A 57,227-nucleotide genomic window follows, 5' to 3' on the forward strand; every position below is an offset into this window, starting at 1 on the left:
GCTTCCGCTTCGAGCTGATCGGCGCAGCCGACGGCTATGGCGATGTTCTTCGCTTCTCCTGGGGCCTCGGCCCTGAAAATGGCGAAGCGCTGATCAAGGGCACGGATTTTGCCGAACTCGAAGGCGGCAGGCTCAAATCCGTCCGCGGCTTCATCGACCAGCTGCCGGAAGCCGCCTGATGACGCCGACCGCCCGCTCTCTCGGAGATCACCTGCGCGAATGGCGCCAACGCCGCCGCATGAGCCAGCTGGATCTGGCGCTCGAAGCCGATATTTCCCAACGGCACTTGAGCTTCATCGAGAGCGGGCGCTCGACCCCGAGCCGCGAGATGCTGCTGCATCTGGCCGAACGGCTCGGCGTGCCCTTGCGAGACCGGAACCCGCTGCTGCTGGCGGCGGGTTTCGCCCCGGTCTTTGCCGAACGCAAGCTGGATGACCCCGCCCTTGAACCGGCGCGGCGCGCGATCGACATGGTGCTGATAGGCCATGAGCCCTTCCCCGCCATCGCCATCGACCGCCACTGGAGGCTGGTTGCGGCCAATGCCGCCATCGCACCGCTGCTGCAGGCCGTTGCCGATCCATCCTTGCTGGAACCGCCGATCAACGTGCTGCGCCTCAGCCTGCATCCGCAGGGCCTTGCGCCTGTCATCGCCAATCTTGCCGAATGGCGCGCCCACCTTCTCGACCGCCTGCGCCAGCAGATATCGGTCTCCGGCGATCCCGTCTTGGAAAAGCTTCTGAAGGAACTGCTCTCCTATCCCGCACCCGAAACTGCCGGCGAGAGCCATGCCGACCTTGCCGGAATCGCCGTTCCGCTGAAGCTTGCGACGAAAGCAGGTCTGCTCTCCTTCATCTCGACAACGACCGTCTTCGGCACGCCTGTCGATATCACCCTTTCGGAACTGGCGATCGAAACGCTCTTCCCGGCCGATGAGGAAACGGCCGCGATCCTGCGCGGCCACCTCGCAAACTGAGGATCAGAATTCCACGCCCGGCTGCCCCTTGATGCCGGAGCGGAAAGGATGCTTGATCAGCTCCATCTCGGTCACGAGATCGGCAATCTCGATCAGTTCGTCCTTGGCGTTGCGGCCCGTCAGCACGACATGCGTCATATAGGGCTTCTCGTTCCCCAGGAATTCCACCACCTCGTTGATATCGAGATAGTCGTAGCGCAGTGCGATATTGATCTCGTCGAGCAGCACCATGGAATTGCGCTCGTCGCGGATCAGTTCCTTGGCCTTTTCCCATGCCGCACCGGCTGCCGCCACGTCGCGCGCCCGGTCCTGCGTTTCCCAGGTAAAGCCCTCACCCATCGTATGGAACTGGCAGACATCGGAGAAATGCTTCTCGATCAGGTCGCGCTCGCCCGTCCACATCGCGCCCTTGATGAACTGCACGACGGCAGACGGCTTGCCATGGGCGATATGACGGAAGATCATGCCGAAGGCGGCGGACGACTTGCCCTTGCCCTTGCCGGTGTGGACGATGATCAGGCCCTTCTCGTCCGTCTTGCTGGCCATGATCTTGTCACGGGCAGCCTTCTTCTTCGCCATCTTCTCGGCGTGACGGGCATCGTCCTTTTCGGCTGGTACGACTGGCTCTTCGCTCATGACTGGCTGCCTGCTCTTTTCCTGGTTTCGTTGACTTCACTGAGGTCGAATTGGGCGGAGTTGCTGCGTGGCGTCCAGAGCTTGCGCTCGATCGCCTCCATCAGCCGCTCTTTCATCTCGGAAAGGGCAGCCGGATTCTTCTCGGCCATGAAATCGCGCACCGTGGGATCGGCGACGAAGGCCTGATAGACGGCCTCGAAATGATGGTTGCCGACCGCTCCCGTCGTCGCCGCAAAGGCAAAGAGATAATCGACCGTCGCTGATATCTCGAAGGCGCCCTTGTAGCCGTGGCGCATGACGCCCTCGATCCATTTCGGATTGACGACACGCCCGCGCACCACCCGCCCGATCTCTTCTTCCAGAGAACGGATCACCGGCTTTTCCGGCCGCGAATGATCGTTGTGATAGATCGCCGGCCGCGCGCCGCCGAGCGCTTCGGCCGCCGCCGCCATGCCGCCTTCGAACTGGTAATAATCGTCGCTGTCGAGCAGGTCATGCTCGCGATTGTCCTGGTTCTGTACCACGGCCTGAATGGACCGCAGCCGCTCCTCGAACACCCCGCGCTCGGCTCGCCCCTCCTCGCCCGCGCCATAGGCATAGCTGCCCCAGACGAGATAGGCTTCCGCAAGATCCGCTCGCCGCTCCCAACCCTTCTCATCGATCAGCGCCTGCAGGCCCGCGCCATAGGCGCCGGGCTTGGAACCGAAGATGCGATAACCCGCCCGCTTCGCCGCCGCTTTCTCATCGAGCCCGGCCGCTGTCAGCCGCGCCGCCTCACCGCGCATGCGCCCGGCTATCGGATTATCCGCCGCATCCTCGTCGAGTGCGCCGACAGCCCGGATCGCCTTGTCGAACAGCGCGATCTGCTCCGGGAACGCATCTCGGAAAAAGCCTGAAATCCGCAGCGTCACATCCACCCGCGGCCGCCGCAGCATGGCCGGCGGAATGATCTCGTAGCCGGTGACGCGGCGCGAGGCCATGTCCCAGACCGGTTTGACGCCGATCAGCGCCAGCGCCTGGGCGATATCGTCGCCCCCGGTGCGCATATTGGACGTGCCCCAAGCCGTCAGCCCGAAGGAGACTGGCCATTCGCCGTGATCCTGCACATAGCGGCGGATCAGCAATTCCGCGGATTTCTTGCCGAGTTCATAGGCCGCTGGCGTCGGCACCGCACGACTGTCCACCGAATAGAAGTTCCGCCCCGTCGGCAGGACGTCAGGCCGCCCGCGTGTCGGCGCACCGGATGGACCGGGCGGGACGAAACGGCCATCGAGGCCGCGCAGCAGACTGGCGATTTCCGCCGGGCCGCAGGCGAGGATGGAGGGTTTGAGGCGAGCCTCGATTTCGTCGAGGACGACTCTGGTTTGGGACCAGGGGGGTGGGCAAGAGATTTCACCGGAGACGAGCTTGGCAGCGAGAAGTTCGACGCGCTCTACCGTGTCGCCATTGCTGCGCCAGGGAGTGTCGAGGAGGTCGGCGAGGATTGCTGGACGTAGGCCGGTCCAGAGGGCGGCCATGTCGCAATCGAGGGGGTCGACAGCGCCCAACCCAGCATCCCCCGCAATCGCCCGCTGCAGACTCGCGTCCCCACCCTCACCCAGTCCGCGCGGCACGCGAGCCAGCGCCACGGTGAGATCCGTCAGCAACCGCCCTTCCGGCGAAACACCGAACACATGCAGCCCATCCCGGATCTGCATCTCTTTGAGGTCACAGAGATAGGCATCGAGCTTCTTCAACGCCTCGCCTTCGCTCTCGCCCTTAGCGATCCCCGCATCCCGATCCAGCCCGATATCGGCAACAAGCTCCAGGATCTGCCGCGACAGCAATCGGATTCGCCTGGGATCACCACCCGACGCCTCGTAATATTCGTCGACCAGCGCCTCCAGATCCTTCAGCGGCCCATAGCTTTCGGCCCGCGTCAGCGGCGGCGTCAGGTGGTCGATGATGACGGCGCCGGTGCGGCGCTTCGCCTGCGTGCCCTCGCCGGGATCGTTGACGATGAACGGATAAAGATGCGGCAGCGGCCCGAGGATCGCTTCCGGATAGCAGGTCTCCGACAGCGCCAGCGCCTTGCCCGGCAGCCATTCCAGATTGCCATGCTTGCCCATGTGAACAACGGCGTCAGCACCGAATTCTTCGCGCAGGAAAGCGTAGAAGGCGAAATAGCCGTGCGGCGGCACGAGATCGGGCGAGTGATAGCTTTCCTTCGGATCGATATGATAGCCGCGCGCCGGCTGGATGCCGATCAGCAACCCGCCGAACCGGGCAAATGGCAGCGCGAAGCCGCCATCGCGCATATAGGGATCGGTCTCGGGACCGCCCCAGCGGGCCATCACCTCATCCTGAATCTGATTGGGAAGAGACGAGAAGAAGTTCTTGTATCGACTCAAGGAAAGCCTCTCGCGCACCACCTTGCCGTCGAAACCGGAATTGGTCGGCCCCGCCATCAGATGCCGCATCAGCGCATCACCATCAGCGGGAATATCGGCGACAGGATAGCCGACCGCCTCCATCGCCCGCATCACCTCGATGGTGCCCGCTGGCGTATCGAGACCGACGCCATTGCCGAGCCGCCCATCGCGGTTCGGATAATTCGCCATGACGAGCGCGACCCGCCGCTCCGCCGCATTCCTCTGCCGCAACCGCGCCCAGTTGGCGGCAAGGGCGGCCACATATGTCATGCGCCCGGCATCAGGCTCGCTGGAGACGATATTGGCCTCGACCGCGGCATCATAGCGGGCGGCTGCCTTGAAGGAGACGGCACGCGACAGCACGCGGCCATCCACCTCCGGCAGCGCAACATTCATGCCGAGATCACGGGCCGAGAGCCCTTGCGACGAGGCAGCCCAGGCTTCCCGCGACGAGGCGGAAAAGATTGCCTGCAGCACGATGGCGTCGTTCGCCTCCAGTACCGTCGGCTCGCGATCGGCGCCGGGGGCGGAGACGGCAAAGCCCGTCGTGTTGATGACGACTTCGGGCTTCAGGTCGGCGAAGATGCTTTCGAGTATGCCTTTCGAGACCGGGTCCTTGAGGCTGTAGGCGAAGACCGGCAGCGGACGCAGGCCTTGCGCCTGCAGAGCCTCGATCAAGGGTTCGACGGGGCGGGTTTCGCCGCTCTGCACGAGGGCGCGGTAGAAGGCGATGGCGACGGTAGGTCGGTCCGTGGGTTTGCATCCCACCTCTTCCGTCGAATGAGTGGTACCCTCTTCTTCGTCCGAGAGCGTGGTACCTGCAGAAACGCTAGTAACTAACCCCTTCCACTCCTCGACCCCAACCAGCCCCCGCCCCGGCCACCAGATCCCCGCCTTCATCAACGGCGCAGCCGGCGCCGGCTTCTCCGCTCCAGACAGCATCGCCGCCGCATAGGCAAGAAAGCCCCGCGCGTTAGCGTCTCCACCCTCGATCAGATAGCCCCATAGCGCATTGAGATCTTCAAGCGCCACATTCGAAAACGGCGTCAGCCCGGCATCCGGCTTGGAATCCCCCGGCAACACCGCAATCATCGCACCACTGCGCGCTGCCACCGCATGCAACGCCTCCAGCGCATAGTGGAAATAGCTCGCCCCACCCAGCGCCCGCACGATGATCAGCTTCGCATGCCGCGCCGTGCGTTCAACGTAAGTATCGACCGACATCGGATGCTTCAGGCTCATCAGGCTCGCAAGCCGCAGCGAATGCCCGGCCGCCCCGCCGGCATGCGCCGCGGCAATTGCCGCAAGCTCGGTGTCGGCAGCCGACAGGAACAGGATATCGCCCGGCGACTGGCCGAGGTCGATTGCCTCGTCCCCGTCGCTGATCGTTCCCTGCTGGGCCAGAAGCAGATGCATTTTATATCCTCATGCGAGCGCTTCGATCGCCTTGCGCACCGCGTCCTGATCCATCTCGTGCAGGCCGATGACAACGAGACGCGTGCTGCGCGTTTCACCCGATGCCCAGGCGCGGTCGAAATACTGGTCGATACGGACACCCACGGCCTGCAGCTGCAGGCGCATCGGCTTGCCGGAGACGTCGATGAAGCCCTTGAGGCGCAGCACGTCATGCTCGGCAATGATGCCCTTCAGCTTCTCGACGAAACCGGCCGTGTCCGAGATCGCACCAAGCTCGACGACGAAACTGTCGAATTCGTCGTGATCGTGGGGCTTACCGTCCTCATGCTCCAGCTCGTGATGGGACTTGCGGTTGACGACGTCGTCTTCCGTGCCGATGCCGAGGCCGAGCAGCACGCTTGCCGGCACATCGCCATTCCTGGCCTCGATCATCACAGGCTTGCGGGCAATGCGCGAGGCAACCTCGCTCTTCACGCGGCCGAGGCCATCGCTGTCGATAAGATCGGTCTTATTGAGCACGATCAGGTCGGCGCAGGTCAGCTGATCTTCGAAAAGCTCTTCGATCGGGCTTTCATGATCGAGCGATTCATCCTCGACGCGGCGCGCATCGACGGCATCGTGGTCATCGGCAAAACGACCAGCGGCGACAGCGGCACTATCGACGACGGTGATGACGCCATCGACGGTGACTTCGCTGCGAATATCCGGCCAGTTGAAGGCGGCCACCAGCGGCTGCGGCAAAGCGAGGCCCGAGGTTTCGATGACGATATGGTCCGGACGCTGATCGCGCTCCAGAAGCTTCGTCATGGTCGGAATGAAATCGTCGGCGACCGTGCAGCAGATGCAGCCATTGGTGAGCTCGATAATATCGTCTTCGGTGCAATTCTCCGCCCCGCAGCCCTTCAGCACATCGCCATCGACGCCGAGATCACCGAACTCGTTGATGATGAGCGCGATCTTCTTGCCCCCGGCATTGGTGAGCAGGTTGCGGATCATGGTCGTCTTGCCGGCGCCGAGGAAGCCGGTGATGACGGTCGCGGGAATTTTCTGCTGCATGGAACTAACCCTTCATTTTCAGCGGCAATCCTGCCGCGATAAAATAGACGTCGTCGGCCTCTGCCGCGATCATCTGGTGCAGCCGGCCGGCATGGTCGCGAAACTCGCGCGCCATGCGGTTTTCGGGCACGATGCCGAGGCCGACTTCATTGGAAACGATGACGAGCCGCGCCTTTGCGTCAGGGAGAAAGGCGGCGAGCGATGCGGACTGCGCAGCGATATCGCGCCCCTCCATCATCAGGTTGGTGAGCCAGAGCGTCAGGCAGTCGACCAGGATTGCCCTGCCCTCGCCATCGATGGCCGCAAGGCGCTCCATGAGATCGAGCGGCTCCTCATGCGTGGTCCAGGAGGGACCGCGATCGGCCTTGTGCTGGTCGATACGCGCCTGCATCTCCCCGTCCCACGCCCGGCCGGTGGCGATGTAGTGGCGGTCGAGGCCGCTGGCTGTCACGAGATTTTCGGCGAAGCGGGATTTGCCGGAGCGCGCGCCGCCGAGGATGAAGGTGGCGGTCATGCGCAAACGCTCCTATGAGAGAGGATGCGGCGGCTTGTTCTAAGTGTACTTTCCTTGGCGACAGAGGGGGGTGCCACAGACTCGACGCAAGAGGCCGAAAGCACCGCACCGACGCCTCCCAATCGCACCGCCAAAGGCAGCACCGAACCATATCCTTCAGCCAAAACAACCTCCGTGCTGGCAGCGGGCAAAACACCCAGTTGGGCACTATGCCCGGCACGGATGGCAGGTCTCCTGGCTCGCAGTTGTCGGCCGCGACAGGGGCAACCGTTTCCGGTCGCCCCTGATCGTGCCAGCGGATCTGCCTCGCCTTCCCGGCTGCATCTCGTGAAAAGGCGGACGATTCGTAGAAAGAGAGGCGTCCTGCCCCGGCTGATCACGGTGCATTTCCAGTGGCTTTTCCGGCGCCTGTTCCACCTTGCCCGCCCGCAGGATGCGGGCCGTCGGCGCGGCAGTCGAAATGCCGGACGGAAGACCCTGACTGCTCTACAGTCGCGGGGTCGGCTGTGATGAAGGCCCCCGACTTGGGTCCGCCTCGTCACATTCCCTTTTCATCCGGAAGGCGTCAGGCCGATCCGGAACCATCCATTATGTGGTTTCATGGTTAGGCGCGCGCAACCCCCATGTCAATTGCCCCGCACTGTGCCAGAGAGGTTCATCTCTACTTACACTACCAAGATTATCGTGTTTATTCAAAATCTTATGTCATAGAAACTTTACTGCCCGGCCGGTATTTAGCCGCAATTGGCAGGCATGCGGTGCCGCCTGCCACCCTTGACCGCCGCTCCTGTCGCCTAGTTCTCCTATGATGCTCTCCCGAATGGATATCCGCCGCTTCCGGCCCTTCACAACCATATTCGATTTGGGACGCCTGCGCGCCCTCGCCAGACAAAGTGAAATAGGCCTGGTCTTTGCCGGCGCGCTGGTCGGCATCGCTGCGGGGCTGGCGGTCAGCGCCATGAGTTTCGTGTCCGAGGCAATGCACCGGTTGATCTTCGGCATCGAAACCGAAACCCGGCTCAGCGCTTCGCAGATCGACAACCAGTTCCTGCTGATGACGGCGCCTTTCGCCGGCGGTATCCTACTCGGCTTGTTGTTCTTCATCCTCGCCAAGTGGCGCAAGAAGCCGATGGTCGACCCGATCGAGGCCAATGCGCTGCATGGCGGTCGCCTGTCTTTGACAGACAGCATTCTCGTCGCCGTCCAGAACATCATCTCCAACGGCTTCGGCGCCTCGGTCGGTCTGGAAGCCGGCTATACGCAGCTTGCAGCCGGCATCGCCTCGAAATTCGGCCTGAAACTGCAACTGCGCCGCGCCGATCTGCGCGTGCTTGTCGGCTGCGGCGCTGCCGGCGCCATCGCGGCCGCCTTCAATGCGCCGCTGACCGGCGCGTTCTACGCCTTCGAGCTCATCATCGGCACATACGCCATCGTCTCGCTGACACCGGTCGTCGTTGCAGCCCTGGTCGCCACACTGGTTGCACGCCTGCTTGCCGGTAGCGATTTCATCATCGATGTCGGCAGTTTCGGCGCTGTCCAGCCGGCCGATTACGTGCCGGCGATCGCACTCGGCGCCTTCTGCGCCGGCATTGGCATCCTGCTCATGCAGGGCGTCGCCTTCGTCGAGGAACTGGCACGAAAGAGCTCCGTCCCGCTGCCCTTTCGCCCGGCGCTCGGCGGCATCGTCGTCGGCCTGCTGGCGCTGGTCTCGCCGCAGATTCTGGCCGCCGGACATGGCGCACTGCATCTGAACCTCGCCAACGAAGTAACGATCCCCGCCCTTATCAGCCTGTTTTTGCTGAAATCGGTCGCTTCGGCTGTCTCGATCGGCTCCGGCTTCAGGGGCGGCCTGTTCTTCGCTTCACTCTTCATGGGCGCGCTGCTCGGCAAGCTCTTTGCCTATTCCGCCCCCTATTTTGCCGATGCGACGCTGACCCCCGTCATCTATGCCGTGGTCGGCATGAGTTCGCTTGCCGTCGCCGTCATCGGCGGGCCGCTGACCATGACCTTCCTCGCACTGGAGATTACCGGCGACTTTCCGATCACCGCCCTCGTGCTCGCCGCCGTCATCACTTCCTCGCTCGTGGTTCGCACCACCTTCGGCTACTCCTTCGCCACATGGCGTTTCCACCTGCGCGGCGAGAGCATCCGCAGCGCCCATGATGTCGGCTGGATCCGCAACCTGACCGTCGACAAGCTGATGCGCGCCGATGTGAAGACGGCTAAAAACAGCATGACGCTCGGCGACTTCAAGACGGCCTACCCGATCGGCTCGACTCAGCGCGTCATCCTTGTTGACGATCAGGACAAATATGCAGGTCTGGTGCTCGTCCCGGAAATCTACGCAAATCCCACCAGCGCGCAGGACGAAGCCCAGAATCTCGCCGATTTCATCCGCTATAAAAACGATTTCCTGCAGCCGCAGATGAACGCCAAGCAGGCAGCCGCGATCTTCGACAAGACCGAAAGCGAAGCACTCGCCGTCGTCAACAACATGATCGAGCGCAAGGTGATCGGCCAGCTCAGCGAAAGCCACACACTACGCCGCTACAGCGAAGAACTCGACCGCCGCCGCCGCGAAGTTTCAGGCGAGATTTAGAGTAGGCCGGCAAGAAAGCGGTCATCGAGAGTGCGCTCAAGCTCCGCGGCAACGTCGTCCAGCGCCTGATCGACGCTTTGGCGATAGTTCGCCCGCTCTCCTGAAAGCCCGAAGCTTTCGAGAAGCCTGCCCCGATAGGCATCCGAACCGAACAGGCCGTGCAGATAGGTGCCTATGACATGCCCGTCGGCGGAAATCGCCCCATCCGGCAGGCCATCGACAACCGCCACCGGGCGCGCGCAATCGGCCCCTTGCGTGATGCCGAGGTGGATCTGATAGCCCGATAGCGGCACCTCATACTGACAGGAGCGCGCGCTGCTATTACGCACGGTCTTCTCCGGCGCCATCTCGGTATCAACATCGAGCAGGCCAAGCCCTTCAATGTCAGTCACCGCCCCTTCAATGCCCAGTGGATCATGCACCCTGCGCCCGAGCATCTGGTAGCCGCCGCAGATGCCGATCACCCGGCCGCCCCGCCTGACATGAGCGGCAAGGTCACGGTCCCATCCCTGCGCCCTGAGATCGCTGAGGTCCGATATGGTCGATTTCGAGCCAGGCAGGATGATGAGTCCCGCATCATCAGGCAGCCGTTCGCCTGAGCGTACAAAGACGAGCTCGACATCAGGCTCAGCCCGCAGCGGATCGAGATCGTCGAAATTGGCAATGCGCGGCAGCACCGGCACGGCAATCTTCAGCGCCCCTCGCGCGCCCTTGGCCAGCCGCTCCAGCACGACGGAATCTTCCGCCGGCAGCCGCCCCGCCGCCTGAAGCCAGGGCACGACGCCGAAACAAGGCCAGCCGGTGAACTGGCCGATCGATGTAATACCGTCGTCGAACAGGCTCACATCCCCACGGAACTTGTTGATGATATAGCCCGAAATCATGCTGCGATCCTCTTCGGCAAGGATCGCATGGGTGCCGACGAGCGAGGCGATGACCCCACCGCGGTCGATATCGCCGACGAGAACGACAGGCACATTTGCCCGTGTCGCAAAGCCCATATTGGCGATATCGCCAGCCCTGAGATTGATTTCCGCCGGCGAACCCGCCCCCTCGACAACGACGAGATCGGCATCTTCCGACACCTTGGCGAAACTCTCCAGCACGGAAGAGATGAGCTGCGGCTTCAGCCGCTGATAGTCGCGCCCCTTTGCCTGCCCGAACACCCTGCCCTGCACGATGATCTGGCTGCCGTTTTCGGACTGTGGCTTCAGCAGCACCGGGTTCATATGCACTGATGATGGCGTACGGGCCGCAAGCGCCTGCAGCCATTGCGCCCGGCCAATCTCGCCGCCGTCGTCGGAAACCGCCGCATTATTCGACATGTTCTGCGGCTTGAACGGCCGCACCGTCAGCCCGCGATTGGCCGCCAGCCGGCAAAGCCCCGCCACCAGCACCGTCTTGCCGACATCCGAGCCGGTTCCCTGCAGCATGATGGCTCTGGTCATTAGGGTCTATCCGTGAAGCGTTTCCGCAGGCCTACAATGAGCGTTGCGGGCGGGTCAACAGGGACCCAGAAATGCGAAAACCGCGATCAGGCCATCAGCCCAACGCGGTTTGCCATAAAACGCTGACGCCCTCACCATTACGCGATGAAGCTCGCTTTCTCCGGGACGCTCTACCTGATCCGGAGAAGCAGCGCGGTTGTCCCCCGCCGCGTCACAACTGATAACGGCACATTCTTACCGGATGGTTATTGAAAGCGCGCCTTGACGCGAATTTCGACCTTTTTTGCACTTTTTCTAATTTTTCTCATCTGAGACCGCATTCAGGTCTTTCCGCAAGGGGCACATTTGCCTCCAGCGCGCGCAAGATCGTACCCTCCGTGCGCCGGCATAAATTCTTCGAATTCAATTATTTAGTGACTGATGGAAGACAGAAAAGAGAGTTGATTTCTTGCCGCAAATCCGTAAGCTTGCTCATCATCAGCCATCGATAGAAATGGCCAGCGACGAGCCGCCGGAGAACCAGACGAACGGCGCCGCAGACAGGAAGCCCGGCGAGCATATTCCGGGCGTTTGGCACCTGAAGCGGCGGAGAGATTTGTCGGCTAATTGCCCCGGTGCATGCACGTTCGATCACATAAAATTTCGGGGAATATATAATGAAGACATTTTTCACGTCGTTCATCCTTGCCGTCTGTCTGTATGCGGGAATTGCGCAAGCCGCCGGATGCGGCAAAGTCTCGATTGCCGAGATGAGGTGGGGCTCCGCCGGCATTGCCGCGAGCTTCGACAAATTCATCCTCGAGAAAGGCTACGGCTGCTCCGTCTCGATTGTTGACGGTGACACGCTGCCGACCTTCGCCTCCATGGATGCCAAGGGCACGCCCGATATCGCCTCGGAATTCTGGACGAAGGCCGTCCAGCCGCAGCTCGATACCGCCATCAAGGAGGGTCGGTTGGTGAAGGGCGCCGAAATCCTCGCCGACGGAGCGATCGAAGGCTGGTACATCCCCAAATTCATCGCCGATGCAAACCCGGATATCGGCTCCGTACAGGATGCGCTGAAGCACCCGGAACTCTTTCCCGATATCGACGCCCCCTCGCACGCCGCCATCTACAATTGCCCGGAATCCTGGGCCTGCAAGACCTCGACAAGCAATCTCTTCAAGGCGCTCGATGCCGACAAGCGCGGCTTTGCGCTGGTCGACAGCCGGACCCCTGAAGATTTCGATGATTCGATCGCCCGCGCCTTCGACAACAAGGTCGGCTGGCTCGGCTATTACTGGTCGCCGACATCGGTCATCGGCAAGTATGACATGAAGCTCCTCGATTTCGGCATGCCGCACGATCAGGCCGAATGGGACGCCTGCACCTCGGTTCGCGGCTGCGCCAATCCCAAGGTGAACGCCTATCCAGTGTCGCAGGCCTTCACGCTGATGACCCGGTCCTTTGCCGACCGCGCCGGCCCTGTCATGACCTATCTGAAGGCGCGCAGCTGGGACAACGAGACCATCAGCCAGGTCCTCGCCTGGCAGGATGAAAACGGCGAGGACAACGAAAATGCAGCCCTCTATTTCCTTGAGAATTATGAGGAGCTCTGGAGTCGTTGGGTTCCGGCCGATGTAGCCGAGAAGGTCAAGGCCAGTCTATAAACCTTTCCGACAACAAGGACTGGACGATTCGTTATGACTGGCACGGTGCCCTTCCCCGATCGCGATACCGTCGCGGAAAAACTCGCGGCGCTCTCGGAAACCGACAAATCCTATCTGTCGCTGCTGATGGAAAATCCGGTGCAGGACGATAATCTGCTCGCGGGCCTCTATCGGCACCTCGACCTCGCCTCCGCCTCGCGCCTTCTCAATTCGCTGAAGCTCGAAACGCTCGGCAAATGGATCGACGGAGCAGCGCCCGACCGGCTGCAGATCAGGCTCATGGAAGCGGCGCGCTCCAGCCAGCACCCGGCCTATGCCGCATTCCGGACCGGGCTGACCCGATCCGGCGGGCTGGAAAAAGCCTATCCGGCTTCAAAAATCTGAACTTGTTTATCTCTTCGCTGCGCGATCGACACTGCGGCCGGCATCCTGCGTGGCATTGACAGCATTTGCCGTATCCCTGCCCACGCCGCGGATCGTGTTGGCGCAGGAAGAAAGCGCGAGAAGGATCATCAAGGCGGAAGCGATTTTACCCGTGGTCGTCATGTGCGAAATCCTTTTATGAAATCAACCCCGAACGGCTGATGCCGTCCGGGCGGGATAACGCGTTCGTGAGCGAAAAGTTCACCGGCTAACCGAATTCAGGCAGCAGCCGCTTTCGACCTCTCGGCGAAGGATGCACGGATGCTGTCGGCGACGGTCTCGATCGGCCCCGTCATCTGCGATGCCGTCAAAAGCTGGATATCGAAAGAGCCCAGTTCCGGCAGCCCTTCCTGGATGCCGAGGATCGCCATGTCATCGCTGACATAGGAGAGCGGCAGCGGCGCGATGGCGAGATCGGAGACCACGGCGGCGCGCTGCGCCATCGTGTGGGCGCTGAGATAGGCGACGCGATACGGCCGCTTGTTGCGCTCGAGCTGGGCGATCGCTTCCTGCCGCCAGATGCAGCCGTCTTCCCAGATCGAGATCGGCAGCGGATCGCGCCGATGAGCCGAACCGCACTTCGCGCCTGCCCAGACGAGCCGTTCGCGATAAACGACTTCGCCATTGGTCGGGAAAGGCCGCGTGGCGCAGTTGATGAGCGCGAGATCGAGGCGCTGCTCCTCCATCCGCTTTTTCAAGCCGATGCTCATATCGATCGTCACATCGACCATGATGCCCGGATAGCTCTGCGCAAAGCTTTTGAGGACCTGCGGCAGCAGCCGCTCGCCGATATCCTCGGGCGCGCCGAGCCTTACAACGCCGCTGAGCTCGGGCATGATGAAGCGCGATACCGCCTCGTTGGAAAGCGCCAGAATGTTGCGTGCATAGGACAGGAGCATTTCGCCATGCTGCGTCAGCGTCACCGAGCGCGCATCACGGCGAAACAGCATCACGCCCAGTTGCTCTTCGAGCTTCTTGATCTGCATGGAAACGGCCGACGGCGTGCGGAACACGGTTTCGGCCGCAGTCGAAAAATTACCGGTCTCTGCAATGGCGACGAAGGTGCGCAGCACGTCATTGTCGAGCAGAGGAATGGGACGGCGAAACGGGATGGTCATCGTCACATCTTTCAATTTTTCTGAATGACGAAGGTTATCATTCCATTTGATTGAAAGTCAATCTGCCCTCTATTTTTGTGGGGCGATCCCTATCGAGCCTATTTGAGTTCAGCCCTCAGTGCCGAAACGGCTGGTCTTGAAGCTTGTTCCAGCCGCACCTGAGGCAACCGTCCGGCCCTCGCCGACACCCTTCGGATAGGTGTTGCCGATCATAGCAGGCGCCGTGAGTTCAACTGCCGTTTCCGGCGATCGCACCGCCCAGGCAATCAGCGCTCGCGCGGACATCTCGCCGACGCCGCCCGAGACATGCTCCGACGCGGAGACCGGCAACACCGCGATCTGCTCGGCCGTCGGTGCGGGATGAGTCTGCCGGTCGGCGATACCTGAAGTATTGGCGGGCTTGCGACCAACGACGAAGCGCGTGAAATCGGCCGGGGCCGGCTGGACGGATGCCAGCACCGGCGCGACCATGGGCACAGGTGCGGGTATCTCGCTTTCCACGGCCTCGATTTCAACAGGCCGCAGCGCCGGCAGCGGAACGGTCAGTGAGGCAAGATCGGCAAAGGCCCGGTCGGCAACTGCCTTGTCCTCGGGCTTGGCAAGCTGCGGCGCCAGCCCGATCTCGGCCCGCTTCTGCGGCGTCGGCAGCATGGCGGTGACAAGGCTTCCGGTCACGATGGGATCAGGTGCCCTCATAGGTGCTGCCGCGCGTGCCGTCAGGAGGGTCGGTGCCGCTGTCTTTGGCGTTACAGGAGCATCGTCATCCTCATCCTCGCCTGACACAATCTCGATCGGCGCGGAGCGGATACCCTTCTTGCGCTCGGCAAGCGCCACCTGATAGCCCGGCAGCGGCCGCCCGTCCGCCGGCAGGTGGATCGTGCGTCCGTCGGGGAACAGCCGCGCCAGCTCCTGCCGCGACATGCGCGGCCAGGCGCGCACATTGCCGACATCGAGATGCACGAAGGGCGAACCCGATGTCGGGTAATAGCCGACGCCGCCCACCTGCATCTGCATGGCAAGCGCACGCAGCGTCGCAAGCTTGACGCCGGGAATATAGAAATCCATCGCCTTGCCGAGCATGTGCTGGCTGCGCTTGGCGACACCGGTATTGCGCGAACGGTTGCGCAGCATGTTGTTGGTCGCCGGCGAGCGATAGGCGGAGACGACGTGGATCGTCTCCTTGGCCCCGCTCTTGCGATAGACTTCCCAGACGAGGTCGAGCAGCCGCGGATCCATCTTCGCCGGCTCGTTACGGCGCCAGTCGCGCAGAAAACGGTTGATCTGGTTGAGGCCGCGCTGGTCGTATTTGCCGTTGCGCTTGAACACGATCGTCGCCCGCTCGCCCGTATGCGTGAAGTAGAGTTTCAGCGCCCTGTCTTCGGCCGCCGCCTCGCCCGATCCGGCAATGACCGCAAAGAAGAAGACCGCAGCAATCGCCATGCGATGGGCAACGACAGACAAAAGCCACGCAGAGGCGGTCGTCGGGATGGCGGCGATGGTTTGATGAAGGGACACAGGCTTCGTCCATGGTGCGAGACACGAAAACATCACAGGCACCGCACACGCGGGCGGCGTTAAGCCTTCATTATGGTCAATAGATCGTTAAGAGTGGGTTTATAAGCCGAGGACTATATGAGGCGCTGTTTCAAGGAGATGCCGTCTTGCGATTCTCCAGTTGCGCTGGCAGCGAAAAGTTCGCCATAATTATCTTGCCAAGCGCCATGATCTTCGACGGGAACCCTCGCAAAGCGAGACGAGATCGCATAGTTTCGACGCATCATTATCATCGAAACAGGCCTAAGTTTGTATACCGAAATAGCCATCGTCATCCTCCTCACCATTCTCAACGGCGTCCTGGCGATGTCGGAGCTCGCAATCGTCTCCGCCCGCCCGGCACGCCTCAGGGTTATGGCAGACCAGGGAAGCAGGGGAGCGCGACTGGCGCTGCGCCTCGCCGAGGATCCCGGCCGTTTCCTGTCGACGGTTCAGATCGGCATCACCCTCGTCGGCGTCCTGTCAGGTGCCTTCTCGGGTGCGACGCTCGGCGCGCGGTTCTCCGCCTGGCTTCTGGCGCAGGGGCTTCCCAATGCCTGGGCGGACGGGCTTGGCGTCGGTACGGTCGTCGTGGCGATCACCTATCTCTCGCTCATCATCGGTGAGCTTGTGCCCAAGCAGATGGCCCTTCGCGCGCCGGAAGCCGTTGCGGCCAGGGTCGCACCGACGATGACCTACCTGTCGAAGGCGGCTCTGCCGCTCGTCTGGCTGCTCGACGGCTCGGGCAAACTCGTTCTCGCGCTGCTCGGCCAGTCCGGAAAGAACACCGATGGCGTCACCGACGAGGAGATCAAGACGGTTCTTGCCGAAGCCCAGAGCGCCGGCGTGATCGAGAGCGGCGAATCCGCCATGATCACCGGCGTCATGCGTCTTGCCGACAGAACGGCGCGCGCACTCATGACGCCGCGGCGCGACGTCGAGCTGGTCGATATCGAAGATTCCGCCGAGGAGATCCGCAAGACCATCCAGTCGACCGCGCGAACGCGTCTGCCGGCCCGCAAGGGCAGCTCCGACGAGGTTCTCGGCGTTCTCGCCGTCAAGGATTATTACGATGCCCTTGCTGCCAGCCGGACGGTCGACATCATGACGCTGGTACACGATGTTCCGATCATCTCGGACCTCGCTCCCGCCTCATCGGTGATCGAATCCATCCGCAATTCGTCGCAGCATATGGTCCTGGTTTTTGACGAATACGGCCACTTCGAAGGTGTGATCACGTCAGGCGACATCCTCGAATCGATCATGGGCGTTTTCGGCAACGCGGCCTCCGGCGAGGAACCGGCGATCAAGCGACGCGAGGATGGATCCTATCTGGTTTCCGGATGGACGCCGATCGACGAATTTTCGGAATTCATGAACTTCCCCGTTGATCAAGACGTCGAATATCAGACCGTCGCCGGTCTCGTTCTCGAAGAACTGAAACACCTGCCCGAGCTCGGGGAAACCTTCGTCAAGAACGACTGGAAATTCGAGGTGATCGACCTCGATGGGCGGCGCGTCGACAAGCTGCTCGTCAGTGCGCTGACGAAGGACGAGGCACGGGCGGAGAACTGATCGGCGCGATCATTCTGACCCCCTCGCGCGATCGATGTGCCATTCTCAGGCTTGCGCCCCATATCTTTCGTTCTGAGCAGCAATCAGGGCCGAACAACAATCAAGGAATATCCATGTCCGCCACCACCCACGACGCAGACCGGCCCCATGCAGGCCAGCAAAAGTTTGCGGCCCTGCTGCTCGGGGCGATCGGCGTAGTCTATGGAGATATCGGGACGAGCCCGCTCTATGCCTTCCGCGAAGCGCTGCGACCCTTCGTCCATGACGGCGTCACCCCAAACGAGGTCATCGGGCTGATCTCTTTGATGATCTGGACGCTGACGATCATCGTCACGTTCAAATACGTGCTGTTTCTGCTGAGGGCGGACAACGAGGGCGAAGGCGGAACCCTTTCCCTGCTGGCCCTCCTCATGAAAAAGACCAGCCGACATGCGACCGTCTTTTTCTTCGCGGGCATCATTGGTGCCGCGCTTTTCATCGGCGATGCCATGATCACCCCTGCCTTATCGGTGCTGTCGGCGCTCGAAGGGCTGAAGCTCGTAACCCCGGTCTTCACCCCCTATGTCCTGCCGATCGCCGTCGCGATCATGCTGCTGCTGTTTTTCGTCCAGTCGGTCGGCACCGCATCCGTGTCGAAGCTCTTCGGCCCGATAACGCTGCTGTGGTTTCTCGTGATGGGGCTTGGCGGACTTGTCCATATCGCCGACGATCCCGCGATCTTCGCAGCACTCAATCCGCTCTACGCCTTCGACTTCATCACCCATGCGGGCCTCATCGGCCTCGTGGTCCTCGGCGCCGTCTTCCTCACCGTGACGGGCGCGGAGGCGCTTTATGCCGACCTCGGCCATTTCGGCAGGAAACCGATCCAGGCGGCTTGGTTCGTCGTGGTCTTCCCGTCGCTTGCGCTGAACTATCTCGGCCAGGGCGGGCTGGTGCTTGCAAACCCGCAGGCTGCGTCCGATCCGTTCTTCCTGATGTTTCCGGAATGGGCGATCCTTCCTGTGGTCATTCTCGCCACGGCAGCCACCATCATCGCCAGCCAGGCGGTCATCACCGGGGCGTTCTCGCTTGCCCGCCAGGCGATCCATCTCGGCTTCCTTCCGCGGCTGGAGATCTGCTTCACCTCTGCCTCCAACACCGGCCAGATCTATGTCCCGGCGGTGAATATGGCACTGCTGTTTGGCGTGCTTACCCTGATCTTCGCATTCGGCTCCTCCGAGGCCCTTGCCACCGCCTATGGAATTTCGGTCACGGGTGCGATGGTCGTCACGACGATCCTGTCCTTCCAGTTTCTCCGCGTCGTCTGGGGATGGAACGTGGCCATGGCACTGGCGGCACTCCTGCCGCTCCTCGTGCTTGAAAGCATCTTCCTGGGCGCGAACCTCCTGAAGATCCATGACGGCGGCTACGTCCCGGTCCTGATCGCCGGCGCGCTGATGGTGATGATGTGGACCTGGAAGAAGGGAACCCTGCTGGTGCGCGAGAAATCCGCAAGGAGCGACATACCTCTGATGCAATTCCTTGCGTCGATCGAACGAAAGTCGGATCACGCTCCCGCCCAGGTCCCCGGAACTGCGATCTTCCTGACCAGCCTTCCCGACATGACACCCGGCGTGCTCCTGCACAATCTGAAGCACAATCGCGTTCTCCATGCGCGTAACGTCATCCTCAACGTGAAGACCGCGCCGCGCCCCTATGTGCCGGAAACCGAGCGGGTGACAATCGAAAGGCTTTCGGAGCGCTTCATCAAGATCCAGCTCCTGTTCGGCTTCATGGAGGATCAGGACGTCTCCAGGGCCTTGCCGCTCTGCCGCAAGGCGGGCTTCGACTTCGAGATCATGTCGACCTCGTTCTACCTCGGCAGGCGCAAGCTCGTCGGCGATCCGAACACCGGCCTTCCGGCCTGGCAGGACCGGCTCTTCATCGCCATGGCCGGCTTCGCTATCGACCCCTCGGACTATTTCCAGCTCCCCAGCAACCGCGTGGTGGAGCTTGGCGAGCAGATGGTCATCTGACGGCTGCGCCTGGATCGCCGCGTCCGTCAGTCCTTTGATATGTCGTCACCAGGCTTGAAGAGATGCCGAACGCAACTCCTCACAGCCATGTGCACGACCTCCCTCATCTTTCAATTTCTCTGAACTTAAAGCCCAGTTCATTTCATTTGTTTGAATCAGCCTCAGTACCTATATCTTAGGTGTGACGATGAGGCTGAAGACAAAGGAGGCCGATCATGTCGCAGATAGCAGACTTCAACATCCTCCAGTCTTTCTTCGCTTTCCGCGCACGCATGTTTCGGGTGGCGGCACGCGAACGGATCAGGCAGGAAATGAAGCATTATCCGTCGCATCTTGCGGCCGATGTTTGCGCCCTGCCCGCTCTCGACGAGCAGTAGCGATAGTTCAAAATAGCTTATGGTACCCATGAAATCTATTCGTTTGAATGATGAGTGCCGCAAGCGCATATTTCATCTCGAGGATACGGGAATCCTAGATCAGCAAGGAAAGGAAACGGCAATGACCTCGATGACCTACAGAGATGGCGGCAAGGGCCTGTCATCCTACGGCAGACATTCTTCGCTCGGCTCCTATGCCGACAGGCTCGTGCGTGCATGGCGCCGCTGGCAGACGGAACGCCAGATCGAATCCATGCCCCTCGACATCCGCAAGGATATCGGTTGGCCGAGTGCCGACGAGAGCGGCAAAGACAGAGCTCATTAAGAACAGGGCTCATGAATGCAACCATATGCAATGAATGCGACATACCTCCCAAGCTAAAGGCGGTGCCTGCCCCATGCAGCGCCGCCTTTTTCATATCCGTCGCCTGCCTTTTCCCCAGTGAATTTCACAGCACTACCGGCCCGCAGCGACGCCTCTTGCTCCGCTCGCGCCGCAAATCACGGCCAATGTCGCAGATTTGCTCTTCCTAGCCGCATTTATCCATGCCAGTGTCGCTTTTGGAACATCGGAACGACGCATTCCACGCGACCAATATGCAGTCGCCCTCGAGCATGGATTTTCCAATGAACAAGATGCAGCTCAAGAAACGTTCCGTAGTCTTCTTCATGGTTCCTCAGTTCACCATGCTGCCCTTTTCGGCGGCGGTGGATACCCTGCGTATCGCAAACCGCATGCTCGGCTATCAGGCCTATACATGGCGCCTGAGTTCCGTCGACGGCGAAAAGGTCTATTCCTCCTGCGGCATCGGCGTGGAGGCCAATTCGTCGCTCGCCGAAGAGCGTCGCCATCTGGGCGGCGAAAACCGGCCCGGCATGGTGCTCGTCTGTTCCGGCATCGATGTCGAGACCTTCAACAACAAGTCCGTCAATGCCTGGCTGCGGGAATCCTATAATCGCGGCGTCGCCGTCGGTTCGCTCTGTACGGGCGCGCATGTGCTTGCCCAGGCGGGTCTCCTGAACGGCAAGCGCTGCGCGATCCACTGGGAAAACCTGCCGGGCTTCTCCGAGGCCTTCCCGCAGGTCGAGGTCTATGCCGATCTCTATGAGGTCGACAACAATCTCTATACCTGCGCCGGCGGCACGGCATCGCTCGACATGATGCTGAACCTCGTCGGCGAGGATTTCGGCGAAAGCCTCGTCAACCGTATCTGTGAGCAGCACCTGACCGATCGCGTGCGCAACCCGCATGACCGCCAGCGCCTGCCGCTGCGCGCCCGCCTCGGTGTCCAGAACGCCAAGGTCCTGTCGATCATCGAGTTGATGGAAGGCAATCTCGCCGAGCCGCTGTCACTTCTGGAGATCGCCGAAGGCGCCGGCCTGTCGCGCCGCCAGATCGAGCGCCTCTTCCGCCAGGAAATGGGCCGGTCCCCTGCCCGCTACTACCTGGAAATTCGCCTCGACCGCGCTCGGCACCTGCTGGTTCAGTCCTCCATGCCGGTCGTCGAAGTGGCCGTTGCCTGCGGCTTCGTCTCCGCCTCGCACTTCTCCAAGTGTTATCGCGAACTCTACCAGCGCTCGCCGCAGCAGGAGCGCGCCGATCGCAAGATGACCATGGCCACGGCTCGTCAGCAGGCGGTTGCTGCTTGAGCCCTCACTTCCGTCATGCTCGGGTTTGTCCCGAGCATCTGCCGCCGGTCGTATTTTGATACGTGGTTAGATCCTGGGACAGGCCCGAGGATGACGACCGGAGCCCCCTTTACTGTGCCGCCTCTTCCGTCATCTTGGCGTCGGAATAGACAAGGTTTCGCCCCTTGTGCTTGGCCATGTAGAGGAACTGGTCTGCCGCGTTCAGATAGTTCTCGAAGGTCTCGTAACCGGTGATCTCGGCCAAGCCGATTGACACCGTCACCGACAGTTCCTCGTCATCGGCTGTCACTCTCAAGCGGGAAATGTCCGAGCGGATCTCATCGCAGAGCTTGGTGGCGGCCAGCGAATCCATCTGCGGGAAGAGAATGGCGAATTCCTCCCCGCCGAGGCGCGAGAGAAGATTGTCGCTGCCTTCGAAGATTGTCTGCAACCTGTCTGCAACAGCCTTCAGCACCTTGTCGCCGATCTCATGGCCATAAGTGTCGTTCAGCCGCTTGAAATGGTCGATGTCGAGAATGGCGACCGCGCTCGCCACTTTCAGCCGCAGGCATTCGTTCACCAGCTTCGGGCCGTTGTCGTAGAAATAGCGGCGGTTATAGAGGCCGGTCAGATAGTCGCAGGCCGCAGCCGCCCGCAGTTGCTTCATCTGCGTCAGCGTCTCCACATTGTTGGCGATGCGGCACTGCAGCTCTTCGGCGACGAACGGCCGGTAGACGAAGTCGCTGGCGCCAGCCTTCAGGAAACTTGCCGACAGCATGCGGTCGTTCGAGGAGGAAACGCCGATGACGCGCATCTTGTCCGAACCGAACCGATGGCGGATGCGCCGCGTCAACTCATAGCCACTCATGTCGGGCATATGATGATCGGTGACGACGAGCTCGATATCGCTGTAGGTCTCGAGTGCCGCAATCGCCTCAAGCCCGGAATTGGCTTCGACGACCATATATTGCTGGGCCTTCAGGAGATCGACGAGTACCTGGCGCGCGGATGAAACGTCGTCGACGACGAGCACCCGGGTCTTGCGGTTCATGATCGCCCGGCGCACGGTCGCGACCAGATTGTCGAGCGCGAACTCGTTATCCTTCAGCACATAGTCTATGACATTACGCTCGAGGATGCGGGCGCGGGTGTTGAGATCGAAGGTCGCAGTAAAGACGATGGCTGGAATATCGTGCTCGATCGTGCAGTCGAGCGCCTCGCCATAGGGTGCGTCAGGCAGGTTCAGGTCAACGACGGCCATGCTGTAACCGTGGCCGTCCTGCAAGAGCTCTTCACGTAACGCCTTCAGCGAGGAACAGCAAACAACGCTGAGGTTGAGCTCGGTCTGGAACCGATGGCAGAGCACGGCACAAAACATTCGGGAATCCTCAACCAGAAGTATGCGGATTCCTCCAAACCGAGGACCTGCATGCTCCCGCTGATAATCCCCCTGGAATGTCACGGCTACCTACCCCTCCACATGCACGAGAGGGTCGACTCGCCCTCTCTTGCAGTGCCGGACGATAGCCGAGGCCTCCCCATCCGTGAAGAGGCAAATGACGGCAACAACACCTGTGATTGCAAAAATATGAGCCTCAGTCATATCTTTTCGGTGTGGGCCGATCACGGAGGCGTTCCCCCGCACCCGATCTTCGCGGCCGGATCAGGCAACCGCCCGTTCCCTGCGCATCGACTGGATCTGCAGGAGCGTGTCCAGGTTCTGGTTGACGCGGCAGTAAAACTCCTCGTCGATGAAGGGACGCAGCATGAAGTCGTTGCCGCCGGCCTTCAGGAACCGCGCCGAAAGCAGGCGGTTGGAAGAGGAGGAAACGCCGATGATGCGGAGCTCATGCGAGCCGATCGAGGCGCGGATGCGGCGCGTCAGCTCGAAACCGTCGATGTCGGGCATGTTATAGTCGGTGACCATCAGGCCGATATCGCGGTTAGCCTTGAGGATCTCCAGCGCTTTTGCGCCGCTCTCGGCGGTGCTGACGCGGAAATTATAGCGCTTCAGTCGGCTCGACAGCAGCGCGCGGGCCGTGGCGCTGTCATCGACGATCAGCACGTGATGGCGATGGTTGGTCAGGAACCGGCAGATCGATTCCGCCAGGAGGTCGACGGCAAAGACATTGTCCTTGAGGATGTAGTCGACGATGTCCTTGGCAAGCAGCTTGTCGCGCATGCCTTCATGGAACGTGCCGGTGAAAACGATCGTCGGGATCGACAGATCGACCAGGTATTCCAAGGCCTCGCCGTTTTCGGCGCCCGGCAGGTTGATGTTGGAAATCGCGAGCGTGATCGGATCGGAAGACTTGTCGTAGGAAAGCTGCAGATCTTCAAAGTTGCGGCAGATCTCAACGTCGATATCGAAGAGCTCCTTGAGCCGCTTCCCGATCATCGACGTGAAGACGTTGGAATCTTCAGCGAGGATGATACGCGCGCCAGCAAACATTCCTCCGGAATATTGCATCCCCGAAATACCTAGAAACGCCATGACAAACCTTTAAATGGAAATTGTGTCCCCGAACGAAACCGTTACATGAATTCATTTGAGCAATTGTTAATCGAAGGGCTGCAGCCGGCTACAAAAAGGGCGACCGATGATGCGGCCGCCCTTTTCTTCTTCATATGCTTAAGAAACTAGACTATGTCACGACGCGTTTTAGGCACGAAGCGCTGCATTCTCCGTGTCGAACGGGCTCTCGCCGACCACCGTTGCGTTGTAGGTCGTGCCGAGGATCTTGATCTTCAGCTTCGTGCCTTCCTTGGCATAATCGGGCCGCAGCATGGCGAGCGCCAGCGAGCGGTTGATGCGAAAGCCGAAAGTGCCGTTGGTGGCACGGCCGACGAGCTCGCCAGCCTCGTTGTAGATCGCTTCCGAACCACGCGCGTCGACGTCATTGCCGGTCTCGACGACCAGCGTGGCGAAGTTCCACTTCAGGCCCTTTTCCTTGTAGGCAAGCAGTCCCTCGCGGCCGAGGAACTCTTTCTCCGGCTTGATGAAGCGGTCGAGGCCGGATTCATAGGCATTGTACTCGATCGACATTTCGCGCGGGATCAGGCGATAGGATTTCTCGACCGACATGGAGAGCATGGCGCGGATACCGAAAGGCTTGATGCCGAATTCGGCGCCGGCCTCCATCAGCTTGTCGAAGATGTAATTCTGCATCTCGATCGGGTGATGCAGTTCCCAGCCGAGTTCGCCGACGAAGTTGACGCGCAGCGCATGGGCGCTCGCCGCACCGACCGAGATTTCCTTGCCCGAAAGCCAGGGGAAATCCCTGTTGTCGAGGCTTGTGCGCGTCAGCTTCTTCAGGACATCGCGCGACTTCGGACCGGCGAGAACGAGCACGCCCCAGGCCTGGGTGATCGGAGTGAACTTGACGCTTCCGTCTGTCGGCAGCAGCTTGCGCATATAGTCGTGGTCATGCGCCTCATAGGCACCGGCCGAGACGAGGTAGAAAGTGCCGGGCGCGCTTTCATAGACGGTGAATTCCGCGCGCACGCCGCCTTCCTTGGTCAGCATATGGCAAAGCGCGATACGGCCGCGCTTCTTCGGGATCGCGTTGGCAAAGATCGATTCCAGCCATGCGCGCGCGCCGGGTCCGGTGACCAGCGCCTTGGCGAAGGCCGACATGTCGAGCACGCCGACATTCTTGTTGACGTTCATGACTTCGTTGCCGACATGCTCGAAATAGTTCGAGCGGCGGAACGACCAGCGTTCCAGGATACGGCCGTCTTCGGTCGGGTCGGAATGATTGTGGTTGGTCAGAACGTCGGCGCCGACGCCGATCTGGTCTTTCGGCAGGTCATAGCCTTCGGGCGCAAACCAGTTGGCGCGCTCCCATCCGTAGACGGAGCCGAACACGGCGCCGAGCTTCTTCAGGCGGTCATAGACAGGCGTCGTCTTCAACGGGCGAGCAGCGGCACGTTCCTCGTCCGGATAGTGCATGGTGAAGACGTTGGCATAGGCTTCCTCGTTCTTGGCGATGAGGTAGCCTTCCTTGGCATAGGGGCCGAAGCGGCGCGGATCGACGCCCATCATGTCGACGGTCGGCTCGCCATCGACGATCCATTCGGCCAGCTGCCAGCCGGCACCGCCAGCAGCGGTAATTCCGAAGGAATGGCCCTCGTTCAGCCAGAAGTTCTTGAGACCCGGCGCGGGACCGACGATCGGGTTGCCATCGGGTGTATAGGCGATGGCGCCGTTATAGACCTTCTTGATGCCGACTTCGCCGAAAGCCGGTACACGGGCGATCGCGGTTTCGATATGAGGCATCAGGCGGTCGAGCTCTTCCTGAAACAGCTCGTATTCGCTGTCGTCGGAGGGACCGTTGACATAACAGACCGGCGCGCCCTGCTCGTAAGGGCCGAGCAGCAGCCCGCCATTTTCCTCGCGCATGTACCAGGCGCTGTCGGCTTCACGCAGGACGCCCATTTCCGGCAGGCCCTTTGCCTTGCGGGCCAGAATGTCGGGATGCGGCTCGGTGACGATATACTGGTGCTCGACCGGAATGACCGGAATGTTGATGCCGACCATATCGCCGGTCTTGCGGGCGAAATTGCCGGTACAGGAGATGACGTGTTCCGCGGTGATCTCGCCCTTGTCCGTCGTCACCTTCCAGAGCCCGTCTGCCTGCTGCTCGATCGCGGTGACGGTCGTGTTGCGGTAGATCGTGGCGCCGAAATCGCGGGCGCCCTTGGCAAGAGCCTGCGTCAGGTCCGCCGGCTGGATATAGCCGTCATCGGGATGCTGGATTGCGCCAAGCAGGCCGTCGGTCTCACAGAGAGGCCAGATCTCCTTCACCTGCTCGGGCGTCAGGATATTGACCTTCACGCCGATCGTCTCGGCAATGCCTGCATAGTACATGAATTCGTCCCAGCGGTCTTTGGTACGGGCGAGACGGATGTTGGAGACCTGGCTGAAACCGACATTCATGCCGGTTTCCTGCTGCAGTTCCTGATAGAAGCGGACGGAATATTTGTGGATCTGGCCGACCGAGTAGCTCATGTTGAAGAGCGGCAAGAGGCCCGCTGCATGCCATGTCGAGCCTGATGTCAGCTCCTTGCGCTCGATGAGCACGCTGTCGCCCCATCCCTTCTTCGCAAGGTGATAGAGCGTCGAAACACCAACCACGCCGCCGCCGATGACCACTGCCCGCGCATGTGACTTCATGGAAAAATACCCTCTTTTATCGAATGTCCGGCAGCCCATACCGAACGAACCATTGTCGCGAACTATGCAGCGAGGCATGCGTCATGAGAGGCCTGTTTACGACATGGGAAAAGCTTGCCGCGACGACGCGCAAATAGGCAAGCGTCAAAAGTCGCAAGCCTCGAAAATTCATGAAAACGGCAGGGAATGGGCTGAAGCCGCCGTCACTTGACGACGGCGGAACCCTTGACGATCTCGATCGTCTCGTCGCCCGAAAGCCCGATACGGTCGCCATCGGGCGTCGTCATGAAACAGCCGGAGGGGCAGACCCGTTCGGAAGCGCCGGCATCGACGACAACCTCCACGCGGTTGCCGCCTTCGGTGACGGTGAGCACCACGGGCGCCTCATCCTTGTTGGTGACGGACGCCGCCAGCGCGAGAGGTGGGGCGGAAAGGAGAAGAAGAAATGCGACTGCGGAACGTGTCACGGTATGCGACATGGGCTTTACGCCCTCCCCTGGAGCACTCGTCGCTGCACCAGCAGCGATCGATTGCATGGGGTTATAGCACCGCAGCCGTGAATGAGCGCTGAATGAGCTGTTCAGCCTTTTAACTTGCCGTCTGCCGTCTTGCCCCGCAATTGGCGCACCGGCTGCTCCTCTTCCACCATCTCGTTCTTGCCGGCCTCGTCTTCGGCAATCTCGTCCTCGGGCTCGTCAGGCTTCCGGACAAGCACCTTCTCGGCGTCTGCATTCGCCTGCCGGTGAATGGTCAGATCGCTCTGCGGCAGCGGGATCTCGATGCCCTCGGCCCGGAAGCGCTTGAGGATCTCGATCCTCAGATTGTTGCGCACCGTCAGGCCGTCACCCATGTCGGCCAGGAAGAAGCGCAGTTCGAAATCCAGCGAATAAGGTCCGAAGCGCAGGAACTCCACATGCGGCTCCGGATTGCGCAGGATCAACGGCACGGCGGCCGTCAGCTCCAGCAGAATATCCATCACCTTGCGCGGATCGGCCTCATAGCTCACGGAAACCGGGATTTCCGAACGGCCGAGCTTGTTGCGATGCGTCCAGTTGCCGACGAGCCCGTTGATCAGATCCGAGTTCGGCACGATGATCGACTGCTTGCGGAAGGTCTCGATTTCGGTGGCGCGCACCGAAATGCGCTTGACGATGCCTTCGGCGGTACCCGAAACGACATGGTCTCCCACCTTGAAGGGCCGCTCGACGAGAAGGATTAGGCCGGAGACGAAGTTCGACACGATATTCTGCAGGCCGAAACCGATACCGACCGAGAGCGCCGAGGCAACGAGTGCAAGGTTCGAAAGGTCGATTCCGGCAGCCGAAACGCCGAAGATCGCCGCAACGCCTACGCCGAGATAGCCGATGCCGGTCTTGACGGAATTGCGCACGCCGAGATCGACATGGCTGCGCGCCATGACATTGCTGTCCAGCCATTTCTGTACCCAGCGCGTCGCAAGATAACCGCCGGCAAAGAGCAGGATGCCGGTGAAGATGCCGAGCAGCGAAATGCTGATGCCGCCGAGCCGCACCTCTGTGAATAGCCGGTAGGCGAGCAGCTGCAGATCCTGCACATGGAAGCCCCAGAGCAGCAGGATGAGCGGAATGCCGGTCAAGAGCGCCACGGCGTAGATGAGGAGGCCGACAACCAGCCCCACCTGGTCGATCGCAACGTCTCCAAGCTTGAAGTGGTTCTGCAGGAAGCGCCCAAGGAACGTATCGGCGAAATTATCCTGCCGCGAAATCGCCTTGCCGAGCAGCAGGCCGATATAGGTTGTGACGACGATGGCGCTGGTGATGATGAGCTGCGTGGCGACGAACCGCGCCAAGCCCACATAGCCCGAGAGTGCTGCAAGGATGAGGCCCGCGCCGAAAACACGCAGCAGGATCGCCATGCCGCGCGGCCAGCGGCGGCCCGGCGCATCGGGATCGCCATTCTTCGCCAGCATCGGCTTTCCGAAGGAAACGGCAATCAGGATGAGGCCGATGATCAGCGCCGCGAGCAGGCTGCGCACGACGGTCAGAACCAGCGGCGATCCCATCGCCTCGCCGATGGCGCCGAAGAGATAGTCGAGCGCGTTGACGACGGCCATGGCGATCAGGCAGTAGCCGACCGAGCGAGCGCCGAGGTTGGAAAGGCGCACCAGACGCCAGGATGGATCATTCGGCGCAAAGACCGCGTTGACGAAACGGCCGACGAAATAGACGAGGCCGATCGAGCCGAAGAGCGCGCCGATCACTGGCGTGATATCGCTTCTCAGCACATTGAAACCGTCGAGGAAGATCAGCGACGTCACCAGCAGCACATCGAGCGCGGCCGTGCGGATCAGCGTCGACCAGAAGGCAAAAGCAAGGCGGCTGATATAGGACGGCTCCTCGACATTGACATCGCGCCGCAGATACTGGCCGAAAAGCCGGTAGCCGCCGGAGAGCAGGATCAAGGCCGTCGCGAGCGACAGGAAGATCGCGGCAAACAGTTGCAGGCTCTTGAACTTCCAGACAAAGGTGATCCAGCTCGAAAGCGTCTGCGAAAACTCGCTCGCCTCCTCAACGAAGGCGCTGGCCGCATCGTCGAAGACGGAGGCAGAAATTTCGGTGCGCCGGAACAGCGTATCGGCAAAGAGCTGGCGGCGCGTCGCCGTGATCACGTTGGAAAGCTTGGTGATCGCGATCGACAGGTTTTCCGCGTCACCCGTGACGGCATTGATCTGCGAGCGTTCCGCCGTCAGCGCATTGCGCTCGTCGGTGACGATCTGCGCTTCCGGCGGCTGGCCATCCTTCGGCGGCTCGCCAAGCTCGGCCAGGCGGCTCTTGATCTGGTCGAAACGCGGGCGCAGGCTGACGGATGTCGCGATAACGCCGCGGCCGAGTTCGTCCACCTGGCCGGCAAGCTCCACTAGAGCATCGTCATTGTCGGCATTCTGCTTGACGCGGTCCTGCAGCGAGACAAGCTGGTTCTTCGCCTTGTCGATATCCTTCAGCGCCTGATCAAGGCCGGTATTGGCAAGCGGCGCCTCGGCCGGAGCTGCTTGGATCGGAGCTGCTTGGACCGGAGCTGCCTGCGTCTGGGCCGGCTGTGTCTGGGCTGGCTGTGTTTGGGCCTCAGCCGCCGGCTGCGGCGCCTGCGCGAAGGCAACCTCCCCATCGAGATGCAGGCCGGTAACCACCAGCGACAGCAGAAGAACGGTGCGAAGCAGCCAGTGTGTCAAGCGCAAGAAGCCCCCGCGTGGATTCGTCTCATGATCAAGATGACCGCTTTTATAGGAAAGAAAGGCAACAGAAAGGCGGAATTTCCGGATGATCGCTCAGAAGCCGGCGCCGGGGCGCGCGAGATAAGCGAGTTCGGCTTCGCTCGACTGCCGCCCGACTATGCCATTGCGATGCGGAAAACGCCCGTAAGCGGCAATCACCGCCCGGTGGCGAAGGGCATAATCGTGGAATTCCTCATCGCCGAGCGCAGCAAAGAGCGCCACCGAACGGTCCTGCTCCACCAGATCTTCCGCATGCTCGAACGGCATGTACAGAAAGGTCCGTTTGATGCCCTCCAGCGACTGATCGGCGCCGACGGCAAGCGCAAGCTTTGCCTCGCGCAGCGCGAGCCCGTCGGTTGCGAAGGCAAGCGGCGTCGCCCGGTAGATATTGCGTGGAAACTGGTCGAGCACGATGACGGCGGCCAGCCGGCTCTCGGGGCTGGAGCGCCAGTCCTCGGTCACGCTGCGGGCAAGCGACAGGTGGGTTGCGCGAAACCGCGCCCGGATCTCCTCGTCCAGTTCGGCAGTCGAGTTGAACCATTCCTTCCGGCTGCAGCGGACGAACCAGAAGTCATAGACTTCGTCCGGTGTGCAGACGATATCGGTATTCATGACGGCTCTCCCAGCATCAGCTACAGAAAAGATCGGTCAGCTTAGGGAAAAAACCAGTATCGCCCTCGTGCCGCGATGCTCCGGATCATAAGAAAGGTCGGATTTCAGACTGCCGGCCATGGCGTTTAATATCTTCATGCCGAGACCGGTTCCCTTCACCGGATCGGACAGGTCGAAGCCCTGCCCGCCATCCTCCACGATGACCCTCAGCGCATCGTCCTCCTGCTCGACAATGACATTGATCTCCCCCGGGTCGCCATCCGGATAAGCATATTTGAAGGCGTTGGTGACGAGTTCGCTGACGATCAGGCCGAGCGTGATGACCTTGTCGGTCGCAAGATTGATCGGCTGGGCGGTCAGTACCACGCGATGCGGCCGTTTCTCGTCTCGCATCGAGGCTTCGAGCTCGGTCAGAAGGCTGCTCAGATATTCATCCACCTGCACCGTGCCGATCTGCCGGTTGGTGTAGAGACGGCGGTGGACGCTGGCGATCGCATTGATGCGCATCTGCGTTTCCTGCAGCGCGTCGATCGCCACCTGATCGCTGGTCATGGAGGACTGCATGCGGATCAGCGCGCCGACGAGGCCGAGGCTGTTGGCGATGCGGTGGTTGACTTCGGCGAGCAGCATTTCCGCATGGTCGCGCTGCTGGCGGATCACCTCCTGCGCCTGTGCCGTCTCCCGGAGGAAGCGCGCCCGCTCCAGCCCCTGCTCGAGGGCCGCGGCCAGAAGATCGAAATAGTCGGGCGAAATGCCCTTGAAAACATAGTCGTCGGCGCCGGCCTTCAGCGCTGTGACCGCAATACTCGTATCGTCGGAGCTGGTGGCATAGATGACAGGCGGATGATCGGGCATCGCCACGATGCGCGGCAGGATATCGAGCCCCGTCTCGCCCTCCAGGACATGATCGAGAACGACGGCGTCGATACCCCCTTCGGCAAGCAGCGCAAGGCCGGTCGCCCCGTCGCTCGCCCATTCGAGCGTAAAGCCGCGGCGGCCGAGATTCTTCTGCATCAGCTGCGCAAGCGCCTCGTCGTCATCGATATAGAGGATACGGATTGGAGCGTCCGTATCACGACTGGACTCGCTCATTCTGCCTCCGGGCATTTTCCCGCAGCAATACCGGCTATGAGGCGGCCGAGTCTTTCTGCGTGCGACTGTCGTATTGCATCGACAGGCGCGCGTAAACAGCACTTGGCCTTTGGCACGAGAAGACGCCCGCTATCAGGCAGATCGAAGGAGAATGCCATCGAAAATGTCGACCCCTGTCCGGCTGCGGCCGGAAAGCCCTCTAAAAAATTGCGAACACGGATACTGAAAATCAATGACCTCAACGCAGGGGAAGGCAAATGGTTCCGCGAAGATCAGCTTTTTTGAAAGCGACGGTGGTGAGAAACTTCGGCACCCGCGTCGGCAGCAAGCTGCAGGAAGCGCAGGCAGGACAGGAAGCCGATCATGCCGACCACGCAGAAGGCCCAGCGGAAATCGCCGAGCGTAGCATCCGCCGCCCCCCGAAGCCCCGAGGAAATGTTGAGTACGGCGGCCGCCACCGCAACGCCGAGCAGCATGGAAATCTGCTGAAGCATGCTCGACAGCGTCGAGGCCGAGCTTCTCTGCGCCGGGCCGATATCGGCAAAGGAGAGCGTGTTGAGCGCCGTGAACTCCATCGAGCGCGAAAGCCCGGCAATCAGGAGCAGCCCCGAGATGACGATCTCAGGCGTTTCCGGGGTCAGGAAACCACAGGCGACGATCGAGGCAGCGGCGATGACACCGTTGAAGAAAAGCACGTTGCGGAAACCGAAGAACCGCAGGAGTGGTGTCGTCACCACCTTCATGCCAAGATTGCCGAGGAAATAGACCAGCAGATAGGTGCCGGCGGCAATCGAGCTCAGGCCAAAGCCGAGCTGGAAGAGCAGCGGCAGCAGGAAGGGCGTCGCATTGATCGCGACACGGCAGGCCGTGCCCGCCGAAAGCGTCGTCATCGAGAAGGTCTGCACCTTGAAGGCGGCGAGATCGAGCAGCGGATTGGCGACCCGCAGGAAGTGCCGCGTCGCCATGACCGAAAGCACGATGCCGGCCGCAAGCAGCGCGACGAGCGGCAGGAAGCCACCCTGCCCTCTGACGGACAGTTCGAGCCCGGCAAGCAGCAGGGTCAGCCCCGCGGCACTCAGGAAAAAGCCCTTGATGTCGAGAGGCCCGACGCGTTCCTCCCGCTGCTCCGGCACGAAGCGCAGCACCAGCGCAATGCCGACAATGCCGATCGGAATGTTGATCAGGAAGTTCCAGTGCCAACTGGCATAGGTGGTGATGAAACCGCCGAGCACGGGGCCGACGACGGGCGCCGTCAGCGCCGGCCAGGTGATCAGCGCGATCGCCTGCACCAGCTCGGATTTGCGGGCGTTCTTCAGCACGATGATGCGCCCGACCGGCGTCATCAGCGCGCTGCCCACCCCCTGCACCGCGCGCGCAATAACGAATTCCGTCAGGCTTCCCGACAGGCCGCAGAACAAGGATGCCACAGTGAAGACGGCAATCGACATCAGAAAGACGCGCCGCGCCCCAAACCGGTCGCCGAGCCAGCCGGAAAGCGGAATGAAGGCCGACATGGTCAGCATATAGACAGTGATGCCGATGCTCATGGCGACCGGCTGCACGCCGAAACTCGTCGCCATCTGCGGCAGCGAAGTGGTGACGATCGTGCCGTCGAGGATCTGCATGAAGAAGGAAACGGCAACGACCAGCGCTACGATCTTCGCCTGACGGGCGCTTTCCGCCTCCTCTGTCTTCTCACTCGCCTGAACTGCAGTCATCGATCGGCCAATGCGAATTCCGGATTGCGCGGGAAAAGGCGGGAAAACCGACAGGCAAGCCGCGCGGAGGGATATGCAGCCTGCATACGCCGCTTATGCCGGATCGAAAAGCTCAAATGCCGCAAAGGCCGAAATTTTTGTCAATATGTTCGGCAGCAATCGATATCAGCGGCCGGCAACCGTCTCGACCGGCCTGGCAGTCACGCCTGCTGCCGAAAGCTTGCCGAGTTCCGACCTGCGGCTGGCGGTATCGAGCTCGGAGAAATCACCGGGCAATTCGGACATGACCTCACCCTGCACCACACAGTCGATCATGAACATCGGCCGGCGCTTGTGCTCCTGCACGAGGCGCCCGACATATTCGCCGAGCGTACCGAGCGCGATGAGCTGGATGGCGCTCAAAGCGGAAATGGCCGCCATGATGCTCGACCAGCCGGTGATGACATTGCCCTCGAACCATTGCACGAGCGTATAGATCAGCAGCCCCAACGCGAAGACCGCCGAGATCAGCCCCATCCAGGCGCTGATGCGCAGCGGAATGATCGAGAAGCTGGTGATCGCATCGATCGCGAAGCGGATCATCTTCTTCAGCGGATATTTCGTCGAGCCGGCATAGCGGGCATCGCGTGTATAACGCAGTGCCACCTGCCTGCCGCCGATCCAGCTCACCATGCCGCGGATGAAACGATGCCGCTCCGGCATGTTGAGGAGGATATGGACGATGCGCGCCTTCATCAGCCGGAAATCGCCGGTGTCCTGCGGGATCGAGATCGAGGTGAGCCGCGTCAGCAGCCGGTAGAAGACAGAGGCCGTGACGAGCTTGAACCTGGTCTCGCCCTTGCGCTCGCTCCGCTGCCCGTAAACGACATCGGCGCCCTGATCCATGATCGGCATCATCTCGGAAAGCAGCTCCGGCGGATCCTGAAGATCGGCGTCGATGAGCAGCACGCGCTCGCCGCGGGCCACCGCAAGACCGGACGTCGCTGCGAGCTGGTGGCCGTGATTGCGAAGAAGCTTGACGCCGAGCACCTGCGGAATGCCCGCCGCAAGGCCTGATATGACGCCCCACGTACCATCGCTGGAGCCGTCATCGACGAGGATGATCTCGAAGGACTGGCCTGCAACCACCTCCGCCGCTGCCCGCGCCCTCCGGCAGAACTCGTTCAGCCCCTCGGCCTCATTGTAGCAGGGCGCGACGATGGAAAGCCTGATCTTCACACCACCATCATCAACGGATTTGCCCATTTCCACCGAATCTCCCATTCCCGCAGGAAAGCATGACCAATCGCCTGAGGGCACACAAGGCAGAGCATCCCCTGCCCTGTCGGCCGGAACCTGCGCCTCCGGCAATGGTTTGATATCATGCACCTGCTTTGCATATCCTAAAGACAAAGCCGCAAACTGGATTTGCGAAGCATGAGCGCAGGGAGGCGTCATGCAGGATGCAGCACCCGATCTCGGCCGCAGGGCCGCCATAGCCAACGCCAAGTTTCTCGTGGCCCTCGCAGTCATTGTGTTCCTGGCGGCGGGCACGCTCGCCTATTGGCAGGGCTGGCTCTTCCTCGCCGATTTCGCCGCCTGGTCGGCCGGATCATCGGTCTATTTCTACTATCGCGACCCGGCACTTCTGGAAAAGCGCTTGCGCGCCGGGCCGGCCGCCGAAACGGACCCGGTCCAGAAGCGCATCCAGCTCTTCACCAGCGTCGTAATGATCGCCCTCATCCTGGTTTCGGTACTCGATTACCGCTTCGGCTGGTTGACCGTTCCGGTATGGGTGGTGATTTCAGGCAATCTGCTGATCTCGGCAGGCTTCGCTTACTTCGTGGTCGTCCTCAGGGAAAACTCCTTCGCCTCGGCGACGATCCAGGTCTCCGAAGACCAGAAGGTCGTCTCCACAGGGCCTTACGCGTTGGTGCGCCACCCCATGTACGCCGCCGTCCTGCCGCTTGCATCCGGCATCCCGCTTGCCCTCGGTTCCTGGTGGGGCCTTATCATCGTGCCGCTGATCTTCATCGGCCTGATCCTGCGCCTCACCGACGAGGAAGGCCACCTGCGCCGGGGCCTGCTCGGCTATGAGGATTACTGCCGCAAGGTGAGATACCGGCTCTTTCCCGGCCTCTGGTGAAAATCCGCCTGAGACTCACGCCCGCTCGTAACGGCTGACCTCCAGCCCCGATCCGACCGGCAGCAGCACGCTGGTGATGCCGAGCCTGGCTCTGATAGCCCGGGCATAGATCTTCACGTCTTCGGTGGCAGGATAAATCATGTTGTCGGCAACGATGATCGCGCCGGCATTGAGCTTCGGATAGAAGGCTTCGAGGCATGGCAGATAGAGATCCTTCCAGAGATCGACGAGGACGAAATCCACCTTGCCCCGCAGTTCGCGGATCATGGAGACCGCATCGCCCACCCGGAAATCGATATGCTCGGCAAGCCCGGCCTTCTCCGCCATCGCCTGTGCATAGGCGGATTTATAACCATGCACTTCCATGGTGATCACCCGCCCGCCGGTCGCCCGCGCGGCCTCTGCAAGCCAGATGCCGGAATAACCGAAGGAGGTACCGAGTTCGAGAATCGTCGGCGCCGTCAGGCTGCGGACGAGGATATTCAGGAACCGCCCAGTCTCCGGCCCGACTGCCCGCATCCTCTGATCCTGCCCGCCATCGCGTCCTCCCGGCGCATCCTGGCGCGGACTGCGGCGCTCCTCATCGATTCGCCGGTGATAGGAATGCAAGACATCGAGAACTTTCTCATCCAGCCGATGTTCGCCGACCAAGCTGGCATGGTCTTGCTTATCATTGCGCATCGACATTCCTCCAGGGTTCGGCCAACCGCGGCAGATGCCGCGGCAGTGACCTCGGCACACGAGTTAAATACCGAGCGAGATTTCCGGCAAGCGCAGAATGACGAGGACAAGGCCGCCGATGATTCCCGCTGGCAGGATCAACGGAATCAGAAAACAAAAAAAGCCGACAAGCCCTTGGTATCAAGGGCTTTATCTGCAACGTCCATTCTCTTCGCAGGAGAAATTGGTGGGTGATGTAGGGCTCGAACCTACGACCCGCTGATTAAGAGTCAGCTGCTCTACCAACTGAGCTAATCACCCGTACCGTGCTTGGCTGCGCGGTGTGACGGGGCATATAAATAGGATCGCCCGGCTTGTCTAGCGCCCTGCCGAAAATTCTTTGGTTAATTGCGAAGTTTTTTTGTCAGGGGCCGGAAATGCAATGAAATCAAAGGTCGAGCGTGCCGGTCGCAATCCGAACCGCCTGGCCGCCGATCCGGGCATTCGAAATGGTCCCGCCTTCGATATCCATATGTAGATGAATGAAGGACGGGCGGCCCATCTCCACGCCCTGCTCGATGAGAACAGGGTAATGCCCGTCCGTCAGCCGGTCGAAATGGTTGATCGCGCCTGAGAGAGCAGCCGCCGCCGAGCCGGTCGCCGGATCCTCGGAAATGCCCATGCCGCTTGCAAACATGCGGGCATGGAACTTGGCGACATGGTTCACGCCGCCGCGACAGTAGATATAGGCCGAAGCGAGCGCGCCATCGACGAAGGGTACGGTCTTTTCCCAGAGCTGCGGATCGAACTCCAGCCGCCTGGCCGCACCGACGTCGTGGACCGGCACCATGAGGAAGGGAACGCCGGCGCTCCAGATCGACGGCACGTGATTCTCGAAGCCGATCTCGGTCGTCTTCAGCGACAGCGCGTCGGCAATGCCGGCCTTGTCGAGCGAAAGCTGGATCTGCTGGGATTTGCGCGGCAGGTCGAATTCGGCAAAGCTCGCCTCGCCTTCCCGAAGCCTGACGGCGCAGCGCACCGGGCCGACATTTTCCTCCAGCACCGAAACGAGGTCGAGTGATCCTGCTCCATGCGCCTTCTCCGCCAGCGCAATCGCCGTACCAACCGTGGGATGGCCGGCAAAAGGCAATTCGCGGCCGGGCGTGAAGATGCGGATACGCGCCGTATAGGCGGGATTGTCGGCCTGCTGCACGAAAACCGTTTCGGACAGGTTCATTTCGCTGGCGATTGCCTGCATGGCGGCATCGCCAAGTCCCTCGCCGTCGAAGATCACAGCCAGCGGATTGCCGGCAAGCTTGGTGTCGGTGAACACGTCATAGACGCTGTAGCTTAACGCCACATCGGCCTCCTTGAATCGGTCATCGAACCGCCAACCTGCCCGACAGCACACGCAAGTGCAAGCTTCAGGCCTACTTGCCCGCGAAATACCAGTCGATGATCGGCAGCATCGCGGCATTGTAAGGCTGAGCCTTCGGATTGGCCGTGCGGATCGCGACCGCACCTGATATTTCCTTGTCCTCGGCAACCAGCATGTGCCGGCTAATGAAATCGACCATCTCATCGGCCGTCATATCGAAGCGGAAGAGCTTGAAGATCGAGACCGAGCGGCGGATGTGGCTGGCATGCAACCCCTCGCCCGCAACGGCATCGGCGAGATCGAGGCCCGTCTCCTCCATCACTTCGCGGGCCATGTTGCTGTCGATATCACAACGCCCGTCAACGACATCCTCGGGCTCCAGCGAACCGGCGGCGAAATAGACCTGGCCGGGATTGGCCGTATGCTCTCCCATGCGGATCGCGACCAGCGCGCCGTCGGATGATTCGAGCACCGGATAGGCGAAGAGATGGATGGCGCCCTTCCGCTCCGGCTGCCTGCGCCACCACATGAAGGTCGAGAAGGGAACGGTGTGGGCCTCGCTCGCAATCCCGTCTTCGGAAAGCTTCAGCCGGTGCTGCAGCACCATGCGGCCGTCGAAGAGCGCCGGATTGACAGCGATCTCCCGCTCCCAGTTCTCGCGGATCGACGCCCTGTTGGCTGTCAGCAGCGGATGATCCCCGTCAAGTACGCGCAGATTGGTGCCGGCAATCGGAAAAACCGTCTGTTCCGGCGGAAAGGCTGAAAGGTCTTCTGAAAAATTTGGTGTCATAGGAGATCCAATATCATGACGACGGGGCAATGGTCGGATGCCTTCGGCCTGTCCCACCCGGTACGCGGATAGCACTCCACCTCCTGCCCCGGCGGGCAAGGCGAAGCGACATCAGGCATTCCCGGTTGGCATCAGGGATACAACTAAAGACGAAAGAGCGCTTCGAAAAGCCCTGTTTGTCCCTCATAGCCGCCAGCCGGTCCGGATGACGACATGCACCGCCTCATCAGGCACGACGGCCACGCGGCTGTAGGCACGCAGTGCCTGGCCGTTGCCGAGCATCAGCTTCACCGCATAACGCTCACCCTCGAAGAGCGCGGATTCGACGGTCGCAGGAGCCCCCTCGCCGCCGATGATGACATCTTCCGGCCGCACCAGAATATCGGCGCCATCGGTATTGGCGGCATGCAGCGCGCCCTCCAGCTCGTCCCATTCAAGCTGCCGTTCGCCGCCCATGACCGGCAGCGTGACGATCGCGCCGCGGCCGATCAGCCCGCCGACCATGCGCCCCTCCGGCCGCGCATAGATCTCCGCCGGCGGCGCCACCTGCAGCAGCCGCCCCTCGGACATGACGGCGACGTCGGTTGCGAGCGCCATCGCCTCGCTCTGGTCATGCGTCACATAGATCATCGTGGCACCCGAACGCTGATGGAACTCGCGGAACGTCTCCTCCATCTCCTGCTTCAGATGCCGGTCGAGATTGGCGAGCGGCTCGTCGAGCAGCACGACATCGGGCGAGGTCACCAGACAGCGGGCCAGCGCCACGCGCTGCCGCTGGCCGCCAGAGAGATCGGCCGGCCGCCGCTCGGCATAGTCGACGAGGCGCACGGTCGACAGTGCTTCACGCACCTTGGTCTTATAAGCTTCGCCGGAGATGCCGCGCACCTTCAGCGGATAACCGACATTGTCGGCGACACTCATATGCGGCCAGAGCGCGTAGGACTGGAAGACCATCGCCATGTTGCGCCGTTCCGGCGGCAACGATTGCGCGGCGTCCGCCAGCAGCCGCTCGCCGAGATGGATGGAACCATCGCTCGGCGTCTCGAAGCCGGCAATCATGCGCAGCACCGTGGTCTTGCCGCAGCCCGACGGGCCGAGCAGCGCCAGGAAGCCGCCCTCGCGCACATCGAGCGAAAAGCCGCTGACGGCAGCCCTGCCCGTGCCGAAATCCTTGGCCACCTGATTGAGGATCAGCTTCGCCACGGCACCACTCCCTTGGGCAGATGTTTCGCCAGAAGCTCCAGGAGCAGCATCATGGCGACGACCATGAAGACGACGAGCACCGAAAGTGCCGAGGCAAGATCGGAACTGCCGCTGTCGTCGAGATTGTAGATGGCGACACCCAGCGTCTGCGTACCCGCCGACCAGAGCAGCGCCGAGATCGTCAGCTCGTTGCAGGCGATCAGGAAAACGAGGATGACCGAGGCGCCTGCCGCCGGCGCAATCAGCGGCACGATGATATCCTTGAGCCGCCGGAAGAAGCCGGCGCCGGAAAGCCGTGCTGCCTCCTCCAGCGCCGGATCAAGCTGGTGGAAGGCGCTGACCACAGGCTTCAGGCTGACGGCGAAGAAGGAGGAGAAATAGGCAATGAGGATGATCCAGACTGTGCCGTAAAGCGTCACGTTCAGCACCGGGATCGGCGCCGCGAACACAAGGATGAAGCATACCGCCATGACGATACCCGGCAGCGAATAGGGTATTTCGACAAGGCTGGAAACAATGCGCGACAGCGTATCCTTGCGCCGCGTCAGCGCATAGGCGGCCAGCACCGTGACGAACAGCAAACCGACTGCGGCTCCGCTTGCGAGCGACAGCGAATTGACGAAAGCCGTGCGCGTCACCGCCTGCCGGAACAATATCTCCTCGAAGGCATGAAACGTCATGGTCTTGAAAGTCAGCGGCACGCCGTAAGCCGGCACCAGTGCGCCCGCCACCAACGCAAAGAAGGGCGCCGCCAGCATGAAGAACAGTACGATCCACAGCAGCGGCGTGAAAATGAGCTTCCACCCGCCGAGTTCGAAGGCCGCCGTCGCGCCCGAAAGGCCGATGACGCGGTAGTCGCGCCCACGCAACGCCCGATCCTGGATGGCAAGGCCGGCGACCGAGATCAGCGCAATGATGGCAGACAGTAGCGCCACATCGCCGAAGGTGCGGCCGGTAAAGGCGGTGAACTTGGAAAAGATCAGCGTCGGCAGCGTGAAGATCGACGCGGGAATGCCGAGAATGGCCGGAATGCCGAAATTACCGGTGCAGGAAACGAAGGAAATCGCCGCACCCGCAATGACGCCCGGCAGCGACAGCGGCAGGATGATATCGCGAAAGACACGCAGACGCGACGCCCCGGAAAGTCTTGCCGCCTCCACCCCGTCGCGCGGCAGGGTCATCAGCCCTGCCCTCAGCGCCAGATAGACGAGCGGCGCATGCTGCACGCCATAGAGCAGCGCAATACCAGCAACCGAATAAAGCGGCTGCGGCGACCCCAGCGGCGGGGCGATATGCAGCGCCTTCAGAAGCGGGCTCGATGGCCCCGACATCTGCACCCAGGCAAGCGCCGTCACCTGCGGCGGGATCATCATCGGCAGCACGAAGAAGAAGCTGAGCGGCCCCTTGGCCGGAATATCCGTCAGCGTCAGCAGATAGGCGAAGGTGCAGCCGATGATCAGCGAGATGATCGTGCCAATGATAGCCGTGACGATGGTGTAATAGACCGCCGACCAGACCAGGGGGTCGGACAGAACCTCAAGGACACCGCCATTGGCGAAAGCGGAAATGCCGACGACCGCGAGCCGCGCCAAAGGCAGCACGCTGAGGAAAAGAACCACGGAGACAATAAAAGGAAACAGCCAGACGGGCTGGCTGCTTCCTGCACGTACATAGCCCTGCATGGGTCTATTATTTCGAACCGAAAAGATCCGTAAAGGTCTTCAGGTCCTTGTCGGTATTCTTCAGTGCCTCAGCGGCATTGATCGGCAGAACCTTGATCGTGTCGCGTGCCGGGAAGCCCGCGGGCAGCTTCATGCCGTTACGAGCCGGGATATAGCCGAGCTTCAGGAATCCTTCCTGACCCTTTTCCGAGAGAACGTAGTCGACGAACTTCTTGGCGGCATCGGCATTCTTGGCGCTGGCGAGAATGCCGACCGGCTCGGTCACCGCCGAAACGCCTTCGCTCGGGAAGACGAATTCGACCGGGGCACCCTTGGCCTTTTCGCGGATCGGCAGGTAATCGACGACCATGCCGTAGGCCTTTTCGCCAGAGGCGACGGACTTCAGGACGACGCCGTTACCGCCGGAAGCGACGGCAGCATTCTCGGCGAGCGACTTGTAGAAATCCCACCCGAGACCGGGAACGGCAGCGAGCGTCTGGGCATGGATCAGAGCAGCGCCCGAGGCGAGCGGGCTCGGCATAGTGACGAGCCCCTTGGCTTCCGGCTTGGCAAGATCCTTCCAGCTCGTCGGCTTCATCGCAGCGGACGTGTTGTACATGATACCGGTCGTGATCAGCTTGGTGGAATAGTAGTAGCCGTCGGCGTCATATAGCGCGGCATCGTATTGGGCTGCTTCCGGCGATTTGTAGGCGAGCAGCTTGCCGTCTTCCTTCAGGCGCTCCAGCGTCACCACGTCGGCGATCAGCAGCACGTCCGCAACCGGGTTGCCGGCCTGGATTTCAGCCTGCAGCTTCGCCATGATCTTCGGCGTGCCGTCGCGCACCCAGTCGACCTTGATATCGGGATTGGCGGCCATGAAGCCGTCGACGGTCGCCTGCGCATCTTCGTTCGGCTGGCTGGTGTAGAGAACGAGATTGGCGGCGGAAGCCGGGATAGCGAAAAGGCTCGCGGCGAGAAGGGCTGCGGCGGAAACTAGAGTTTTCATGGAAGGAATCCTCGGATGATGATGCCCCTCATTATTCGGGGTCATTGACAGACATGTGACACTAGGCAGCAGACTCCCGGCGCGCTATCTGGCAACCAACTGGTTATCGTCCCCCACTTTCTGGAATCGCCCCTTTGACACGGCTCGATCGGCCATCGCCGCCAGGTCACTGTCAATTCAAAAAGATCCAATCTCTTCGCCGTTCCCGAAACGACCGCTATTATCCTCGCGCGGAAGCGGGTGAAGGCGTAAATTCACGCAGGCGTGAACACCTTGCTGTTTGACGGCAAGCTTTGCTGCGGTACGTCCGTCAGGCCATTTTCATGAGGAGGAATTTCAATGGAATATCGTTTGCTCGGCCGGTCCGGCCTGAAAATTTCCACTGTAACCATGGGCACCATGACCTTCGGCGGCGTCGGCTGGGCAAAGACGGTCGGTGATCTCGGCGTGCAGGAGGCCCGCCGCATGGTCGATATCTGCCTCGATGCCGGCGTCAACCTGATCGATACGGCCAATGTCTATTCCAACGGCGAGTCCGAGCGTATCATCGGCGAAGTGCTCGGCGGCAAGCGCCCTGATGGAGTGCTGCTTGCCACCAAGGCCCGCTTCGGCATGGGCGACGGGCCGAACGACCGCGGCCTGTCGCGTTACCATCTGATCCGCGAGTGCGAGGCAAGCCTGCAGCGCATGAAGACCGATGTCATCGACCTCTATCAGGTCCATGAATGGGACGGCCAGACGCCTCTCGAAGAGACGATGGAAGCGCTCGATACCCTCATCAGACAGGGCAAGGTGCGTTATGTCGGCTGCTCGAACTATTCCGGCTGGCACATCATGAAGGCGCTCGGCATCGCCAACGAATACAAGTACCAGCGCTTCGTCAGCCAGCAGATCCACTATACGCTGGAAGCCCGCGACGCCGAATATGAGCTGCTGCCGATCTCCATCGACCAGGGCCTCGGCGTGCTCGTCTGGAGCCCGCTCGCCGGCGGTCTGCTCTCCGGCAAGCATCGCCGCGATGCCGCAGCCCCCGAGGGCACCCGCCAGTTCGCCGGCTGGACCGAACCGCCGATCCGAGACGAGAACCGCCTCTGGAACATCGTAGAAACACTGGTGGCGATCGGTCAGGAACGTGGCGTTTCCGCAGCCCAGGTGGCGCTTGCCTGGCTGATCGGCCGCAAGGCGGTCACATCGGTCATCATCGGCGGTCGCACCGAAGCCCAGTTCAAGGACAATCTCGCCGCCGCCGAGCTGAAGCTTTCGGATGACGAGCGCAAGCGCCTCGATGATGTCAGCGTGCCGCCGGTCATCTACCCCTACTGGCACCAGCTCAACACCGCCAATGAGCGCCTGAGCGAAGCCGATATGGAACTCTTCGCACCGCACCTGAAGAAGTAAGCTCTCCAAAGCGTTGCATGGCGGAAGGTCAGCGTCACAAAGATGCATTTCCGCCATGCTATCGTGATATCTCGCCCCCACCACGAGGTTCGCCATGCTCCGGAATTACAAGGTGCTGAAGGGTACGGCTTCGGCGCTCGCCCTTGACGACGACAACGATCCCCATATCGAAATCCGCATCGAGGCCGGTGGCGTGAGCTATCGCATTGCCGTGAACGTGCGCTCGAAAGAATCGCCGCATGACTTGCTCTACGCCAATGTCATGGATTTCCAGCACGCGGAACTGACGGCCGCGCTCGCCGCCCTGCCGATGGGTCTCACGGATATCAGGGGCGACCGAAAGGATCTGGCGATCGACTATGCGCGCGGCGGCATGATCGAGCGCGAGGATATGAATGTCGCCCCGTTCCAGCTCGACGGACCGAAGAACGACCTGCGCGATTTCATTGAGCCGATCGTGCAGGAAGGCATCGCCGACAAGTCGATTCATTTCTATGCCTTCGGCGAAGCCTGGGGGCCGGAGAAGAACAAGCCGGATGAATATTTCGGTTTCGAGCCCGGCAACGGCATCCACGACATCCATATGAACCAGGGTGACAGCGGCAGTTTCAGTGCAACCAGCGGCCCCAATCAGGACGGCGCGCTGCTGATCCACTTCTCGGACGAAGACCATTGGGCAGCAATCTTCCTCGGTTTCCAGTCGCAGAACTGGAACACCGACGCCGACACCGGCCGTCCCGTCGGCGACAACAGGGGCGGTCAGGGCCGCGGCGAAGGCACCCGCCGTCCGCAGCCGATCGTCGCCTCGTCGCTGCGCATCGTCGCTGCCATGATCAATCCGGTAAACCATCCCGACGGCACGGAGGATGAGACGGTGACGCTCGTCAACCGCTCTGACGTGATGGCATCGATCGAAGGCTGGTCTCTGGAAGATGGCGAAGGCCGCCGTCAGAAGCTCTCGGGTTCGCTTGCTCCAGGCGAATTCCGCACCATAAAACTCGACCCGGAAGATGGCGGCCCGCAGCTCGCCAACAAGGGCGGCGACATCATCCTCACCAATGCCGACGGCGCGGTCGCCGACCGTGTCGGCTACGGCAAGAGTGAAACCGCAAATGAAGGCTGGACGACGATCTTCTGATCGCCGCCCATTCTTGAATTCTATCAGCCGATCTCGCTGGCGATCAGCTTGCCGAGACGGCTGATGCCCTCGTCAATCATCGTCTCAGTGGCGCAGGAGAAGCTGACACGGAACGTGTTGGCGCCCGAACCATCGGCAAAGAAGGCCTTGCCCGGAACGAAGGCAACCTTGGCGCTTTCGAGAGACTTGGCAAGCAACTCGGCACCGTCCATGCCCTTGGGCAGCGTGACCCAGATGAACATACCGCCTTCCGGCTTCGTCCAACTCGTGCCCTCAGGCATATACTTTTCGAGGGCGGCCAGCATGCAATTGCGGCGATGGCTGTAAGCGGCCCTGATCTTGGCGACCTGCGCATCGAAACCGCGCTCGGCAACTTCCGAAATCGCCATCTGGTTGATGGTCGATGAATGCAGATCGGCCGCCTGCTTCATCAGCACCAGCTTGCGGATAACGGGCGCATTGGCAACGATGAAGCCGACGCGAAGGCCGGGCGCCAGTGTCTTGGAGAAGCTGCCGCAATAGATCGTGCGCGTATCATTGATATGGCCCTTCACGGCGATCTCCAGCGCCAGGATGGGCGGGATTGGATCGCCATCGTAACGCAGGGACTGGTATGCAGCATCCTCGATGACGGCAATGTCGAGTTCATCGGCAAGCTTCAAGACCTTCTCGCGGCCGTCACGGTCGACGGTCTCGCCGGTCGGGTTGGAGAAATCGGCCGAAAGATAGGCGAACTTCACCTTGCCGCCCTTCTGAGCCGCAGCCTCGCGATAGGAGTCCGGCGTGCGGTTGCCGCCCGGCGTCAGTTGATCGTAGGAGGGCTCATAGGCATTGAAGGCCTGCAGCGCGCCGAGATAGGTCGGCCAGGTGACGAGCGCTGTATCGTTGGGCGAGAGGAAGAGCTTGCCGAGATAATCGAGGCCCTGCTGCGAACCGGAAACGATGAAGACATTGTCGAGCCCGCAGGGAATGCCTAACTCCGCCATCTGCCCGACCAGCCATTCGCGCAGCGGCTTGTAGCCTTCGGAAACTGAATATTGCAGGGCGGAGTTCACGGCCGAACTGTCGAAAATATCCGCATAGGCCTGCTTGAACTCCTTGTCCGGAAACAGCGCCGGATCCGGAATGCCGCCGGCGAAGGAGATGATGTCAGGCCGGTCGAGAAGTTTCAGAAGCTCGCGGATTTCCGAAGCGCGCATCCGTGACGAGCGCGTTGCAAACATTGCGTCCCAGTCCAGCATGGGGTTTCCTCGTATTTCTTATAATATCAGCAACTCAACACGCAGTGGAATTTATGTCAACAATACTGACCTATTTTCTTGTCACTGTGACAAGATTGAGCTCCTATGATTGGAAGCCTTGGGGTCGATTGGGCTGACATCAGAGATTTCATCCAACCGGACCGAATGACCTGCCTCGTTTCGTGAAGGTTCGCCACATCAAGCGATTGTTCCTCTGATCAAAAAGCCGAAACCGGCCGATTCAGACCTTTCCAAAACCGGCCCGGCGGCAGTAGTGTGCGCGCCATTATTCAATGGACTATCAAGGTGCCAGCAATGACCGCGACGTCGACCTCTCCTGAAATCACTATCGAATTCCACAAATCTCCCGTGTCCGACGCCGACCGCATCAAGGCACTGGAAACACCCGGCTTCGGGAAGATCTTCACCGATCACATGGTTTTGGCGCGGTGGACCGCAGACAAAGGCTGGCATGATGCAAAAGTTACAGCAAGGCGCCCGCTGGAGCTCGATCCAGCAAGTGCCGTCCTCCACTACGCCCAGGAAATCTTCGAAGGCATGAAGGCCTACAAGGCAGATGACGGCCGCATCCTGCTCTTTCGCCCGGAAGAGAACGCCCGCCGCTTCGCGCAGTCGGCAGCCCGCATGGCGATGCCTGCAGTGCCGGAAGAACTCTTCCTGAAGGCGGTCGAAGAACTGGTCCGGGTCGATAAGAACTGGATCCCCTCCGGCGACGCCAGCCTCTACCTTCGCCCCTTCATGTTCGCCAATGAGGCATTCCTCGGCGTTCGCCCGGCCCAGGAATATATCTTCTGCATCATCGCCTCCCCGGTCGGCGCCTATTTCAAGGGCGGCGCAAAGGCGGTCTCGCTCTGGGTCGAAACCACCTACACCCGCGCAGCCGCTGGCGGCACGGGTGCTGCAAAATGCGGCGGCAACTATGCAGCGAGCCTCGTCGCACAGGCCGAAGCCGCCAAGAAGGATTGCGACCAGGTCGTCTTCCTTGATGCAGCCGAACATCGCTGGGTCGAAGAACTCGGCGGCATGAACGTCTTCTTCGTCATGAATGATGGATCAGTGGTAACCCCGCCGCTCGGCGGCACGATCCTGCCAGGCATCACCCGCGCCTCGGTCATCGTGCTCGCCAAGGAAAAGGGCTTGCGCGTCGAAGAGCGCCCCTATTCCTTCGACGAATGGCAGACGGATGCAGCGAGCGGCAAGCTTGTCGAAGCCTTCGCCTGCGGCACGGCCGCAGTGCTGGCAGGCATCGGTCTCGTCCGCCACGCCGGTGGCGAGTTCAAGGTCGGCGACGGCCAGACCGGCAAGCTGACCACGGACCTGCGCCAGCAGCTCGTCAGCCTGCAGAAGGGCGTCACGAACGACGAGCGCGGCTGGACGCGCCGGGTTCTGTGATCCGGATTTTGGGCACAGCGATAAGCCCATAACATCGAAGCCGGGCGTAATGCCCGGTTTTTTTGTAACTAAGAGCCGGCTCGCCTTTGACCGCCGCTAGCTAAGCTTCTACCCTCGATCGATAAAGGAAAGGCAAGATGGCGACCGCAACCCTCTCCGCAAAGTTCCGGATCTCCATTCCGAAGGAAGTGTGCGAACAGCAGCACTGGTCTGCAGGCCAGGAACTCGTCTTCATCACAAAGGGCAAAAGCGTCCTTCTCCTCCCCGCCCCTGAACTCGCCGACCTTAAAGGTATGGCCCGAGGCGCCGACGCCGGCATTTACAGAGACAGGAAAGACCGGCTCTGATGCGAGAACCTCACGAACTCGGCATATCGATCCTTGACATTATCGGAGCCAACCAGCTCCCGAAAAACGTCTTCAGTCAGACCAATAATCGCGATCGATAGCCATGATCCGAGACGACACGTCCGCCTTCTACAACGACAACGCCGAGACCTACGCCACCCGCGATCGCAAGCCACCGACAACAAGGCTCGATGCCTTCCTCGCCGACCTCCCCGAACAGGCGCGCATCCTCGAACTCGGCTGCGGCGGCGGTCAGGACTGCGCCTACATGCTGTCCAAGGGCTTCGACGTCACGCCGACGGACGGCTCTGCCGAGCTTGCCCGGCAGGCCGAGAAGCTGATTGATAGGACGGTGAAGGTCATGCGATTCGAGGAGCTTTCAGCCAGAGAGGAATTCGACGGCGTCTGGGCGGAGGCGAGCCTCCTGCATGTGCCTCGCGCCGATCTCCCGGTCATCCTCACTCTCATCCGCAACGCTTTGAAACACGGCGGCGTCTTCCATGCGAGCTTCAAGGCCGGCACGGCAGAAGGCCAAGATGATTTCGGACGCTATTACAACTACCCTTCAAGGGAATGGCTGCAGGAATTGCTTGTTGCCGGCGGCTGGAAGGATGTCTCGATCAGAGAAGCTGATGGCGGTGGTTACGACGGCAAGCCGACCCGCTGGCTGTACCTCGGCGCTCTCAAGTAAATCCGGCGCGTGCTATTCCGCGCCCGGACTAGGCCGGTTAATTTCCCTCCGTCATGCTCGGGCTTGTCCCGAGCATCTGCTGCCGTTGCAGATATCAGGGACGAGCCCGAGCATGACGTGAACTGGAGAGCACATTACCAAATAACAAGGCCGGAGCTTTCGCCCCGGCCTCTCATGTTCAAAGTCTCAAGCCACTTAGTTGACGGACTTGTCGACCAGCTTGTTCTTGCCGATCCAGGGCATCATGGCGCGCAGCTTTGTGCCGACTTCTTCGATCTGATGGCTGTCGTTCAGGCGGCGGATGCCCTTGAAGCGCGAGCCGCCGGCGCGGTATTCCTGCATCCACTCGGAGGTGAACTTGCCGGTCTGGATGTCCTTCAGGACGCGCTTCATCTCAGCCTTGGTTTCCTCGGTGATGATGCGCGGACCCGTGACGTATTCGCCCCATTCGGCCGTGTTGGAGATCGAGTAGTTCATGTTCGCGATGCCGCCTTCATAGATCAGGTCGACGATCAGCTTCACTTCGTGCAGGCACTCGAAATAGGCCATTTCCGGAGCGTAACCGGCTTCAACAAGCGTTTCGAAACCAGCGCGGATGAGCTCGACGAGACCGCCGCAGAGAACGACCTGTTCGCCGAAGAGGTCGGTTTCGCACTCTTCGCGGAAGTTGGTTTCGATGATGCCCGAACGGCCGCCGCCGACGCCGCAGGCGTAGGAGAGAGCGAGTTCGAGTGCATTGCCGGAAGCGTTCTGATGAACGGCAACGAGGCAGGGAACGCCGCCGCCCTTCTGGTATTCGCCGCGAACCGTGTGGCCAGGGCCTTTCGGGGCGATCATGACGACGTCGACCGAAGCCTTCGGCTCGATGAGGCCGAAGTGAACGTTGAGGCCGTGTGCGAAGGCGATCGCTGCGCCGTCGCGGATGTTGCCAGCGATGTCGGCCTTGTAGATATCGGCCTGCAGTTCGTCCGGGGTTGCCATCATCATCAGGTCGGCCCAGGCGGCAGCTTCGGCAACCGTCATGACCTTGAAGCCGTCGGCTTCGGCCTTCTTGACGGTCGGCGAACCAGCCTTGAGCGCGATGACGACGTTCTGGGCGCCGGAATCCTTGAGGTTCAGCGCATGGGCGCGACCCTGCGAACCATAGCCGATGACGGCGACCTTCTTCGACTTGATGAGGTTGAGATCGGCATCACGATCGTAATAGACGCGCATTGAAATTCCTTCCCTTTTGCTTGTCTTGTTGACTGTCAATAAAGCGGTCAGCCGAGGATCGGCATCTCCGCCAGAACTTTCTCCGTGCCGTAGAGGCGCAGGAAGGCTGTGACCGCCTTCTCCGCCTGACGTGCAGTATCCTTGAGCCCCGGTTCTCCGAGCAGCATGCGCACATGCAAATCGGAAACGATGAGGCCGTAAAGCGTATGATAGGCCTCATCGGCATCCATAAAACGCAGCAGCCCTGCCCTTTTTCCCGCATCGATCAGAGCCATGGCACGGCGGTCGATCTGCCGGCGGCCGCGTTCGAGCAAGAGCTTGCCGAGCTTGGAACCGTCGCGATGCGCCTCATGTGCGCTGGCATGGCCGATCGCCAGCCGGTTGAGCGCCAGCGACACGTCGCCGGCCAGAACCTCCAGCAGGTCGCGGGCGAAGATGACGAGATGGTCGTGCAGGCTCGTATAGGTCAGCCGCTCGCCGCTGCGCTCGAAGGTGCGCACCTTGCTCGCCTGATAGGCGATCATCGCAGATAGCAGACCGTCCCGGTCGCCGAACCACTTGTAGAGGCTTTCCTTGGAGCAGTTGGCGGCGCGCGCCACACCCGAGGTCGTCAGCGCCTTCTCCCCGCCATCGACGAGAAGCTGCAGCGCCTGCTCCAGAACGGCGTTCTGGCGTGGCGAAAACTCGCTCGGCTCTGCGACATCGACTGACACGGTTTCAACTCCCCAATTACGTACCGTACGGTACGGTTCGTAGCGTTTATGCGCCAGATCGCAGGCTCTCGTCAAGAACCGTCAGGAGATTTTTTCGTATCATATGAAACAGTGGAATTCGGCTGTTCGAAGGCAGACAAATCGCCGAGCATCGAAGCCCAAGGAGAATCGCCCGTGAAAACAATAGCCCTCACCGCCGCCCTGTCGCTTACCCTCGCTCTCCCGGCCTTTGCCGCCGAGACGCGCTGCGGCTGGATCCAGAACCCGACGCCTGCCAACTGGTGGCTGGACGATGCGGAAAACACCTGGACGATCATGACGCAGGGGAGCGATGACGAGCCCGAAGGCATGGACCTCATCCCCGACATTTCAGAGCACGACTATGTGCGCACCAACGGCAATTACGGCTATGGCTGCGCCTGCATGAGTGTAGAGACCGATGGCAAGGAACGCATCACGCGCATCCTCTCCTTCCGCCAGCTGAAGCTCGCGAAATGCCGCAACGACAAGGCGCTGAAATTTCCGGGCTAAGCCTTGCTCGGCTACCCCTTATTCCGCTGCCACAGCATCCCGCGCGCCATCGACATCGCGTGCGGGCGATGCGCCATAGAGGCGGCTGTACTCGCGGCTGAACTGTGACGGGCTCTGGTAGCCGACCCGGTGGCCGGCAGTGCCGGCATCGAGCCGCTCCACCAGCATCAGCCGGCGCGCCTCGTGCAGGCGAAGCTGCTTCTGATACTGCATCGGCGTCATCGCCGTCACCGATTTGAAGTGATGATGGAAGGATGACGCGCTCATGTTGACGTGATCGGCGAGATCCTCGATGCGCAGCGGCCGGGCGAAATTCTCCTTCAACCAGGCAACGGCGCGTGCGATCCGGTTGCTGTGGCTGTCAGCCGTCGCGATATTGATCAGCCGTTCACCATCGGGGCCGGTCAGGATCCGGTAAAGGATTTCCTGCTCGATCAGCGGCGCCATGGCCGGAATGTCGTCTGGACGATCGAGCAAGCGCAGCAGGCGCACGGCAGCATCCAGAAGCTCCGGCGGCGCGACGTTGACCGTCATGCCACGCTGCCCGTCCGTATGGGAGGCCGGGCGCGGAATATCGATGCGGCTCAAGAGTTCCAGCAGCTTTTCGGAATCGATCGCCAGCCCGAGACAGAGATGCGGCACCTCGGGGCTGGCCTCGGCGATGCGCCAGGCAACCGGCAGATCGAGTGAGGTCAGCAAATAATCCCCGGTTCCGTAACTGATGAATTCATCGCCGAGGCGCAGGCTCTTGGCGCCCTGCAGCACAAAGGCAAAACAGGGTTTGTAGCTGCTGTGCAGCGGATCGCTCGGGTTCGAGCGGCGGCTGATGTGAAGATTGCCGATCGATGTGCGAAACTCACCATCATCAGGTGCAAACCGCATCGCGATATCGACGATTTCCCGATAGGGATTGAAGGGCAATGTCATGCGGCAACTCTTTCTGTCTCGCGCCTGCGATCTGATCCCAATTTAAGACTGCTTTTCCATTTCGCAAACAGGTGGCCGGCTCACTTTTGCAGGATCGTGCAAAAAGCTGAGAGTATCGCTCTAACGCTGCGGCAAGGTTCCGCGCAATAGTTCAGCCACCCCTCTCACCCCACCCTCCACATCGGAAAGGAAGGCACCCATGCCTATTGCCAGAGGTTACGCCGCGACTGACGCTTCCAAGCCGCTGACCCCTTTTACCTTCGAACGCCGCGATCCGAACGAGGATGATGTCGTCATCGACATCAAGTTTGCCGGCATCTGCCATTCGGACATCCACACTGTCCGCAACGAATGGAAGAACGCCGTCTACCCGATCGTGCCGGGTCATGAGATCGCCGGCATCGTCAGGGCCGTCGGTTCCAAAGTGACGAAGTTCAAGGTCGGCGACCGCGTCGGCGTCGGCTGCTTCGTCGATTCCTGCGTCGGCTGCGCCGAACGAGACCTCGACCGCGAACAGTACATGCCGGGCCTCGTCGGCACCTACAACGAGTTCGAAGCCGACGGCAAGACCCGCACCCAGGGCGGCTATTCCGATAGCATCGTCGTCAAGGAAGGTTATGTCATGTCCATCCCGGACAACCTTCCGCTGGATGCATCCGCGCCGCTGCTCTGTGCCGGCATCACGCTCTATTCGCCACTGCGCCACTGGAATGCCGGCCCCGGCAAGAAGGTCGCGATCGTCGGCATGGGCGGCCTCGGCCATATGGGCGTCAAGCTCGGTGCCGCCATGGGCGCTGATATCACCGTCCTCTCCCAGACCCTCTCCAAGAAGGAAGACGGCCTGAAGCTCGGCGCCAAGGAATATTACGCCACCAACGATGCGGAAACCTTCACGAAGCTCGCCGGCACGTTCGACCTCATCATCTGCACAGTCAGCGCCGAGATCGACTGGAACGCCTATCTCCGTCTCCTGAAGGTGGATGGCGCCCTCGTCGTGGTCGGCATTCCCGAGAATGCGATCCCGGTCCACGCTTTCTCGCTGGTTCCAGGCCGCAAGAGCATTTCCGGCTCGATGATCGGCTCGATCAAGGAAACCCAGGAAATGCTCGACTTCTGCGGCGAGCACAACATCGTTTCCGAAATCGAGAAGATCAACATCCAGCAGGTCAACGAAGCCTATGAACGCGTGCTGAAGAGCGACGTGCGCTACCGCTTCGTCATCGATATCGCCTCGCTGGCCGAGTGATGAAACAGAAAGGGCGGCTCTCGGGCCGCCCTCAGACCGCTGACAAACCCGTCGATTTTGTCGGCGGTTTTTTGTCGGAACGCCCGGTGAAGTGACGTTTTGCCGATGAGGTTGGTCTGATGAGAATTACGGCTGTCTGGCCTTATCCCCAGGCTGGCTTTGGGGTCTTGGTCAGCGCTATGGTGATCTTCTTGATGTTCTGGGCGGCAGCGGCCAGCAGGCATTGGCAGCGGACTCTGACGAGGCCTCGGAAGCGGGCGTAGCGGTGGCCGTGAAGTTGTTTGGCGTCGGCAAAGGAACGTTCGACGGTCTCTTTTCGCCGCTTATAGATTGCCTTGCCCCAGGGTGTCTTTCTGTTGGCATCTGTTCGTTCTCGGGCGTCTTGCCAGACATGGCGGGTGATGGTGCGCTCAGCCTTGGCATTGGACGTGCAGGAGGCAAGCAGCGGGCAGTTTCGGCAGATGGCAGGATCGGAGCGGTAGTGCTTGTAGCCGTTGCGGTCGGTGGTGGCATAGGTCAGCAACTGGCCCTCGGGGCAGCGATAGCCGTCCGTCTCGGGCTCGAACACGAACTTCGATTTGCGCATCATCCCGTCCTTGGGTGGGGTGGGATTGCGATAGCCGGTGACGCCGAGGATTTTTCTGTCCTCCAGTCCCTTGGCGATGCCTGATGTCGCATAGCCCGCATCGAGCCCGACCGCGCCGACATGCAAGTCGAAGCGGTCGCGCTGCCGGTCCAGCCGCTCCAGGTAGACGATCGAGTCATGCACATTGGCCGGCGTCACATGCGTGTCGGTGATGATGGCATGGCGACCATCGACGGTCCGATGATCGAGATAAAAGAAGCCCTTGGGCTTGCCGTCGCGCACCATGTAGCCGCTTTCAGGGTCGGTGCGGCTGACCTTGGTTTCCTTCACCTCGGGCTCGCGCGCCTTCTCCTTCAGCGGCTTCTGGCCATGCGCGGCCCGTTCGGCCTCGATCGCCCGGTCAAGATCGGCCCAGTAATCGGCCCGCGATTTCTGGAGCATCTCAAGATCATATTTGCCCTTGTTGGCATTGGCCTTCAGATGCGTGGAATCCGTATACAGTACCGTGCCGTCGACCAGGCCGTGCCGGATCGCCTGCTTCACGATCGCATCGAAGATGTCCTGGACCACGGACGTATCGTTGAAGCGGCGGCGACGGTTTTGCGACAGCGTCGAGGCATCGAAGACCGGCTCAGTCAGCTTCATCCGAAGGAACCAGCGATAGGCGACATTGACCTCGATCTCGCGCACCAACTGCCGCTCCGAGCGAACCCCGAACAGGTAGCCGATGAACAGAGCCTTGAACATTAAGGTAGGATCGAGCGGCGGACGCCCGTTGTCGGCGCAGTAGAGCCCGGCAACACGATCATGGATGAAGGAAAAGTCGATCACCGCATCGATCTTGCGAAGCAGGTGATCCTTCGGCACCAGGCTGTCGAGCGTCACCATCTCGAGAGCCGTTTGTTCGGGAGCAGGTTTCTTCAACATGTCCCAGTGAATCACAAACCCCTGGCTGTGGCCAGGGGTTTGTCAGCAGTCTGAGGGCGGCTCTCGGGCCGCCCTTTTTCTTTACAGTTTGTTCGCCCCTACCCGTCGTCGCGCATCGTCTCGCGCTGGGTGATCAGCCGGGCGCTGTGCTGGCCGCTAAGATAAATCCACAGCCAGTTCCAGGCGACGGTAAAGCGCGAGCGCGTGCCGATCAGGAAGTAGATATGGGCAAGGCCCCAGATCCACCAGGCGATCCAGCCCTTGAGCTTGATCCGGCCGAAATCGATGATGGCCGCACTCTTGCCGATCGTCGCCAGGCTGCCCTGATGCCAGTATTTGAACGGCGCAGGCGCAGGCTTGCCGGATATGCGGGCGCGAATGACCTTCGCCACATAGCCGCCCTGCTGCTTGGCCGCCGGCGCAATGCCCGGCACCGGCTTGCCGTTCTCTCTGATGACGGAGGCCGTATCGCCGATCACGAAGACATCCGGCAGGCCGGGTGCGGTCAGATCCTTCTCGACGATGGTACGCCCTGCCCGGTCGGCCGGCACGCCGAGCCAGCGCGCCGCATGCGAGGCCTGCACGCCCGCCGCCCAGACGATCGTCCGGCTCGGAATGAAGTTTTCGCCAACAGTCACGCCCTCAGCCGCGCACTGCGTCACCGGCGTTCCCGTCAGCACCTCGACGCCGAGCTTTTCCAGCGCCTTCTGCGCATAGGCCGAAAGCTCCTCGGCAAAGGCCGGCAGCACACGCGGACCTGCCTCGATCAGCACGACGCGGGTCTTGCGCGTGTCGATTTTGCGAAATTCCTTGGGCAGCGTGAAATGCGCCAGCTCGGCAATGATACCGGCAAGCTCGACACCCGTCGGGCCTGCGCCGACGATGGAAAAGGTCAAAAGCGCGTCGCGTGCGGCCGGATCGCTTTCCACTTCCGCTCGCTCGAAGGCGAGCAGCACGCGGCGGCGGATCGTCGTCGCATCCTCCAGCGTCTTCAGGCCAGGTGCCACCGGCTCCCATTCGTCGTGACCGAAATAGGCATGCGTGGCGCCGGTGGCGAGCACCAGCGTATCGTAGTTCAGCACCATGCCGCTGCGCAGTGAAACGCTCTTTGCATTGACATCGACGCCATTGACCTCGCCGAGCAGCGTCGTCACCTCGGGCCGGTCGGCGTAGAGGTGGCGGATCGGCCAGGCGATCTCCGACGTGGATAGGATTGTCGTTGCCACTTGGTAAAGCAGCGGCTGGAAGAGATGGTGGTTGCGCCGGTCGATGAGCGTGATCTTCGCACCCGCACCCTTCAATCCGTTGACGAGCTGCAGTCCGCCGAAGCCACCGCCGACAACGACGACATGATGTTCGCTCATGATCCTACCCTTTCGTCATTGCGCTGCAACAAATGTCGCCTTTCGAACGAAGGATTCAACCGCCGTTTCGGCATATCTCCCCACAACGTCAGGCATAGGAGACGGGTATGGACGTACCATGTTTCAACAGTTCCATGGAGATCGAAGCCGACACGTCGAAAAGCTCGATCCTGCGCACGATCCGCTTGTAAATGACATCATAATGCTCCACGCGCGGCAGTACGATCTTGAGGATGTAATCGTAGTTGCCCGTCAGCCGGTGCGCCTCGACAATCTCGGGAATATCGCTGATCGCCCGCCGGAAGCTCTCCGTCCACTCGTCGGAATGATGTGCCGTCTTGATGAGCGCAAAGACCGTCGTCGGTACGCCCATCTTCTCCCGGTCGAGCACGACGATGCGCCGCGCTATATGGCCGGTTTCTTCCAGCCGCTGGATACGCCGCGAGCAGGCCGAAACCGAAAGCGCCACCTGTTCCGCAAGATCGGTCACGGAGATGCCTGCATTCTCCTGCAGCATATCGAGAATCCGCTTGTCGCGATCGTCGATCATGATCACACTTCCACGCCTGAATTTTGCGAGATACCGAAAAACGACGCGAAGTATTAGCACAGATCTGCATAAAAGCACAAACTTTGCAAACAATCGGCGCCCGATTTACCGCATCATCAACGCATCCTAGAACACCAGAGGGAGCGACCATCCATGAAAACAATCGGCCTGATCGGCGGCATGAGCTTTGAAAGTTCCGCAGTCTATTACCGCCTCATCAACGAGATGGTGCGCGAGCGCCTGGGCGGACTGGCCTCCGCCGAACTCATTCTGCATTCGGTGAATTTCGAGGAGATCGTCGCCCTGCAGAAGGCCGGCGCCTGGGATATGGCTGCCTCACGCCTCGGCGATGTTGCACTGCGCCTGCAGATTGCCGGTGCCGATTGCGTACTGATCTGCACCAACACCATGCATCTGATCGCGCCCGAGGTTGCTACGCATATCTCCGTGCCGCTGATCCACATCATCGACGAGACGGCAAAGACGATCCACGCAGCAGGCTGCAAGCGCCCGCTGCTGCTCGCCACGCGCTACACGATGGAGCACGGCTTCTATACCGACCGCATGAAGAGCCTCGGTCTCGACATCGTCGTGCCTGATGCCACCGACCGCACCACCGTCCATGACATCATCTTCAACGAACTCTGCGCCGGCAAGGTGCTCGACAGCTCGCGTGAAAAACTGATGGCCGTGATCGAACGCGCCCACGCCAAGGGCGCCGATAGCATCATCCTCGGCTGCACAGAAATCTGCCTGATCCTTGATCCCGATCGGCTTCCCCTGCCCGGTTTCGACACGACGACAATCCATGCCCGCGCCGCTGTCGATTTCGCGTTCGAGGGAGAACTCGCAAACGAAGAAGAAGACGCGGCCTGAGTCACCAATTTAGTTGACTCA

General features: G+C 61.1%; 50 protein-coding genes, 1 tRNA gene and 1 riboswitch (1 of these 52 only partly in view). Of the genes, 20 read left to right on the plus strand and 31 right to left on the minus strand.

Going from position 1 to position 57,227, the window contains the following annotated elements; translation table 11 throughout:
* Both KQ933_RS11930 and KQ933_RS11935 read left to right on the plus strand, forming a co-directional pair.
* On the plus strand, window positions 1-179 hold the end of the coding sequence (locus tag KQ933_RS11930; RefSeq protein WP_216755081.1) for a nuclear transport factor 2 family protein. It extends 250 nt beyond the left edge of the window; 179 of the gene's 429 nt are visible here — the last part of the coding sequence; its start codon lies beyond the left edge, outside the window; the stop codon is at window positions 177-179.
* On the plus strand, window positions 179-973 hold the full coding sequence (locus KQ933_RS11935) for a helix-turn-helix domain-containing protein (protein WP_216755082.1): 795 nt from the start codon (window positions 179-181) through the stop codon (window positions 971-973). Before KQ933_RS11930 ends, KQ933_RS11935 begins: the two co-directional genes overlap by 1 nt.
* A gap of 3 nt (window positions 974-976) precedes the next feature.
* Here KQ933_RS11935 and cobO read toward each other — a convergent pair whose 3' ends face one another.
* The 4 genes from cobO to cobU are packed head-to-tail and all read right to left on the minus strand — an operon-like array spanning window position 977 to window position 7,006.
* Window positions 977-1,609, minus strand: a complete 633-nt coding sequence (gene cobO, locus KQ933_RS11940; RefSeq protein ID WP_216755083.1) for a cob(I)yrinic acid a,c-diamide adenosyltransferase — start codon at window positions 1,607-1,609, stop codon at window positions 977-979.
* Window positions 1,606-5,436 (minus strand): cobaltochelatase subunit CobN, encoded by a 3,831-nt coding sequence (gene cobN / locus KQ933_RS11945; protein WP_216755084.1) that lies wholly within the window; start codon window positions 5,434-5,436, stop codon window positions 1,606-1,608. The genes cobO and cobN overlap by 4 nt, the downstream gene beginning before the upstream one ends.
* Before the next feature lie 9 nt (window positions 5,437-5,445).
* The gene (gene cobW / locus KQ933_RS11950; protein ID WP_216755085.1) at window positions 5,446-6,492 is read right to left on the minus strand and encodes a cobalamin biosynthesis protein CobW; all 1,047 of its coding nucleotides are present in this window, start codon (window positions 6,490-6,492) and stop codon (window positions 5,446-5,448) included.
* Window positions 6,493-6,496: 4 nt separating this feature from the next.
* Window positions 6,497-7,006 carry a bifunctional adenosylcobinamide kinase/adenosylcobinamide-phosphate guanylyltransferase gene (gene cobU, locus KQ933_RS11955; protein WP_216755086.1) on the minus strand — a complete coding sequence of 170 codons (510 nt, stop codon included), beginning with the start codon at window positions 7,004-7,006 and terminating at the stop codon, window positions 6,497-6,499.
* A gap of 206 nt (window positions 7,007-7,212) precedes the next feature.
* Window positions 7,213-7,607: riboswitch (cobalamin riboswitch) on the minus strand.
* A gap of 207 nt (window positions 7,608-7,814) precedes the next feature.
* Here cobU and KQ933_RS11960 point away from each other — a divergent pair.
* Complete coding sequence (locus KQ933_RS11960) at window positions 7,815-9,605, plus strand: chloride channel protein (protein WP_216758898.1); 1,791 nt, start codon at window positions 7,815-7,817, stop codon at window positions 9,603-9,605.
* Here the strand turns inward: KQ933_RS11960 and KQ933_RS11965 are convergent.
* Window positions 9,602-11,053, minus strand: coding sequence for a cobyric acid synthase (locus KQ933_RS11965; RefSeq protein ID WP_216755087.1), 1,452 nt, complete (start codon window positions 11,051-11,053; stop codon window positions 9,602-9,604). The genes KQ933_RS11960 and KQ933_RS11965 overlap by 4 nt on opposite strands.
* Window positions 11,054-11,709: 656 nt before the next feature.
* On the opposite strand from KQ933_RS11965, the gene KQ933_RS11970 reads away from it, so the two are divergent.
* On the plus strand, window positions 11,710-12,702 hold the full coding sequence (locus KQ933_RS11970; RefSeq protein WP_216755088.1) for a glycine betaine ABC transporter substrate-binding protein: 993 nt from the start codon (window positions 11,710-11,712) through the stop codon (window positions 12,700-12,702).
* Between the two features lie 33 nt (window positions 12,703-12,735).
* The gene (locus KQ933_RS11975; RefSeq protein ID WP_216755089.1) at window positions 12,736-13,086 is read left to right on the plus strand and encodes a hypothetical protein; all 351 of its coding nucleotides are present in this window, start codon (window positions 12,736-12,738) and stop codon (window positions 13,084-13,086) included.
* A 6-nt stretch (window positions 13,087-13,092) separates the two neighbouring features.
* Here KQ933_RS11975 and KQ933_RS11980 read toward each other — a convergent pair whose 3' ends face one another.
* From KQ933_RS11980 to KQ933_RS11990, 3 genes are all read right to left on the minus strand, one after another.
* The gene (locus KQ933_RS11980) at window positions 13,093-13,248 is read right to left on the minus strand and encodes an entericidin A/B family lipoprotein (RefSeq protein ID WP_007813980.1); all 156 of its coding nucleotides are present in this window, start codon (window positions 13,246-13,248) and stop codon (window positions 13,093-13,095) included.
* 95 nt (window positions 13,249-13,343) lie between these two features.
* Window positions 13,344-14,243 carry a LysR family transcriptional regulator gene (locus KQ933_RS11985; RefSeq protein WP_216755090.1) on the minus strand — a complete coding sequence of 300 codons (900 nt, stop codon included), beginning with the start codon at window positions 14,241-14,243 and terminating at the stop codon, window positions 13,344-13,346.
* A 108-nt stretch (window positions 14,244-14,351) separates the two neighbouring features.
* Window positions 14,352-15,758 carry a DUF882 domain-containing protein gene (locus tag KQ933_RS11990; RefSeq protein ID WP_216755091.1) on the minus strand — a complete coding sequence of 469 codons (1,407 nt, stop codon included), beginning with the start codon at window positions 15,756-15,758 and terminating at the stop codon, window positions 14,352-14,354.
* Between the two features lie 288 nt (window positions 15,759-16,046).
* Between KQ933_RS11990 and KQ933_RS11995 the strand changes: the two genes are divergently transcribed.
* The 5 genes from KQ933_RS11995 to KQ933_RS12015 all read left to right on the plus strand — a co-directional run bounded on the left by KQ933_RS11995 (window position 16,047) and on the right by KQ933_RS12015 (window position 21,393).
* Window positions 16,047-17,351, plus strand: coding sequence for a hemolysin family protein (locus tag KQ933_RS11995; protein ID WP_216755092.1), 1,305 nt, complete (start codon window positions 16,047-16,049; stop codon window positions 17,349-17,351).
* Between the two features lie 113 nt (window positions 17,352-17,464).
* A complete protein-coding gene (locus KQ933_RS12000; RefSeq protein WP_216755093.1) occupies window positions 17,465-19,366 on the plus strand; it encodes a potassium transporter Kup in 1,902 nt (633 codons plus the stop codon).
* Window positions 19,367-19,581: 215 nt separating this feature from the next.
* The gene (locus tag KQ933_RS12005; protein ID WP_216755094.1) at window positions 19,582-19,743 is read left to right on the plus strand and encodes a hypothetical protein; all 162 of its coding nucleotides are present in this window, start codon (window positions 19,582-19,584) and stop codon (window positions 19,741-19,743) included.
* A 121-nt stretch (window positions 19,744-19,864) separates the two neighbouring features.
* Window positions 19,865-20,068, plus strand: a complete 204-nt coding sequence (locus KQ933_RS12010) for a hypothetical protein (RefSeq protein ID WP_216755095.1) — start codon at window positions 19,865-19,867, stop codon at window positions 20,066-20,068.
* 302 nt (window positions 20,069-20,370) lie between these two features.
* On the plus strand, window positions 20,371-21,393 hold the full coding sequence (locus KQ933_RS12015; RefSeq protein WP_183736076.1) for a GlxA family transcriptional regulator: 1,023 nt from the start codon (window positions 20,371-20,373) through the stop codon (window positions 21,391-21,393).
* A 109-nt stretch (window positions 21,394-21,502) separates the two neighbouring features.
* Here KQ933_RS12015 and KQ933_RS12020 read toward each other — a convergent pair whose 3' ends face one another.
* The 9 genes from KQ933_RS12020 to KQ933_RS12060 all read right to left on the minus strand — a co-directional run bounded on the left by KQ933_RS12020 (window position 21,503) and on the right by KQ933_RS12060 (window position 34,465).
* Window positions 21,503-22,834 carry a diguanylate cyclase gene (locus KQ933_RS12020; protein WP_216755096.1) on the minus strand — a complete coding sequence of 444 codons (1,332 nt, stop codon included), beginning with the start codon at window positions 22,832-22,834 and terminating at the stop codon, window positions 21,503-21,505.
* Window positions 22,835-23,035: 201 nt separating this feature from the next.
* Window positions 23,036-23,866 (minus strand): response regulator, encoded by an 831-nt coding sequence (locus KQ933_RS12025; RefSeq protein WP_216755097.1) that lies wholly within the window; start codon window positions 23,864-23,866, stop codon window positions 23,036-23,038.
* Window positions 23,867-24,034: 168 nt separating this feature from the next.
* Window positions 24,035-26,548 (minus strand): FAD-dependent oxidoreductase, encoded by a 2,514-nt coding sequence (locus KQ933_RS12030; RefSeq protein ID WP_216755098.1) that lies wholly within the window; start codon window positions 26,546-26,548, stop codon window positions 24,035-24,037.
* 203 nt (window positions 26,549-26,751) lie between these two features.
* The gene (locus KQ933_RS12035; protein ID WP_216755099.1) at window positions 26,752-27,027 is read right to left on the minus strand and encodes a hypothetical protein; all 276 of its coding nucleotides are present in this window, start codon (window positions 27,025-27,027) and stop codon (window positions 26,752-26,754) included.
* Between the two features lie 101 nt (window positions 27,028-27,128).
* Window positions 27,129-29,762, minus strand: coding sequence for a mechanosensitive ion channel family protein (locus KQ933_RS12040; protein WP_216755100.1), 2,634 nt, complete (start codon window positions 29,760-29,762; stop codon window positions 27,129-27,131).
* 90 nt (window positions 29,763-29,852) lie between these two features.
* Entirely contained in the window at window positions 29,853-30,410 is a 558-nt protein-coding gene (locus tag KQ933_RS12045; protein ID WP_216755101.1) for a DUF924 family protein, read from the minus strand.
* A gap of 36 nt (window positions 30,411-30,446) precedes the next feature.
* Window positions 30,447-31,502 (minus strand): sensor histidine kinase, encoded by a 1,056-nt coding sequence (locus tag KQ933_RS12050; RefSeq protein ID WP_216755103.1) that lies wholly within the window; start codon window positions 31,500-31,502, stop codon window positions 30,447-30,449.
* 272 nt (window positions 31,503-31,774) lie between these two features.
* A complete protein-coding gene (locus tag KQ933_RS12055) occupies window positions 31,775-33,220 on the minus strand; it encodes an MFS transporter (protein ID WP_216755104.1) in 1,446 nt (481 codons plus the stop codon).
* A 165-nt stretch (window positions 33,221-33,385) separates the two neighbouring features.
* A complete protein-coding gene (locus KQ933_RS12060; protein ID WP_216755105.1) occupies window positions 33,386-34,465 on the minus strand; it encodes a glycosyltransferase family 2 protein in 1,080 nt (359 codons plus the stop codon).
* A 190-nt stretch (window positions 34,466-34,655) separates the two neighbouring features.
* Between KQ933_RS12060 and KQ933_RS12065 the strand changes: the two genes are divergently transcribed.
* Window positions 34,656-35,345 (plus strand): isoprenylcysteine carboxylmethyltransferase family protein, encoded by a 690-nt coding sequence (locus tag KQ933_RS12065; RefSeq protein WP_216755106.1) that lies wholly within the window; start codon window positions 34,656-34,658, stop codon window positions 35,343-35,345.
* 15 nt (window positions 35,346-35,360) lie between these two features.
* Here the strand turns inward: KQ933_RS12065 and KQ933_RS12070 are convergent, their stop codons facing one another.
* A complete protein-coding gene (locus KQ933_RS12070) occupies window positions 35,361-35,978 on the minus strand; it encodes an O-methyltransferase (RefSeq protein WP_216758899.1) in 618 nt (205 codons plus the stop codon).
* Between KQ933_RS12070 and KQ933_RS12075 the strand changes: the two genes are divergently transcribed.
* Window positions 35,949-36,260, plus strand: a complete 312-nt coding sequence (locus KQ933_RS12075; RefSeq protein ID WP_216758969.1) for a hypothetical protein — start codon at window positions 35,949-35,951, stop codon at window positions 36,258-36,260. The two genes, KQ933_RS12070 and KQ933_RS12075, sit on opposite strands and share 30 nt — an antisense overlap.
* Here KQ933_RS12075 and KQ933_RS12080 read toward each other — a convergent pair.
* The 6 genes from KQ933_RS12080 to KQ933_RS12105 form a co-directional block, all read right to left on the minus strand.
* Window positions 36,251-36,326, minus strand: a tRNA-Lys gene (locus KQ933_RS12080). The two genes, KQ933_RS12075 and KQ933_RS12080, sit on opposite strands and share 10 nt — an antisense overlap.
* Before the next feature lie 127 nt (window positions 36,327-36,453).
* Window positions 36,454-37,365 carry a PhzF family phenazine biosynthesis protein gene (locus KQ933_RS12085; RefSeq protein WP_216755107.1) on the minus strand — a complete coding sequence of 304 codons (912 nt, stop codon included), beginning with the start codon at window positions 37,363-37,365 and terminating at the stop codon, window positions 36,454-36,456.
* Between the two features lie 70 nt (window positions 37,366-37,435).
* Window positions 37,436-38,173, minus strand: coding sequence for an NUDIX hydrolase (locus tag KQ933_RS12090; protein WP_216755108.1), 738 nt, complete (start codon window positions 38,171-38,173; stop codon window positions 37,436-37,438).
* 183 nt (window positions 38,174-38,356) lie between these two features.
* A complete protein-coding gene (locus tag KQ933_RS12095; protein ID WP_216755109.1) occupies window positions 38,357-39,376 on the minus strand; it encodes an ABC transporter ATP-binding protein in 1,020 nt (339 codons plus the stop codon).
* Complete coding sequence (locus tag KQ933_RS12100; RefSeq protein ID WP_216755110.1) at window positions 39,364-41,058, minus strand: iron ABC transporter permease; 1,695 nt, start codon at window positions 41,056-41,058, stop codon at window positions 39,364-39,366. The genes KQ933_RS12095 and KQ933_RS12100 overlap by 13 nt, the downstream gene beginning before the upstream one ends.
* A 7-nt stretch (window positions 41,059-41,065) precedes the next feature.
* A complete protein-coding gene (locus KQ933_RS12105) occupies window positions 41,066-42,043 on the minus strand; it encodes an ABC transporter substrate-binding protein (protein ID WP_216755111.1) in 978 nt (325 codons plus the stop codon).
* Between the two features lie 339 nt (window positions 42,044-42,382).
* On the opposite strand from KQ933_RS12105, the gene KQ933_RS12110 reads away from it, so the two are divergent.
* Together KQ933_RS12110 and KQ933_RS12115 are read left to right on the plus strand one after the other, a co-directional pair.
* On the plus strand, window positions 42,383-43,441 hold the full coding sequence (locus tag KQ933_RS12110; protein ID WP_216755112.1) for an aldo/keto reductase: 1,059 nt from the start codon (window positions 42,383-42,385) through the stop codon (window positions 43,439-43,441).
* A gap of 94 nt (window positions 43,442-43,535) precedes the next feature.
* Window positions 43,536-44,579 (plus strand): DUF2278 family protein, encoded by a 1,044-nt coding sequence (locus KQ933_RS12115; protein WP_216755113.1) that lies wholly within the window; start codon window positions 43,536-43,538, stop codon window positions 44,577-44,579.
* A gap of 23 nt (window positions 44,580-44,602) precedes the next feature.
* Here the strand turns inward: KQ933_RS12115 and KQ933_RS12120 are convergent, their stop codons facing one another.
* A complete protein-coding gene (locus tag KQ933_RS12120; RefSeq protein WP_216755114.1) occupies window positions 44,603-45,820 on the minus strand; it encodes a PLP-dependent aminotransferase family protein in 1,218 nt (405 codons plus the stop codon).
* Window positions 45,821-46,135: 315 nt separating this feature from the next.
* Here KQ933_RS12120 and KQ933_RS12125 point away from each other — a divergent pair, with 315 nt between their 5' ends.
* The 3 genes from KQ933_RS12125 (at window position 46,136) to KQ933_RS12135 (ending at window position 48,271) form a co-directional block, all read left to right on the plus strand.
* A complete protein-coding gene (locus KQ933_RS12125; protein ID WP_216755115.1) occupies window positions 46,136-47,233 on the plus strand; it encodes a branched-chain amino acid aminotransferase in 1,098 nt (365 codons plus the stop codon).
* Window positions 47,234-47,370: 137 nt separating this feature from the next.
* Window positions 47,371-47,580, plus strand: coding sequence for an AbrB/MazE/SpoVT family DNA-binding domain-containing protein (locus tag KQ933_RS12130; RefSeq protein WP_216755116.1), 210 nt, complete (start codon window positions 47,371-47,373; stop codon window positions 47,578-47,580).
* Between the two features lie 103 nt (window positions 47,581-47,683).
* Window positions 47,684-48,271, plus strand: a complete 588-nt coding sequence (locus KQ933_RS12135) for a bifunctional 2-polyprenyl-6-hydroxyphenol methylase/3-demethylubiquinol 3-O-methyltransferase UbiG (protein WP_216755117.1) — start codon at window positions 47,684-47,686, stop codon at window positions 48,269-48,271.
* Window positions 48,272-48,466: 195 nt separating this feature from the next.
* On the opposite strand, the gene ilvC is transcribed toward KQ933_RS12135, so the two are convergent.
* Entirely contained in the window at window positions 48,467-49,486 is a 1,020-nt protein-coding gene (ilvC, locus tag KQ933_RS12140; RefSeq protein WP_216755118.1) for a ketol-acid reductoisomerase, read from the minus strand.
* A gap of 47 nt (window positions 49,487-49,533) precedes the next feature.
* On the minus strand, window positions 49,534-50,199 hold the full coding sequence (locus KQ933_RS12145; protein ID WP_183736049.1) for a TetR/AcrR family transcriptional regulator: 666 nt from the start codon (window positions 50,197-50,199) through the stop codon (window positions 49,534-49,536).
* 174 nt (window positions 50,200-50,373) lie between these two features.
* Between KQ933_RS12145 and KQ933_RS12150 the strand changes: the two genes are divergently transcribed.
* Entirely contained in the window at window positions 50,374-50,730 is a 357-nt protein-coding gene (locus tag KQ933_RS12150; RefSeq protein WP_253958235.1) for a DUF4087 domain-containing protein, read from the plus strand.
* A gap of 18 nt (window positions 50,731-50,748) precedes the next feature.
* Here the strand turns inward: KQ933_RS12150 and KQ933_RS12155 are convergent, their stop codons facing one another.
* Window positions 50,749-51,657, minus strand: coding sequence for an AraC family transcriptional regulator (locus KQ933_RS12155; RefSeq protein WP_216755120.1), 909 nt, complete (start codon window positions 51,655-51,657; stop codon window positions 50,749-50,751).
* A gap of 199 nt (window positions 51,658-51,856) precedes the next feature.
* Here KQ933_RS12155 and KQ933_RS12160 point away from each other — a divergent pair, with 199 nt between their 5' ends.
* Window positions 51,857-52,903, plus strand: a complete 1,047-nt coding sequence (locus KQ933_RS12160; protein ID WP_216755121.1) for an NAD(P)-dependent alcohol dehydrogenase — start codon at window positions 51,857-51,859, stop codon at window positions 52,901-52,903.
* Between the two features lie 142 nt (window positions 52,904-53,045).
* Here the strand turns inward: KQ933_RS12160 and KQ933_RS12165 are convergent, their stop codons facing one another.
* From KQ933_RS12165 to KQ933_RS12175, 3 genes are all read right to left on the minus strand, one after another.
* Window positions 53,046-54,416 (minus strand): IS1182 family transposase, encoded by a 1,371-nt coding sequence (locus tag KQ933_RS12165; protein ID WP_216755122.1) that lies wholly within the window; start codon window positions 54,414-54,416, stop codon window positions 53,046-53,048.
* Window positions 54,417-54,514: 98 nt separating this feature from the next.
* On the minus strand, window positions 54,515-55,780 hold the full coding sequence (locus tag KQ933_RS12170; protein ID WP_216755124.1) for an NAD(P)/FAD-dependent oxidoreductase: 1,266 nt from the start codon (window positions 55,778-55,780) through the stop codon (window positions 54,515-54,517).
* A gap of 88 nt (window positions 55,781-55,868) precedes the next feature.
* Entirely contained in the window at window positions 55,869-56,330 is a 462-nt protein-coding gene (locus tag KQ933_RS12175) for an Lrp/AsnC family transcriptional regulator (RefSeq protein ID WP_216755125.1), read from the minus strand.
* Window positions 56,331-56,483: 153 nt separating this feature from the next.
* Between KQ933_RS12175 and KQ933_RS12180 the strand changes: the two genes are divergently transcribed.
* A complete protein-coding gene (locus KQ933_RS12180) occupies window positions 56,484-57,206 on the plus strand; it encodes an aspartate/glutamate racemase family protein (protein ID WP_216755126.1) in 723 nt (240 codons plus the stop codon).
* The last annotated feature ends 21 nt before the right edge of the window (window positions 57,207-57,227 follow it).

Source organism: Rhizobium sp. WYJ-E13 (assembly GCF_018987265.1).
Classification (GTDB): domain Bacteria; phylum Pseudomonadota; class Alphaproteobacteria; order Rhizobiales; family Rhizobiaceae; genus Rhizobium.

Excerpts from the sequence above, each read along its gene's own strand:
- KQ933_RS11935 (WP_216755082.1), top strand. The coding sequence starts at position 179 with ATGACGCCGACCGCCCGCTCTCTCGGAGATCACCTGCGCGAATGGCGC.
- cobO (WP_216755083.1), bottom strand. The coding sequence starts at position 1,609 with ATGAGCGAAGAGCCAGTCGTACCAGCCGAAAAGGACGATGCCCGTCAC.
- cobN (WP_216755084.1), bottom strand. The coding sequence starts at position 5,436 with ATGCATCTGCTTCTGGCCCAGCAGGGAACGATCAGCGACGGGGACGAG.
- cobW (WP_216755085.1), bottom strand. The coding sequence starts at position 6,492 with ATGCAGCAGAAAATTCCCGCGACCGTCATCACCGGCTTCCTCGGCGCC.
- cobU (WP_216755086.1), bottom strand. The coding sequence starts at position 7,006 with ATGACCGCCACCTTCATCCTCGGCGGCGCGCGCTCCGGCAAATCCCGC.
- KQ933_RS11960 (WP_216758898.1), top strand. The coding sequence starts at position 7,815 with ATGCTCTCCCGAATGGATATCCGCCGCTTCCGGCCCTTCACAACCATA.
- KQ933_RS11965 (WP_216755087.1), bottom strand. The coding sequence starts at position 11,053 with ATGACCAGAGCCATCATGCTGCAGGGAACCGGCTCGGATGTCGGCAAG.
- KQ933_RS11970 (WP_216755088.1), top strand. The coding sequence starts at position 11,710 with ATGAAGACATTTTTCACGTCGTTCATCCTTGCCGTCTGTCTGTATGCG.
- KQ933_RS11975 (WP_216755089.1), top strand. The coding sequence starts at position 12,736 with ATGACTGGCACGGTGCCCTTCCCCGATCGCGATACCGTCGCGGAAAAA.
- KQ933_RS11980 (WP_007813980.1), bottom strand. The coding sequence starts at position 13,248 with ATGACGACCACGGGTAAAATCGCTTCCGCCTTGATGATCCTTCTCGCG.
- KQ933_RS11985 (WP_216755090.1), bottom strand. The coding sequence starts at position 14,243 with ATGACCATCCCGTTTCGCCGTCCCATTCCTCTGCTCGACAATGACGTG.
- KQ933_RS12000 (WP_216755093.1), top strand. The coding sequence starts at position 17,465 with ATGTCCGCCACCACCCACGACGCAGACCGGCCCCATGCAGGCCAGCAA.
- KQ933_RS12005 (WP_216755094.1), top strand. The coding sequence starts at position 19,582 with ATGTCGCAGATAGCAGACTTCAACATCCTCCAGTCTTTCTTCGCTTTC.
- KQ933_RS12010 (WP_216755095.1), top strand. The coding sequence starts at position 19,865 with ATGACCTCGATGACCTACAGAGATGGCGGCAAGGGCCTGTCATCCTAC.
- KQ933_RS12015 (WP_183736076.1), top strand. The coding sequence starts at position 20,371 with ATGAACAAGATGCAGCTCAAGAAACGTTCCGTAGTCTTCTTCATGGTT.
- KQ933_RS12025 (WP_216755097.1), bottom strand. The coding sequence starts at position 23,866 with ATGGCGTTTCTAGGTATTTCGGGGATGCAATATTCCGGAGGAATGTTT.
- KQ933_RS12030 (WP_216755098.1), bottom strand. The coding sequence starts at position 26,548 with ATGAAGTCACATGCGCGGGCAGTGGTCATCGGCGGCGGCGTGGTTGGT.
- KQ933_RS12035 (WP_216755099.1), bottom strand. The coding sequence starts at position 27,027 with ATGTCGCATACCGTGACACGTTCCGCAGTCGCATTTCTTCTTCTCCTT.
- KQ933_RS12045 (WP_216755101.1), bottom strand. The coding sequence starts at position 30,410 with ATGAATACCGATATCGTCTGCACACCGGACGAAGTCTATGACTTCTGG.
- KQ933_RS12050 (WP_216755103.1), bottom strand. The coding sequence starts at position 31,502 with ATGAGCGAGTCCAGTCGTGATACGGACGCTCCAATCCGTATCCTCTAT.
- KQ933_RS12055 (WP_216755104.1), bottom strand. The coding sequence starts at position 33,220 with ATGACTGCAGTTCAGGCGAGTGAGAAGACAGAGGAGGCGGAAAGCGCC.
- KQ933_RS12060 (WP_216755105.1), bottom strand. The coding sequence starts at position 34,465 with ATGGGCAAATCCGTTGATGATGGTGGTGTGAAGATCAGGCTTTCCATC.
- KQ933_RS12065 (WP_216755106.1), top strand. The coding sequence starts at position 34,656 with ATGCAGGATGCAGCACCCGATCTCGGCCGCAGGGCCGCCATAGCCAAC.
- KQ933_RS12075 (WP_216758969.1), top strand. The coding sequence starts at position 35,949 with ATGCAAGACATCGAGAACTTTCTCATCCAGCCGATGTTCGCCGACCAA.
- KQ933_RS12090 (WP_216755108.1), bottom strand. The coding sequence starts at position 38,173 with ATGACACCAAATTTTTCAGAAGACCTTTCAGCCTTTCCGCCGGAACAG.
- KQ933_RS12100 (WP_216755110.1), bottom strand. The coding sequence starts at position 41,058 with ATGCAGGGCTATGTACGTGCAGGAAGCAGCCAGCCCGTCTGGCTGTTT.
- KQ933_RS12105 (WP_216755111.1), bottom strand. The coding sequence starts at position 42,043 with ATGAAAACTCTAGTTTCCGCCGCAGCCCTTCTCGCCGCGAGCCTTTTC.
- KQ933_RS12110 (WP_216755112.1), top strand. The coding sequence starts at position 42,383 with ATGGAATATCGTTTGCTCGGCCGGTCCGGCCTGAAAATTTCCACTGTA.
- KQ933_RS12115 (WP_216755113.1), top strand. The coding sequence starts at position 43,536 with ATGCTCCGGAATTACAAGGTGCTGAAGGGTACGGCTTCGGCGCTCGCC.
- KQ933_RS12120 (WP_216755114.1), bottom strand. The coding sequence starts at position 45,820 with ATGCTGGACTGGGACGCAATGTTTGCAACGCGCTCGTCACGGATGCGC.
- KQ933_RS12125 (WP_216755115.1), top strand. The coding sequence starts at position 46,136 with ATGACCGCGACGTCGACCTCTCCTGAAATCACTATCGAATTCCACAAA.
- KQ933_RS12130 (WP_216755116.1), top strand. The coding sequence starts at position 47,371 with ATGGCGACCGCAACCCTCTCCGCAAAGTTCCGGATCTCCATTCCGAAG.
- KQ933_RS12135 (WP_216755117.1), top strand. The coding sequence starts at position 47,684 with ATGATCCGAGACGACACGTCCGCCTTCTACAACGACAACGCCGAGACC.
- ilvC (WP_216755118.1), bottom strand. The coding sequence starts at position 49,486 with ATGCGCGTCTATTACGATCGTGATGCCGATCTCAACCTCATCAAGTCG.
- KQ933_RS12155 (WP_216755120.1), bottom strand. The coding sequence starts at position 51,657 with ATGACATTGCCCTTCAATCCCTATCGGGAAATCGTCGATATCGCGATG.
- KQ933_RS12160 (WP_216755121.1), top strand. The coding sequence starts at position 51,857 with ATGCCTATTGCCAGAGGTTACGCCGCGACTGACGCTTCCAAGCCGCTG.
- KQ933_RS12165 (WP_216755122.1), bottom strand. The coding sequence starts at position 54,416 with ATGTTGAAGAAACCTGCTCCCGAACAAACGGCTCTCGAGATGGTGACG.
- KQ933_RS12170 (WP_216755124.1), bottom strand. The coding sequence starts at position 55,780 with ATGAGCGAACATCATGTCGTCGTTGTCGGCGGTGGCTTCGGCGGACTG.
- KQ933_RS12175 (WP_216755125.1), bottom strand. The coding sequence starts at position 56,330 with ATGATCGACGATCGCGACAAGCGGATTCTCGATATGCTGCAGGAGAAT.
- KQ933_RS12180 (WP_216755126.1), top strand. The coding sequence starts at position 56,484 with ATGAAAACAATCGGCCTGATCGGCGGCATGAGCTTTGAAAGTTCCGCA.